Annotated in this window: 54 protein-coding genes; 21 read left to right on the plus strand and 33 right to left on the minus strand. The window is 69.2% G+C overall.

Annotation, left to right across the window (positions count from 1 at the left end):
- Positions 1-190: 190 nt before the first annotated feature.
- The 4 genes from prcA to dop form a co-directional block, all read right to left on the minus strand.
- On the minus strand, positions 191-985 hold the full coding sequence (gene prcA / locus D0C15_RS20515; protein WP_116048023.1) for a proteasome subunit alpha: 795 nt from the start codon (positions 983-985) through the stop codon (positions 191-193).
- Between the two features lie 79 nt (positions 986-1,064).
- Positions 1,065-1,916, minus strand: a complete 852-nt coding sequence (gene prcB / locus D0C15_RS20520; RefSeq protein WP_116048026.1) for a proteasome subunit beta — start codon at positions 1,914-1,916, stop codon at positions 1,065-1,067.
- Positions 1,917-2,000: 84 nt separating this feature from the next.
- Positions 2,001-2,195 (minus strand): ubiquitin-like protein Pup, encoded by a 195-nt coding sequence (locus D0C15_RS20525; RefSeq protein ID WP_116048028.1) that lies wholly within the window; start codon positions 2,193-2,195, stop codon positions 2,001-2,003.
- A 112-nt stretch (positions 2,196-2,307) separates the two neighbouring features.
- Positions 2,308-3,810: a depupylase/deamidase Dop gene (dop, locus tag D0C15_RS20530; RefSeq protein WP_116048030.1), complete on the minus strand. Its 1,503-nt coding sequence runs from the start codon at positions 3,808-3,810 to the stop codon at positions 2,308-2,310.
- Between the two features lie 37 nt (positions 3,811-3,847).
- Here dop and D0C15_RS20535 point away from each other — a divergent pair, with 37 nt between their 5' ends.
- Positions 3,848-4,360, plus strand: a complete 513-nt coding sequence (locus tag D0C15_RS20535) for an NUDIX domain-containing protein (protein ID WP_245976064.1) — start codon at positions 3,848-3,850, stop codon at positions 4,358-4,360.
- A 10-nt stretch (positions 4,361-4,370) separates the two neighbouring features.
- Here the strand turns inward: D0C15_RS20535 and D0C15_RS20540 are convergent, their stop codons facing one another.
- The 4 genes from D0C15_RS20540 to arc all read right to left on the minus strand — a co-directional run bounded on the left by D0C15_RS20540 (position 4,371) and on the right by arc (position 8,525).
- A complete protein-coding gene (locus D0C15_RS20540; protein WP_162830170.1) occupies positions 4,371-5,003 on the minus strand; it encodes a hypothetical protein in 633 nt (210 codons plus the stop codon).
- A gap of 81 nt (positions 5,004-5,084) precedes the next feature.
- Positions 5,085-6,017, minus strand: coding sequence for an aldo/keto reductase (locus D0C15_RS20545; RefSeq protein ID WP_116048035.1), 933 nt, complete (start codon positions 6,015-6,017; stop codon positions 5,085-5,087).
- A 144-nt stretch (positions 6,018-6,161) separates the two neighbouring features.
- Complete coding sequence (locus tag D0C15_RS20550) at positions 6,162-6,500, minus strand: hypothetical protein (protein WP_116048038.1); 339 nt, start codon at positions 6,498-6,500, stop codon at positions 6,162-6,164.
- A 138-nt stretch (positions 6,501-6,638) separates the two neighbouring features.
- Complete coding sequence (gene arc, locus D0C15_RS20555; protein WP_116048041.1) at positions 6,639-8,525, minus strand: proteasome ATPase; 1,887 nt, start codon at positions 8,523-8,525, stop codon at positions 6,639-6,641.
- A 323-nt stretch (positions 8,526-8,848) separates the two neighbouring features.
- Here arc and D0C15_RS34770 point away from each other — a divergent pair, with 323 nt between their 5' ends.
- From D0C15_RS34770 to D0C15_RS34225, 3 genes are all read left to right on the plus strand, one after another.
- On the plus strand, positions 8,849-9,595 hold the full coding sequence (locus D0C15_RS34770; RefSeq protein ID WP_211323276.1) for a flagellar basal body-associated FliL family protein: 747 nt from the start codon (positions 8,849-8,851) through the stop codon (positions 9,593-9,595).
- Positions 9,596-9,683: 88 nt separating this feature from the next.
- The gene (locus D0C15_RS20565; protein WP_116048044.1) at positions 9,684-10,118 is read left to right on the plus strand and encodes a flagellar basal body-associated FliL family protein; all 435 of its coding nucleotides are present in this window, start codon (positions 9,684-9,686) and stop codon (positions 10,116-10,118) included.
- 127 nt (positions 10,119-10,245) lie between these two features.
- A complete protein-coding gene (locus D0C15_RS34225; RefSeq protein ID WP_162830171.1) occupies positions 10,246-10,392 on the plus strand; it encodes a hypothetical protein in 147 nt (48 codons plus the stop codon).
- Between the two features lie 52 nt (positions 10,393-10,444).
- Here the strand turns inward: D0C15_RS34225 and D0C15_RS20570 are convergent, their stop codons facing one another.
- Both D0C15_RS20570 and D0C15_RS20575 read right to left on the minus strand, forming a co-directional pair.
- Complete coding sequence (locus D0C15_RS20570; protein WP_116048046.1) at positions 10,445-11,269, minus strand: tRNA (adenine-N1)-methyltransferase; 825 nt, start codon at positions 11,267-11,269, stop codon at positions 10,445-10,447.
- Between the two features lie 93 nt (positions 11,270-11,362).
- Entirely contained in the window at positions 11,363-12,475 is a 1,113-nt protein-coding gene (locus tag D0C15_RS20575; RefSeq protein WP_116048048.1) for a site-2 protease family protein, read from the minus strand.
- 212 nt (positions 12,476-12,687) lie between these two features.
- On the opposite strand from D0C15_RS20575, the gene D0C15_RS20580 reads away from it, so the two are divergent.
- From D0C15_RS20580 to D0C15_RS20590, 3 genes are all read left to right on the plus strand, one after another.
- Entirely contained in the window at positions 12,688-13,593 is a 906-nt protein-coding gene (locus tag D0C15_RS20580; RefSeq protein ID WP_116048173.1) for a RecB family exonuclease, read from the plus strand.
- A gap of 42 nt (positions 13,594-13,635) precedes the next feature.
- A complete protein-coding gene (locus D0C15_RS20585) occupies positions 13,636-14,412 on the plus strand; it encodes a thioesterase family protein (RefSeq protein WP_116048175.1) in 777 nt (258 codons plus the stop codon).
- 107 nt (positions 14,413-14,519) lie between these two features.
- Positions 14,520-15,467: a ParA family protein gene (locus tag D0C15_RS20590; protein WP_116048051.1), complete on the plus strand. Its 948-nt coding sequence runs from the start codon at positions 14,520-14,522 to the stop codon at positions 15,465-15,467.
- Positions 15,468-15,526: 59 nt separating this feature from the next.
- Here the strand turns inward: D0C15_RS20590 and hisG are convergent, their stop codons facing one another.
- From hisG to metH, 4 genes are all read right to left on the minus strand, one after another.
- A complete protein-coding gene (hisG, locus tag D0C15_RS20595) occupies positions 15,527-16,372 on the minus strand; it encodes an ATP phosphoribosyltransferase (protein WP_116048053.1) in 846 nt (281 codons plus the stop codon).
- An 83-nt stretch (positions 16,373-16,455) separates the two neighbouring features.
- The gene (locus D0C15_RS20600) at positions 16,456-16,719 is read right to left on the minus strand and encodes a phosphoribosyl-ATP diphosphatase (RefSeq protein WP_116048054.1); all 264 of its coding nucleotides are present in this window, start codon (positions 16,717-16,719) and stop codon (positions 16,456-16,458) included.
- 75 nt (positions 16,720-16,794) lie between these two features.
- The gene (locus D0C15_RS20605; protein ID WP_281270722.1) at positions 16,795-17,511 is read right to left on the minus strand and encodes an HAD family hydrolase; all 717 of its coding nucleotides are present in this window, start codon (positions 17,509-17,511) and stop codon (positions 16,795-16,797) included.
- Positions 17,512-17,599: 88 nt separating this feature from the next.
- A complete protein-coding gene (gene metH, locus D0C15_RS20610) occupies positions 17,600-21,160 on the minus strand; it encodes a methionine synthase (protein WP_116048056.1) in 3,561 nt (1,186 codons plus the stop codon).
- Between the two features lie 312 nt (positions 21,161-21,472).
- Between metH and D0C15_RS20615 the strand changes: the two genes are divergently transcribed.
- Complete coding sequence (locus D0C15_RS20615; protein WP_116048180.1) at positions 21,473-22,297, plus strand: PAC2 family protein; 825 nt, start codon at positions 21,473-21,475, stop codon at positions 22,295-22,297.
- Positions 22,298-22,398: 101 nt separating this feature from the next.
- On the opposite strand, the gene D0C15_RS20620 is transcribed toward D0C15_RS20615, so the two are convergent.
- From D0C15_RS20620 to D0C15_RS20630, 3 genes are read right to left on the minus strand one after another with little or no spacing between them, the layout of a single operon-like run.
- Complete coding sequence (locus D0C15_RS20620; RefSeq protein ID WP_116048058.1) at positions 22,399-23,223, minus strand: metallophosphoesterase family protein; 825 nt, start codon at positions 23,221-23,223, stop codon at positions 22,399-22,401.
- Complete coding sequence (locus D0C15_RS20625; protein WP_116048060.1) at positions 23,124-24,467, minus strand: MFS transporter; 1,344 nt, start codon at positions 24,465-24,467, stop codon at positions 23,124-23,126. The genes D0C15_RS20620 and D0C15_RS20625 overlap by 100 nt, the downstream gene beginning before the upstream one ends.
- Complete coding sequence (locus tag D0C15_RS20630) at positions 24,467-25,054, minus strand: ArsR/SmtB family transcription factor (protein ID WP_116048063.1); 588 nt, start codon at positions 25,052-25,054, stop codon at positions 24,467-24,469. Before D0C15_RS20630 ends, D0C15_RS20625 begins: the two co-directional genes overlap by 1 nt.
- Positions 25,055-25,305: 251 nt before the next feature.
- On the opposite strand from D0C15_RS20630, the gene D0C15_RS20635 reads away from it, so the two are divergent.
- Positions 25,306-27,009: an ABC-F family ATP-binding cassette domain-containing protein gene (locus tag D0C15_RS20635; RefSeq protein WP_116048182.1), complete on the plus strand. Its 1,704-nt coding sequence runs from the start codon at positions 25,306-25,308 to the stop codon at positions 27,007-27,009.
- Here the strand turns inward: D0C15_RS20635 and mshC are convergent.
- Complete coding sequence (gene mshC, locus D0C15_RS20640; protein ID WP_116048065.1) at positions 27,006-28,244, minus strand: cysteine--1-D-myo-inosityl 2-amino-2-deoxy-alpha-D-glucopyranoside ligase; 1,239 nt, start codon at positions 28,242-28,244, stop codon at positions 27,006-27,008. The two genes, D0C15_RS20635 and mshC, sit on opposite strands and share 4 nt — an antisense overlap.
- Before the next feature lie 9 nt (positions 28,245-28,253).
- A complete protein-coding gene (locus D0C15_RS20645; RefSeq protein WP_116048184.1) occupies positions 28,254-28,886 on the minus strand; it encodes a TetR/AcrR family transcriptional regulator in 633 nt (210 codons plus the stop codon).
- 97 nt (positions 28,887-28,983) lie between these two features.
- Between D0C15_RS20645 and D0C15_RS20650 the strand changes: the two genes are divergently transcribed.
- The 3 genes from D0C15_RS20650 to D0C15_RS20660 all read left to right on the plus strand — a co-directional run bounded on the left by D0C15_RS20650 (position 28,984) and on the right by D0C15_RS20660 (position 31,952).
- The gene (locus tag D0C15_RS20650) at positions 28,984-30,372 is read left to right on the plus strand and encodes a cytochrome P450 (protein ID WP_116048068.1); all 1,389 of its coding nucleotides are present in this window, start codon (positions 28,984-28,986) and stop codon (positions 30,370-30,372) included.
- A gap of 122 nt (positions 30,373-30,494) precedes the next feature.
- Positions 30,495-31,682: a S8 family serine peptidase gene (locus D0C15_RS20655; RefSeq protein WP_116048069.1), complete on the plus strand. Its 1,188-nt coding sequence runs from the start codon at positions 30,495-30,497 to the stop codon at positions 31,680-31,682.
- A 27-nt stretch (positions 31,683-31,709) separates the two neighbouring features.
- Positions 31,710-31,952: a hypothetical protein gene (locus D0C15_RS20660; RefSeq protein WP_116048071.1), complete on the plus strand. Its 243-nt coding sequence runs from the start codon at positions 31,710-31,712 to the stop codon at positions 31,950-31,952.
- Between the two features lie 25 nt (positions 31,953-31,977).
- Here the strand turns inward: D0C15_RS20660 and D0C15_RS20665 are convergent, their stop codons facing one another.
- A complete protein-coding gene (locus tag D0C15_RS20665; RefSeq protein ID WP_116048074.1) occupies positions 31,978-33,933 on the minus strand; it encodes a vWA domain-containing protein in 1,956 nt (651 codons plus the stop codon).
- Complete coding sequence (locus D0C15_RS20670; protein ID WP_425455410.1) at positions 33,930-35,306, minus strand: sigma 54-interacting transcriptional regulator; 1,377 nt, start codon at positions 35,304-35,306, stop codon at positions 33,930-33,932. The genes D0C15_RS20665 and D0C15_RS20670 overlap by 4 nt, the downstream gene beginning before the upstream one ends.
- Positions 35,307-35,432: 126 nt before the next feature.
- Between D0C15_RS20670 and D0C15_RS20675 the strand changes: the two genes are divergently transcribed.
- Positions 35,433-36,230, plus strand: a complete 798-nt coding sequence (locus tag D0C15_RS20675) for a hypothetical protein (protein ID WP_116048080.1) — start codon at positions 35,433-35,435, stop codon at positions 36,228-36,230.
- 95 nt (positions 36,231-36,325) lie between these two features.
- On the opposite strand, the gene D0C15_RS20680 is transcribed toward D0C15_RS20675, so the two are convergent.
- The 4 genes from D0C15_RS20680 to fabG form a co-directional block, all read right to left on the minus strand.
- Positions 36,326-37,378, minus strand: a complete 1,053-nt coding sequence (locus tag D0C15_RS20680; protein WP_245976055.1) for a ferrochelatase — start codon at positions 37,376-37,378, stop codon at positions 36,326-36,328.
- Positions 37,379-37,446: 68 nt separating this feature from the next.
- Complete coding sequence (locus D0C15_RS20685; protein WP_116048188.1) at positions 37,447-38,325, minus strand: proline dehydrogenase family protein; 879 nt, start codon at positions 38,323-38,325, stop codon at positions 37,447-37,449.
- Positions 38,326-38,380: 55 nt separating this feature from the next.
- Positions 38,381-39,148 carry an enoyl-ACP reductase FabI gene (gene fabI, locus D0C15_RS20690; protein WP_116048083.1) on the minus strand — a complete coding sequence of 256 codons (768 nt, stop codon included), beginning with the start codon at positions 39,146-39,148 and terminating at the stop codon, positions 38,381-38,383.
- A 125-nt stretch (positions 39,149-39,273) separates the two neighbouring features.
- Positions 39,274-39,978 carry a beta-ketoacyl-ACP reductase gene (gene fabG / locus D0C15_RS20695; protein ID WP_116048191.1) on the minus strand — a complete coding sequence of 235 codons (705 nt, stop codon included), beginning with the start codon at positions 39,976-39,978 and terminating at the stop codon, positions 39,274-39,276.
- Between the two features lie 190 nt (positions 39,979-40,168).
- Here fabG and D0C15_RS20700 point away from each other — a divergent pair, with 190 nt between their 5' ends.
- From D0C15_RS20700 to D0C15_RS20715, 4 genes are all read left to right on the plus strand, one after another.
- Entirely contained in the window at positions 40,169-40,831 is a 663-nt protein-coding gene (locus tag D0C15_RS20700) for a response regulator transcription factor (protein ID WP_116048086.1), read from the plus strand.
- A gap of 3 nt (positions 40,832-40,834) precedes the next feature.
- The gene (locus D0C15_RS20705) at positions 40,835-42,244 is read left to right on the plus strand and encodes a sensor histidine kinase (protein WP_116048088.1); all 1,410 of its coding nucleotides are present in this window, start codon (positions 40,835-40,837) and stop codon (positions 42,242-42,244) included.
- The gene (locus D0C15_RS20710; RefSeq protein ID WP_116048090.1) at positions 42,241-43,188 is read left to right on the plus strand and encodes a TAXI family TRAP transporter solute-binding subunit; all 948 of its coding nucleotides are present in this window, start codon (positions 42,241-42,243) and stop codon (positions 43,186-43,188) included. The genes D0C15_RS20705 and D0C15_RS20710 overlap by 4 nt, the downstream gene beginning before the upstream one ends.
- A gap of 132 nt (positions 43,189-43,320) precedes the next feature.
- Entirely contained in the window at positions 43,321-43,824 is a 504-nt protein-coding gene (locus D0C15_RS20715; RefSeq protein WP_116048092.1) for a tRNA (cytidine(34)-2'-O)-methyltransferase, read from the plus strand.
- Here the strand turns inward: D0C15_RS20715 and D0C15_RS20720 are convergent.
- The 8 genes from D0C15_RS20720 to D0C15_RS20755 all read right to left on the minus strand — a co-directional run bounded on the left by D0C15_RS20720 (position 43,795) and on the right by D0C15_RS20755 (position 50,691).
- The gene (locus tag D0C15_RS20720; RefSeq protein WP_116048094.1) at positions 43,795-44,778 is read right to left on the minus strand and encodes a VWA domain-containing protein; all 984 of its coding nucleotides are present in this window, start codon (positions 44,776-44,778) and stop codon (positions 43,795-43,797) included. The two genes, D0C15_RS20715 and D0C15_RS20720, sit on opposite strands and share 30 nt — an antisense overlap.
- Positions 44,775-45,047 (minus strand): hypothetical protein, encoded by a 273-nt coding sequence (locus D0C15_RS20725; protein ID WP_116048096.1) that lies wholly within the window; start codon positions 45,045-45,047, stop codon positions 44,775-44,777. The genes D0C15_RS20720 and D0C15_RS20725 overlap by 4 nt, the downstream gene beginning before the upstream one ends.
- A complete protein-coding gene (locus D0C15_RS20730; protein WP_116048192.1) occupies positions 45,044-46,060 on the minus strand; it encodes a DUF58 domain-containing protein in 1,017 nt (338 codons plus the stop codon). The genes D0C15_RS20725 and D0C15_RS20730 overlap by 4 nt, the downstream gene beginning before the upstream one ends.
- 13 nt (positions 46,061-46,073) lie before the next feature.
- Positions 46,074-47,138, minus strand: a complete 1,065-nt coding sequence (locus D0C15_RS20735; RefSeq protein WP_116048195.1) for an AAA family ATPase — start codon at positions 47,136-47,138, stop codon at positions 46,074-46,076.
- A gap of 142 nt (positions 47,139-47,280) precedes the next feature.
- Positions 47,281-47,874, minus strand: a complete 594-nt coding sequence (mobA, locus tag D0C15_RS20740; protein ID WP_211323277.1) for a molybdenum cofactor guanylyltransferase — start codon at positions 47,872-47,874, stop codon at positions 47,281-47,283.
- A gap of 52 nt (positions 47,875-47,926) precedes the next feature.
- A complete protein-coding gene (locus D0C15_RS20745; RefSeq protein ID WP_116048099.1) occupies positions 47,927-48,613 on the minus strand; it encodes an enoyl-CoA hydratase/isomerase family protein in 687 nt (228 codons plus the stop codon).
- A gap of 2 nt (positions 48,614-48,615) precedes the next feature.
- Positions 48,616-49,296 (minus strand): TetR/AcrR family transcriptional regulator, encoded by a 681-nt coding sequence (locus D0C15_RS20750; protein ID WP_116048101.1) that lies wholly within the window; start codon positions 49,294-49,296, stop codon positions 48,616-48,618.
- 87 nt (positions 49,297-49,383) lie between these two features.
- Complete coding sequence (locus D0C15_RS20755) at positions 49,384-50,691, minus strand: NlpC/P60 family protein (RefSeq protein ID WP_116048200.1); 1,308 nt, start codon at positions 50,689-50,691, stop codon at positions 49,384-49,386.
- 368 nt (positions 50,692-51,059) lie between these two features.
- Between D0C15_RS20755 and D0C15_RS20760 the strand changes: the two genes are divergently transcribed.
- From D0C15_RS20760 to D0C15_RS20775, 4 genes are all read left to right on the plus strand, one after another.
- Positions 51,060-51,551 carry a hypothetical protein gene (locus D0C15_RS20760; RefSeq protein ID WP_211323278.1) on the plus strand — a complete coding sequence of 164 codons (492 nt, stop codon included), beginning with the start codon at positions 51,060-51,062 and terminating at the stop codon, positions 51,549-51,551.
- Positions 51,548-53,020, plus strand: coding sequence for a flagellar basal body protein FliL (locus tag D0C15_RS20765; RefSeq protein ID WP_116048104.1), 1,473 nt, complete (start codon positions 51,548-51,550; stop codon positions 53,018-53,020). Before D0C15_RS20760 ends, D0C15_RS20765 begins: the two co-directional genes overlap by 4 nt.
- 214 nt (positions 53,021-53,234) lie before the next feature.
- Entirely contained in the window at positions 53,235-56,114 is a 2,880-nt protein-coding gene (locus tag D0C15_RS20770; RefSeq protein WP_211323282.1) for an aconitate hydratase, read from the plus strand.
- 267 nt (positions 56,115-56,381) lie between these two features.
- On the plus strand, positions 56,382-57,101 hold the full coding sequence (locus D0C15_RS20775; RefSeq protein WP_116048203.1) for a sulfite exporter TauE/SafE family protein: 720 nt from the start codon (positions 56,382-56,384) through the stop codon (positions 57,099-57,101).
- Positions 57,102-57,142: the final 41 nt, after the last annotated feature.

The following is a 57,142-nucleotide window of genomic DNA, read 5'->3' on the forward strand; positions in this document are numbered from 1 at the left end:
CGGCACCGACAACCCCCGCCGGACACCCTCCCAAAACAACACCCGCACACACCGAGCCCGCCCAGGCCGCTTCCCACCCATCACAACTCCTCATCACAAGGCGTTGCAACCACCCACTGACCCCAAGTCTTGCTTGGGCGTACTTGCAGACGCACCATCCCTGGGTCGGGGACGGCTGGGGTCTGGAGTGTCAGGACTCGGAGGAACCGCCCTCGTCGGCGGGCTTGTTGGTGTCCGGTTTGGGGGGGTCGGCCGGGGATTCGGCCTCCGCGTCCGGTTTGGCATCGCTCGCGGGCAGAAGCGCGTCCAGCGCCGCACCGGTGATCCGGCGGAACTTTCGCCCCGGCCGCTCACGATCGAGCACCGCCACCTCGAGCTTGCCCGGCTCGCCCTCGGTCCCGTTGCTGTTCGCCGCGGTACTCGCCCGCAGCGCGACGATGGCCACCCCGAGCGCCGAGGCCAGGTCCATATCCGCCTCGAACGTCTCCTTCATCTTCGTCGTGATGGTGTCCGCCTGACCACCCATCACCACGAACCGCGGCTCGTCGCCGATGGAACCGTCATAGGTGAGCCGATACAGCTGGTCATCCGCCGTAGTGGCCCCCACCTCGGCCACGCAGATCTCCACCTCGAACGGCTTGAGCTGCTCGGTGAAAATCGTGCCGAGGGTCTGGGCGTAGACGTTCGCCAACTGCCGTGCCGACACGTCCCGCCGGTCATAGGCGTAGCCCTGAAGGTCGACGTGCCGGATACCCCCACGACGCAGACTCTCGAACTCACTGTAGCGACCGACGGCGGCGAACCCGATCCGGTCGTAGATCTCCGAGACCTTGTGCAACGTCGTCGACGGATTCTCCGCCACGAACAGCACGCCGCCGCGGTACTTCAGCGCGACAACGCTCCGTCCCCGCGCGATGCCCTTGCGCGCGAGTTCCGAACGCTCGCGCATCAACTGCTCGGGTGAGGCGTACAGCGGCATCGTCACAGCGTTGGCTCCGCTCTGCTGGTCAGGACTCCGGCCTTACCGGAGTCGCGGGACTGGTACGGATGGATGGGACCGGCGCTCAGCGCCGGGCCCGCTCGGTGCGCTCCTGGACCACTGCCTCCGCGACGGCCGAGGTCTGCTCCTCGGGGACCGCCACGGCACCGTGCTCGGCCGTGATCGTCACGACGTTCGGGTAGATCCGGCGCACCAGATCGGGACCGCCGGTCGCGGTGTCGTCGTCCGCGGCGTCGTACAAAGCCTCCACCGCGGCCCGCACGGCGGCATCCGCGTCGGCATCCGGATCGTGCAGCTTCTTCAGCGACGACTTCGCGAACAGCGAACCCGAACCGATGGCGTGGTATCCGGCGTTCTCCTCGTACCTGCCACCGGTCACGTCGAACGAGATGATCCGGCCCGCCCGCTTCGGATCCCGCGCCTCGACGTCATAACCCACGAACAGCGGGAGCACCGCGAGCCCGGCCATCGCCGCGTCGAGATTGCCCTTCACCATGTTCGCCAGCTTGTTCGTCTTACCGTCGAGCGACAGCGAGACACCCTCGATCTTCTCGTAATGCGCCAGCTCCACGATGTAGAGCCGAACCAGCTCTATCGCGATACCCGCAGTACCCGCGATCCCCACCGACGAGTAGTCGTCGGTGACGAAGATCTTCTCCAGATCCCGCGACGCGATCAGATTGCCCGAGGTCGCCCTGCGGTCACCAGCGATCAGCACACCGCCACTGAACGTGGAAGCCACGATCGTCGTGCCGTGCGGAATGTCCGGACCGGCACCGCCCGCTCCGGGCATCGAACGTGCGCTGGGCAGCAGGTCCGGCGCCTGCACCCGGAGAAAGTCGGTGAAGGACGACGTCGTCGACGCCAGGTACGCCGAGGGCAGGGCGGAGCCGGAGTGACCGGAAATGTTGTCCATACGTGCTCGTAGTTCCCATCAACGAAGTTCGGCAGGGACGGGCCCGGGCGGCCGCGCACGCGGCGCCCGGCGCGGATCTGACTACTACTGGCCGCCCTTTTGCACGTACGCGCGAACGAAGTCCTCGGCGTTCTCCTCGAGGACATCGTCGATCTCGTCGAGGATCGTGTCCACGTCCTCGCCGAGCTTCTCGCGACGTTCCTGGCCAGCCGGGCCGCCGGCTTCGACTTCGTCTTCCGAGTCGCCACCGCCGTGCTTTTCGACCTTTTCCTGCGCCATCTCGCCTCCCGATGTGGCCGTTGATACCAGCCTACCCAGTGCCACCGACAATCACTGCAGCCGATCGGCTTGCGTGTCCGGCAATTCCCGATCAAGGAAACGGACAAATCGGCTAGTCCGAACCGGTCAACGCCTCCACGAGTTCCTCCGCGGTGGCCGAATCGTCCAGCAGCTTGCCCACATGCGCCTTCGTGCCCCGTAGCGGCTCCAGCGTGGGAATCCGCACCAGCGACTCCCGCCCGACGTCGAAGATCACCGAATCCCAGGACGCGGCAGCGATCGAGGTCGCGTACTTCTCCAGCGTCCTGCCCCGGAAGTAGGCCCTGGTGTCCGAAGGAGGTGTGGTCACCGCGGCACGAACCTCGTCCTCGCTGACCAGGCGTTTCATCGAACCCCGTGTCACCAGCCGGTTGTACAGGCCCTTGTCCAGCCGAACGTCCGAGTACTGCAGGTCGACCAGATGCAGCCGCGGCGCCGCCCAGCCGAGCTGGTCCCTGGCGCGGTAGCCCTCGAGCAGCCGCAGCTTCGCGGGCCAGTCCAGCCGATCGGCACATTCCGCCGGATCCCGCGCCAGTGCGTCCAGCACCTCGCCCCACACCCTCAATACGTCCTTGGAGACCGTGTCACCACCGTGTTTGTCCAGGTGCTCCGCGGCCATCTCATGATAGGCGAACTGCAGGTCCAGCCCGGTGAACTTGCGGCCGTTGGCGAGCTCGACCTTCACCTTCAACGTGGGGTCGTGGCTGATCTGATGCACCGCGCGCACCGGCTCGTCCAGCTTGAGGTCGTCGAACCGGACACCGGCCTCGATCATGTCCAGCACCAGCGCCGTCGTCCCGACCTTCAGATACGTCGAGTACTCCGCCAGGTTCGCGTCCCCGATGATGACGTGCAACCTGCGGTACTTGTCCGCGTCCGCGTGCGGCTCGTCCCTGGTGTTGATGATGCCGCGCTTGAGGGTCGTCTCCAGCCCGACCTCGACCTCGATGTAGTCCGAACGCTGCGACAGCTGGAATCCCGCTGTCTCACCCTGCGCACCCAGACCGACCCGGCCGGAGCCGGTGATGACCTGCCGGGACGCGAAGAACGGCGTCAGCCCGCCGATCACCGCGGTGAACGGCGTCGACCGCGCCATCAAGTAGTTCTCGTGGGTGCCGTAGCTGGCACCCTTACCGTCCACGTTGTTCTTGTACAGCTGCAGAGGTGCCTGGCCGGGCACGGTGGCGGCCTTGATCGCCGCCTCCTCCATCACCCGCTCCCCCGCCTTGTCCCAGATGACCGCGTCCCGCGCGTTGGTCACCTCGGGCGCGGAGTACTCGGGGTGGGCGTGGTCCACGTAGAGCCGCGCCCCATTCGTCAGGATGACGTTCGCCGCCCCGAGGTCCTCGACGTCGGGGTCGGGCCCCTGATTGCCGGGACCGGCCAGATCGAACCCCCGCGCGTCTCGCAGGGGCGACTCCACCTCGTAGTCCCATCGCGCCCTTCGCGCCCGCGGTATGTCCGCCGCCGCCGCGTAGGCCAGCACCACCTGTGTGGAGGTCAGTACCGGGTTCGCGGTCGCGTCACCCGGCACCGCGATGCCGTACTCGACCTCGGTTCCCATGATCCGCCGCATATGCCCACCCTACGGCCCACCATGCGATGATGCCGTGGTGCTACCCGGTGACGAACTCGTTGCGGTTTACGACGCCGGCGGCACCGTCGTTGGCCGAGCCCGCCGCGCCGAGGTTCGTGCCAGCGGCCTCTGGCACGCGGCGGGTGTGGTGTTGGTGCGTTCGGGCGACGGCACTCGGGTGTATGTGCACCTACGGTCACCGGACAAGGATGTCTTCCCCGGAGCTCATGACTGCTGGGCTGGCGGAGTCGTCGCGGCGGGCGAGACCCCCGCGGAATGCGCTCGCCGCGAACTTGCCGAGGAACTGGGCGTCGAAGGCGTCTCTCCGGTGCCGCTGTTCACCCATGTCTTCGACGTCCCACCGATCCGCTGCCACAACTTCGCCTACGAGGTTCGCTGGGACGGGCCGATCGTGCACCAACCCGAGGAGATCGTCGACGGCGGCTGGATGCCCCTGGACGACCTGTACGAATGGGCGCGCGACCCTAGAGGCCCGCTGGTCCCGGACGGCCGGGTCGGCCTGCTCGAATGGTTCCGCCGCTTCGGCTGACGGGGCCTCGTCACCGCTGGGAGACTCGACGAGCCAGTGCTGTCGCGACGGCCGGAGCGAGCCGGACAGCCGCCTCCGCGGCCCGGTCCGCGCTGCCGGCCGCCACCTGTACCGCTGAGACGATCTCGTTCCTGGCGAGCACCACTGTGCAGGTCGACCCCACACACCAACCGCGATGCGCGGTGGTCCCCTCCGGCGAGCCGAGCGTGAGTGGTTCCGTATCGACACATCGCAGTTCCTCGACCGCTGTGGCGGCATTCCCTTCAGCCAAGCCGAGAACATGTTGGTGCAGTTCGGATCCGGTCGGGTATCGCCAGCCGGCCGAGGTCGTCCGTCCTTCCGGGAGCCCGGAAAGACAACCCTCCATTGCGGACGGTGCGTCAGCCGGAGCGACTCCCTCGGAAGCGACGTCCGCGTCGGTCAGCAGTGCCGGGCCGAGGGGTTCGACCGGTGGCGACGATGTCGTCGTCGTTGCGCTCGGCAGGGGCAGCGCCCGCGGTGAACTACTCGCGGCACGCGGGGAGTTTTCGGTCTGCCGAACCGGATCGTCGTAGTAGGTGTCCAGGTCGTTGGGCCGATCGGCGCAACCGGCCATTCCCACCAGCGCGATCGCCGTCACCGCGATCAGCTGCCCGTGACGCACCGTCTCGACCTCCGGCAAGTTCAGAATTCGGGCCTGCCACGGCAGCCGGCAGGCAGGGCCCGACAGTAGTGCACGGACCGGTCACCGCCACGCCAGGGCGGAGCGCTGGCGCCAGTACTGTTCGGGGGATTGCGCGATGGTCGCCGGTACGTCCAGGTCGGTGAGTCCGAGACCGGTGAGATTGTCCGCGAGCTGGCCAGTTCCGGACGGACCTATCAGCACCACATCCGCCCAGGACTGCGCGAGGGCGGCCCCGATCGCGACCGCCGAGGCGGACACGCCGCGTTCCGCCGCGACGGCGGACACGGCCTCTGGCGGCTCGACGGCGAGCCGGCCGTTGGCCAGCGTCTCCTTGAGTTGAACGAGAACGCCGTCGTCGTGTGCGTCCTTCAGCGCCCCTTCCGCCGAACGTTCCAGCAGATTCCAGGTCGACTGCACCGCGGTGAACACACGCACACCGTCGACCTCGAGCGCCAGAGCCCTGCGGATCACGTCCGCCTGCGCCGGCCCCGACGTCGAGATGCCCACCCGCACTCCGGATTCCGCGAGCTTCGCGAGCTCGGCCAGCAACCCGCGATCAGTACAGATCGGACTGTCCGGAGTCACGGAATGCACCTGATACAACGACACCGCGTCGCCGAGTAGTTCACTGGTCTGCCGCCACTGCTTACGCAGCCGGGGCAACGAGTGCTCTTTGGCTTCATGGACCTCGGCGTCGAGCCGCCATTCCCCCACGTACTCGTAGCCCCACTTGCTGGATACGAACACGTCGGAACGGCCATGATCGGCCAGCCAGCCGCCGAGGAACTCCTCCGCGAGCCCGTAGGACCGGGCGACGTCGAACCGGCGAATCCCGCGTTCGTAGGCGGCGTCCAGCACCTGCCGGGTGGCGGCACGAAGACTCGCGACGGACCGGTCCCGCGGAAGTTCCGGCCCGCGTCCCAGATTGATGTACGCGGGCCTGCCCAGTGCGGCCAGGCCGACGGCGATGCGACCCAGTTCAGCGGTGCTCATGATCGCAGGTTATCGAAGGTCGTTGTCGCTGCGGGTTTTTGGTCTTTGTCTTGGAGGAGCGCGGGACGAGCGAATCGGCTCGTCAAAGCGGTGCCGTATAGGTCGTTATACAGTTGGATCGGGAGACGTCGCTTCCGTGCCCCGTCAGGCTTCGCGTCTGCGCAACAACTCGAGAAACTGATCGGAGTCGAGCACCTGCCGATACAGCTTCTCCAGCCGGGCCGCGGGCGCCCGCACATAGCCCTTCCCGAAGACGGGCGCGATCTGACGCAGGCTCGCCCCCGCCTCCCGCGCCGCGAGCAACGTCCAGTCCGAGGCGTTCGCGCATGCCGTGGACGCGCGACGCAGTTCGCCGAGCAGGACGATCAGGTCCTCCGGCGGCACCTCTCCCCTGCGGACCGCATCCGCTGTGTCCTCGAGCCAGTTCAGCACCACGTCACTGGTGATCGGCGCGTGCGGTGCGGGGTACTCCGGGTTGTCCATCGCGACAGCGTATAGGCCGTTATACGCCTTCGTGGGCAGGACACTCCGCGGGCGGCTTGCCAATCGGCCGGATGAGGCACGACCAGAACACACGTGACCCCGGCCGACCCGCTGGATCGGCCGGGGTCACGTGGTCGGTCAGAGGTACTGACCGGTGTTGCTCGCCGTGTCGATCGCCCTGCCGGAGTCCTGGTTCTTTCCGGTGACGAGGGTGCGAATGTAGACGATCCGCTCCCCCTTCTTGCCGGAGATCCTGGCCCAGTCGTCCGGGTTGGTCGTGTTCGGCAGGTCCTCGTTCTCCGCGAACTCGTCCACTATGGCGTCGAGGAGGTGCTGTACGCGAAGGCCCGGCTGCTTGGTCTCCAGCACGGACTTGATCGCCGCCTTCTTCGCCCGGTCCACGATGTTCTGGATCATCGCGCCGGAGTTGAAATCGCGGAAGTACAACACTTCTTTGTCCCCGTTGGCGTAGGTCACCTCGAGGAACCGGTTTTCGTCACTCTCCTCGTACATGCGCTCGACGGTGTGCTGGATCATCGCGTCGAACGTCGCCTTGGTGTCGCCGCCGAACTCGGCCAGATCGTCGGCGTGCACCGGCAGGCCGTCCTGCAGGTACTTCGAGAAGATGTCCTTCGCACCCTCGGCGTCCGGACGCTCGATCTTGATCTTCACGTCCAGCCTGCCCGGCCGCAGGATCGCCGGGTCGATCATGTCCTCCCGGTTGGAGGCACCGATCACGATGACGTTCTCGAGGCCCTCGACACCGTCGATCTCCGACAGCAACTGCGGGACGATCGTCGTCTCCACGTCGGAGGAGACACCGCTGCCCCTGGTCCGGAAGATCGAGTCCATCTCGTCGAAGAACACGATGACCGGAGTGCCCTCCGAAGCCTTCTCCCGCGCACGCTGGAAGATGAGCCGGATATGGCGCTCGGTCTCGCCCACGAACTTGTTCAGCAGCTCGGGACCCTTGATGTTGAGGAAGTAGGACTTCGCCTCCGACGGATCCTGTGCCGCACCCGTCGCGCCGCGGAACTCCGCGACCTTCTTCGCGAGCGAATTGGCCACCGCCTTGGCGATGAGCGTCTTCCCGCATCCGGGCGGGCCGTACAGCAGCACGCCCTTCGGCGGGCGCAACTGGTACTCCTGGTAGAGGTCTGCGTGCAGGAACGGCAGTTCCACCGCGTCCCGGATCTGCTCGATCTGCCTCGAAAGGCCACCGATGTCCTCGTATCGGACGTCCGGCACCTCCTCCAGCACGAGGTCCTCGACCTCGGCCTTCGGCACCCGTTCGTAGGCATATCCTGCCTTCGAGTCCACCAGCAGCGAATCGCCCGGTTTGAGTACCGCCTCCGCGAGCGGATCGGCGAGCCACACCACCCGCTCCTCATCGGCGTGCCCGACGACCAGTGCGCGCGAACTGCCGCCCTCGGTTTCCGGGAGCAGGATCTCGCGCAACGCGCACACCTCGCCGGTGCGCTCGAAGTCGCCACCTTCCACCACGGTCAGCGCCTCGTTCAGGCGCAGCGCCTGACCACGGCGCAGCGACTCCACCTCCACCGCGGGCGATACGGACACCCGCATCTTGCGGCCCGAGGTGAAGACGTCGACCGTGTTGTCCTCGTAGGCGCCCACGAAGACGCCGTACCCGCTGGGAGGCTGCGCCAGCCGGTCGACCTCCTCACGCAGGGCCAGCAACTGTCCTCTGGCCTCGCGCAAGGTCTCGATGAGTTTGTTGTTCCGCTCCGTGAGCTGGCTCACACGCTCCGTTGCCTCGGCAAGGCGCTGCTCGAGCACCCTGTTCTGCCGGGGCGAGTCGGTGAGTTTGCGCCGCAGTAGCGTGACTTCTTCCTGAAGGAACCGAACCTGCCGCGCCTGCTCGGACTCGGACATCTGTCCGGACTCGGCCGCTTCCACCGCCGAGTGCTCAGCCGTGTGCCCGGCCGAGTCTGCGTTACCTGCCGTTCCGGTCGGATCTGTCGGGTCGGACTCCTCGTGCCGACCTCCGGGAAGGTCATGTTGCATTTCGGCACCTCCTCGGAATGCATTTTCTTCCACGGTACCGGCGATCACCGACAAGAAAAGCCCTTTCCGCATCACAAGATCGGCGCGTCGCAAAAGGATGCATGTGAGTAACGGCAACACAAGCGGCCAACCGGAGTGCGCTCGCACCATCCGCCGACTACAGTCCGTTCTCATCGCTGCACGTGGCCAGATCCACGGCATTTGCTACCGGGACGCCGGCCGGTCTCCCGGTCCACCTGTGCGCCCTGTGCGGCGATAGCATCATCCACCTCACCCGCCTGACGGCCGGGGGATCCCGCAGGAAATCCAGTGAGGGGCAGTTCATGACGTATCCGCCGCAGCCGCCGGGCCAGCCCGGCCCCTACGGCCAGCAGGGGCCGCACGGCCAGGAACCAGGCGGGTATCCGCCCGGAGGGCCACCCCCGCATCAGGGTGGCGCGCCCGATCCGACACAACAGTTCCACCCGGGTGGCGCGCAGCAGTTCGGGCATCCGGGGCAGGCCCCGTATGACCCGTACGGCCAGCAGCAGGGGTACCCGGGTGGGCCAGGTGGCGAACCTCCGAAGAAAAAGACCGGCCTGATCGTGGGCCTGGTCATCGCGGCGGTGGTGCTCATCGGTGGCGCGGTCACCCTGATTCTGCTCCTCACCGGGGGCGACGAGGAAAACCCGCAGGCCGGCATGCTGCCCACCACCACCCCCGAGCCCACCAACTCCGCACCCGCACTGCCGACCGGAGAGCCGAGCGAGCCCGCGGAATCGTCCTCGGCTCCGGCCGCGGGCGGCTCTGCCGAGGACGTCGCGGCCGCCAGGGAGGTCGGCGAGCGGGCCGTCGAGGCGATCCGCACGCGTGACGTCGATCTGGCCAGGGAAGTGTCCTGCAACCCTGACTCGATCGACGAGAACCAGTTCAAGGAAGTACCCGAGGGAGTCGAGATCGAGGTCACCGGTGACCCGGTGATCGACGGTGACACCGCTGAGGTCCCGGCCACGGTCAGTGGCGGGGGTCAGAAGCAGGAGATCCCCATTCCGGTCGAGCGGGACGGCGACCGCTGGTGCGTCTCGGACTGATCTCCGTTTGATTCGGCGGGTGGCCGGGCCCGGTTGCTCCGGCCCCGGCCACCCGACCAGGTATTCGGCTCGACGACAGAAGGCCCCGATGACATACCCACCTCAACAGCCAGGTCAGTACGGACAACCCGGTCCCTACGGCCAGCAGGGCCCCTACGGCCAGCCCGGCGGCTACGCGCAGGGACCGCCCCAGCAACCGGTACCCGGTCAGCCGCCCCAGTACGGCCATCCGGATCCCTACGGGCAGTATCCGGGACAGCCGCCCGCTCCCGGCTACGCTCCATACGGTCAGCCCGGATATCCCACGGGCCCGGGCGGGCCCGGCGGTGAGCCACCGAAGAAGAAGACCGGCCTGATCATCGGTCTGGTCATCGCGGGCGTCGTGCTCGTCGGCGGGGGTATCGCCTTGGTGCTGCTGCTGACCGGCGACGAACGCGCCCTCGTCCGGCCTGCCCGCGCCCAGCTCGTCCGCCGCACCGCCCCCTCAGGGCAACGACACCGCCGCGGCGGCCGCGCTCGCTGAGGACTACGCCGCAGCGCTCACCAGCGGCAAGAGCGCGCAGCTCGCGCCTCTCGCCTGTGAACAGCCATCCGCGGAGGAGGCGAAGAACTTCGACGCCGCGGCGGCCTCGGGCAAGCCCGAGTTCACCGTGACCGAGCCACCCACCGTCCAGGGTGACTCCGCGACCGGCACGATGCGCGGCAAGCAGGGCAACAGCCAGAAGGACTTCACCTTCGCCCTGCTCAAGCGCGAGGGCACATGGTGCGCGAGCTACAACTGGGGCAGCGTCGGCTAGCCAGGCAGCGGGGCCGCCTCCTGCTCGCCCCGCAGTGGCCCGAGCAGGTGAGTCACCCCTTGCTCGGGCGCCTGCGTGGGCGCGGCGGAACGACTCCGTCGGCCAGTCGGCGCGCGGTGAGCAGGAACGCCGTATGCGCGACCATCCGGTGATCGGGGCGCACGGCGAGACCGACCACGTGCCAAGGGCGCATCAGCGTCTCCCAGGACTGCGGTTCGGTCCAGCACTGCTGCTCCCGCAGCGCTTCGGTAACGCTCGACAGTTGAGTGACCGTGGCGACGTACACCACGAGTACCCCGCCCGGCACGAGATTGGCCCGCACCGTCGGCAGCATCTCCCACGGGGAGAGCATGTCCAGGACGACCCGGTCCACCTCCCCCTCGTGCTCGGCCAGATCACCGACGCGGAAGTCCCAGTTCGCCGGCCGCTCGCCGAAGAACTTCTCGACGTTGCGGACCGCGTGCTCGGCGTGGTCCTCGCGCACCTCGTACGAGGTGACGCTGCCTTCAGGGCCAACGGCACGCAACAACGAGCAGCTCAACGCACCTGACCCCGCACCGGCCTCCAGCACCCGCGCTCCCGGGAAGATGTCCCCCCACATCACGATCTGAGCCGCGTCCTTGGGGTAGATCACCTGCGCTCCACGAGGCATGGACAGCACGTAGTCCGGCAGCAGCGGCCGCAGCGCGAGGTAACTGGTCCCGCCGCCGGAGGTGATCACCGATCCCTCGGGCTTGCCGATGAGGTCGTCGTGCGGCAGTACCCCTCGGTGCGTGTGGTATTCACCGCCCTCGGCGAGTACGAGCGTGTAGTGCCGTCCCTTGGGGTCGGTCAACTGAACTCGGTCACCAGGACGAAACGGACCCCCTGCGGACACTGCACCTCCATGCTCGCGCGAAACAACCGGCGCCAGATCGTCGCAGACCAGCCCGTCGCTCCACCGATCGGGCCCGCGCAGCTGCGTGCGGGGTCACCAGGACCGGCCGCGTGGCGACATCGCCGCGCGCAGGTCCTCGCGCCGGAGCACGCCAGCGGGCCGGCCCTCGTCGTCCACGACGAGGAACTGCCAAGCCGGGGTCTCCCGCACGCGTTCGGCGATGTCCTCCCCCGGTTCGGAGACCAGCAGCACGGTCTCCGCCCGGATCGGCTCCGCCGCCAGTTCGGCGGGAGAATGCGGTGCGGACGCGGCCAGCTGCTGTGCCGACGCCTCGTCCAGCAGCCCGGCGGCCACCCCGTCCGCCCGTACGAGCACGACACCGCGGCCTGCCGAAGCCGCCAGCGCGTCGGAGACCGGGCTCTCCGCCGGCAGTTGCAGCACGGGACGCACCAGGTCGGTGACGGCGAGCCCTGCGGGCCAGCTCCTCCGCTTCTCCGCCGCCAGCTCAGCACTGGCCCCCGACGCGACGAACCACGCGGTCACCACACAGACGCCGAGGCGCAACCAGCGGTCCGGGCTTCCCTCCGCGAGGCCCCACAGTGCCCACACCAGCAGTCCCGCGGCGACGAGACCACCGCCGACCACCGCGGCTCTGGTGCCCTGCACCCTCGCGCCGGTCAAGGCCCACACCCCTGCTCGCAGCATCCGCCCGCCGTCGAGCGGGAGCCCGGGCAGCAGGTTGAACACGCCGACGGCGAGATTGGCCACCGCGCACTCCGCGACGAGCAGCCAGGCCGCTCCCCCGGAGGGCACAGCCAGCAACAGGAGCGCACAGAGCGCGGCGAGCAGAATGGACACCACAGGCCCCGCCGCGGCCACCAGACCCTCGTGCGCGGGCCTGCGCGGGGTCCGTGTCACCTCGGAAAGCCCGCCGAGCAGGAAAAGCCGGACCCGGCGCACCGGGATCCCCAGCCGCAGGGCCACCACGGCATGCCCGAGTTCGTGCGCCAGCACGGAGAGTCCGAGCAACACCGCGAAGGCCGCGGCGAGTGACCAGGCAGTCGCGGTGCCGGCTCCAGGAAGCAGTCGCCCGACCAGCGGGGCGTACAGCACGACCACGACCAGCGAGCCGATCCACCACGACGGTGCGAGCAGCACCGGAACCCCGTCGACCCGGAAAAGCAGCAGCCCACCGCCGGGCACCATGCGTCCCCCGGACGCCCAGCGTCCGGGAGCGTCCTGCGCCTGCCCACCGGTCGCCTCCACCCGACCAGGGTAGAACCCGAGGTGTCAGGTGTGAGTGACACCGCGCCGGAGGCGGGCCTGCCGGCCTCGCACCCGGCCTCGGCCGCATTGTCGTAGGTGCCCGTTACGCTGCGCACATGTCGCAGAGCACGCCCACGGCGCAGAGCGGGTTCATGGCAACCACCGAGCCGGGCACGGAGGCCACTTCGGAGGCACCGGCCAGGGAGAAGCCGGCCAGACGCCCGGCGTTGTCCCCGTCACGCGCGGCGGATTTCAAGCAGTGTCCTCTGCTGTACCGCTTCCGCGCGGTGGATCGGCTGCCGGAGACACCGACCAAAGCACAGCTACGCGGAACGCTCGTCCACTCGGTACTGGAGAAGCTGTTCACCCTGCCGCAGGCGGACCGGCTTCCCGAACGAGCCAAGGATCTCCTCGGTCCGGCGTGGACGGAGCTCGCCGAGGATCGTCCGGAGTGGACGGAACTGTTCCCGGAGGGCGACGGCAAGGCAGAACAGGTGTCGGCTTGGCTGGAGTCCGCGGCCGAACTGGTGGACACCTACTTCGGCCTCGAGGACCCGCGCACCCTCGCCCCGGAGGCCTGCGAGCTGCATGTGGAGACCGAACTGGGCTCGGGCGTGCTTCTGCGCGGCTACATCGACCGGCTCGATGTGGCCCCGACCGGTGAGATCCGCGTCGTGGACTACAAGACCGGTACGGCGCCGAGGGAGATCGGCGAAGCCAAGGCGATGTTCCAGATGAAGTTCTACGCCGTGGTCCTCTGGCGCCTGCGCGGAACGGTGCCCCGCCAGCTGAAACTGATGTATCTGACCGACGGCCAGTCGCTCGCGTACACACCGGACGAACCGGAGCTGCGCCGCTTCGAGCGCACACTCGAGGCGATCTGGCAGGCGATCCTCAAGGCGGGCAGGACCGGGGACTTCCGGCCCAATCCGAGCAAGCTCTGCGGCTGGTGTGACCACAAGGCGCGGTGCCCGTCGTTCGGCGGCACGCCGCCGGAGTATCCGGGCTGGCCGGAACCCGACGCAGGCGAGGAATCCCCGCTCGACCGCGCAGACTGACCACCGGTGCCCACCGAATCCGAGATCGGAGAGGACACGACCGTGCCCGATGCCTTCTACCTGCCGCTGGGCGGCGAGCGTTTTCTGCCGACCGAGCACACCTCGGGTCCGTGGTCACCGGACGCCCAGCATTTCGGGCCGCCCTCCGCGCTGCTCGTCCGCGCGCTGGAGGAGGTCCCCGCAGAGCGGGAGATGATGCTCAGCCGCGTCACCGTGGAAATCCTCGGGCCCGCGCCGCTGCGGGAGCTGACGCTGACGGCACGCCTCGAACGCCCGGGCCGGGCGGTCGAATACCTGTCCGCCGAACTCGCCACCGACGAGCGGGTCGTGGCTCGGGCCTCGGCATGGCGGCTCGCCGCCTCGGACACCGCCGAGGTCAGTGCGGGGCTGGCGGAACCTCCGCCGGCCCCGGACGGCTTTCCCCCGGCCACGTGGCCGTCCACCTGGCTCGGCGGCTACCTCCACGCCATCGAATGGCGGGCGATCTCCGGGGCGGTCGCAGGCCATGGAGCCGCGGCCGTGTGGGCACGGCAGCGTGTCGCGCTCGTCGACGGTGAGAAGCCGAGCGGCCTGCAACGGCTGTTCACGATCGCCGACTCCGGCAGCGGTGTGTCGGGCAGGCTGGATCCGGCTCGGTGGTGGTTCATCAACTCCGAGCTCACCGTCCATCTGCAGCGCCCGCCTTCGGGCGAATGGATCGGCTTGGACGCCACCACCACGATCGGCCCGAACGGCGTCGGCACCGCCACGAGCAGGCTGTGCGACGAGAGTGGACAGGTCGCCCTCGGCGCTCAGGCACTGCTGGTCCGGCCGCGCTGAGGGAGCCGGGTAGAAGCCACTTCCGGACACACGGAGCGAGGAGACAGCGGAGCCGGGCGTTATCCACTAACCTGCCGTGAACGACAAACAGCATGGAGTCGCCTGGCATGCAGATCACCTCGGTGGTCAACCAGAAGGGCGGGGTCGGCAAGACCTCGCTCAGTGTTGGTCTCGCGGCCGCGCTCGCCGAACGTGGGCGTAGGGCGCTGCTCATCGACCTCGACCCGCAGGGCCACGCCACAACCGAGCTACTCGGCCTGGCGGAGGCTCCCACGGCTGGCCCCAACCTGGCCAGAGCCCTGACCAAGACGTGGAAGGGACCGGTCGAGGAGCTGATCGTCGCCCACCCGCGCAGTAACATCGCTCGCGGTGGCGCCTTCGACGTCATCCCGACTTCTCCCGGCATGTTCGACCTGATTCGCAGGCTGGACCAGTTCCGTGTTCCCGGCTGGCAGCTCGCGAGGGTGATCCAGTTCGCCAACTACGACCACGTCATCATCGACTGCCCGCCCGCGCTGGACGTACTCACCAACAACGCCCTCGCGGCCACGCACGGCATCCTCGTCCCGGTACAGCCGGACCGCACCAGCATCAGGGCGCTGCGATTGCTGAAGGACCAGATCTCCTATGTGGAGCAGACGATCGGCAGGCCGCCGATCGTCTACTTCGGACTCGTACCCAGTCTGTACCGCAGGCCGATGTCGGGATACGCGACGACCGCGCTCAGGGCGTTGCACGAGTTCGACATCCCCGTGCTCCCCCACCTTCCGCTGGGCGTGGTGATGAACGAGGCCGCCGTGCGCGGGATGCCGGTGACCACCTTCGCGCCGGAAACCGTACAGGCGGCGGCGTTCCGGCAGATAGCCCACATCATGGACTCGAGGGCGGCCGAGACCGCCCAGCACCCGGCACAGCCGATCGCACCTGCCGAGCAGGACGACTTCGTCTTCGAGGACTTCATCGCCGACGTCTCGCAGGCGCGAAACATCAACGACAACGGATCGCGGCGCAAGCTGTACGACCTGCTCCCGAAGCGGCCACGGCCGCCGCGCTGAGCACGCCCTCACCACCGGATCGCCCCCGCTCGCTGCCGGGGATGATCCGGTGATGCGGGTCAGAGCCTGCAGGAACGGATGTCCGAGGCGAGTACGGCCTTCGCGCCGGCCTCGGCGAGTTCGTCCATGATCTTGTTGACCTTCTTGCGAGAGACCATCGCTCGTACCGCGACCCAGTCGTTGTCGGCGAGCGGGGCGACAGTCGGTGACTCGAGTCCCGGAGTGATCGCGATGGCCTTCTGCAGCAGTTCGCGCGGGCAGTCGTAGTCGAGCATCATGTACTGCTGCGCGAAGACGACACCCTGCAACCGGGCGGCGAGCTGGGCCTTCGCTTTGGACTCGGGACTGCCGGCACGGTGTACCAGCACCGCCTCGGAGACGCAGATGGGCTCGCCGAAGGCCACCAGGTCGTGCTGGCGCAGCGTCCGGCCCGAGCCGACCACGTCGGCGATCGCGTCGGCGACGCCGAGCTGTACGGAGATCTCCACGGCACCATCGAGCCGGATCACGTCCGCTTCGATCCCCTGCGTCGCCAGATCGTCGCGAACCAGCCGAGGGTACGAGGTGGCCAGCCGCTTGCCCTGCAGGTCGGCGGCGGTCCAGTCGCGGCCTGCGGGTGCGGCGTAACGGAAGGTGGAGCCGCCGAAACCCAGTTGCAGGGTCTCCGCGACAGGCGCACCCGAGTCCAGCGCGAGGTCCCTTCCGGTGATCCCGAGATCGAGCTCGCCGGACCCGACGTAGATGGGGATGTCCTTGGGCCGGAGGAAGAAGAACTCCACCTCGTTCACCGGGTCGAGAACGGTCAGGTCACGCTGCTCGTGTCGCTGCCGGTAGCCGGCCTCACCGAGCATCTCGGACGCGGGCCCGGCCAGCGCGCCCTTGTTCGGTACAGCGACTCGCAGCATCACGTTCCTCCTCGCCGGGCAGAGCCCGCGATCGAATTCCTCTGGCCACCCGGCGTCAGAGCCAACAGGTCTGGCCGCGCCTCTCAGAGGTACCGGTAGACATCCTCGGTCGAGATCCCGCGCCCCAGCATCAGCACCTGCACGCGGTAGAGCAACTGGGAGATCTCCTCCGCCAGCCGGTCGTCGGACTCGTGCTCCGCGGCGATCCACACCTCCCCCGCCTCTTCGAGCACCTTCTTGCCCTGTGCGTGCACCCCGGCGTCGAGCGCGGCGACCGTGCCCGATCCCTCCGGCCTGGTGCGGGCGCGCTCGGTCAACTCGGCGAACAACTCGTCGAAGGTCTTCACGGGCGCCGATCCTTCCATCCTTCACGGTCGCCCGCGTGAGCGGGCCAAGGCGGTGCGCCGCAGGTCACCATCAGCTCACTCCATCGCCTGAACAGCGCACGATTCGGCCAGGCCGGCGAGCACGGATGCGTCGACTCCGACGAGGGAGTGCCGGAACACCCGGCGGGGCCCCGCATCCACCGCGACGTCGTTCGGTACGACGAGCACGACACAGCCCGCCGCCTCGGCCGACGACGCGCCCGGCGGGGAGTCCTCCACGGCCACGCAGTGCCCGGCGTGGACGCCGAGGAGCTCGGCGGCCAGCAGGTACGGGCGCGGATGCGGTTTGTTCTGCCCCCCGACCTCGTCGCCACAGACGGTCACGTCGAAGTACTGCCTGCCGATGGTGTTCAGCGCCTGCTCGGTCAGCCCCCGCTCGGTGGAGGTCACCAGCGCCGAGGGCACGCCCGCGTCCCGGATCGCGGCCAGTGCCTCCTGCGCGCCGGGGCGCCACGGCAACTCGTCCGAGAACAGGCCGAACGTGCGGGTGCGGATCCAGTCGCCCACCTCGGCGACGGCCTCGGGCTCCGGCTCCCGTTCCGCGGTACCCAGCAGGAATCGTGCCGTACTGTCCATGTTGGACCCGACCAGCGCGGCGCGCTGGGCTTCGGTGAGCCCGCCGCCGAGCCAGTCCGCCGCCTCGTAGAGCGCGACGTCCCACAACTTCTCCGAGTCAACGAGCGTGCCGTCCATATCCCACAGCACGGCGGCGGGAAACCCGTCGCGCCCGTCCCCATTGGACGGTGCAGTCACTATTTCTCCCCTACTGTGAAACCTGAAGTCGATTGACGCACGTATGCCGGTGCAACTATCGAGCTCGTGTTATCAGCATTCTCCGGACTCAGGTGTTGAAGTACTTTGCTTCCGGATGATGAGCCACGATGGCATCGGTGGACTGCTCCGGATGGAGCTGGAACTCCTCCGACAGCTTCACCCCGATGCGTTCGGGCCGGAGCAACTCGGCGATCTTCGCCCGGTCCTCCAGGTTCGGGCAGGCGCCGTAACCGAGCGAGAACCGCGCACCCCGGTAGCCGAGTTTGAAGAAGTCCTCGACGTCCGGCGGGTCTTCGTCGGCCATGGACGCACCCGAGCTGAACTGCAGTTCCTGCCGGACCCTCCGGTGCCAGTACTCGGCCAGCGCCTCGGCCAGTTGCACGCCGAGCCCGTGTACCTCCAGGTAGTCCCGGTAGGCGTCGTTCGCGAACAGGTCGTTCGCGTAGTCGGCGATGGGCTGTCCCATCGTGACCAGCGTCAGGGGCAGTACATCCACCCCGCCAGAAGCGCGAGCCAACTCACGCGGCCGGTAGAAGTCGGCGAGACAGAGGTGCCGATCCCGTTGCTGCCGGGGGAAACCGAACCGGGTGAGTTCGGCGGCGCCGGGATCGGGTTCGCTGAGTACGACCACGTCGTCGCCGTCGGCCACACACGGGAAGTAGCCGTACACCACCGCGGAGTGCGCCAGGATCCCGTCGGTGGCCAGCCGGTCGAGCCAGTAGCGCAGCCGTGGCCTGCCCTCGGTCTCCACGAGTTCCTCGTAGGTGGGCCCGGATCCGCCCTTGACCCCACGCAGTCCCCACTGGCCCATGAAGGTGGCCCGCTCGTCGAGCATGGCCGAGTACTCGGCCAAGGGGATGCCCTTGATCACTCGTGATCCCCAGAACGGCGGGGTCGGCACGGGTACGTCGGTGGCCACGTCCGACCGGGCGGGCACCGGTTGTGGGTCCTCCTCGGCCTGTTTGGCCTTGCGTGCTTCGGCGATGCGCAACGAACGTTCCCTGCGCGCCTTACGCTCGGCCCGCTTCTCCTCGGCCTCGGCGTCCACGGGCTGCACCTCGCCGCGTTTGGCGCCCATGATCGCGTCCATCAACCGCAGTCCCTCGAAGGCGTCCCGCGCGTAACGAACCTGTCCGATATAGACATCGGTGAGGTCGTTCTCCACATAGGAGCGAGTGAGTGCGGCTCCGCCGAGCAGCACCGGCCACCGGGTGGCGACCCCCCTGGAGTTCATCTCCTCGAGGTTCTCCTTCATGATCACCGTCGACTTCACCAGCAGGCCGGACATGCCGATCGCATCGACCCGGTTCTCCTCCGCGGCGTCGAGGATGGACGTGATGGGTTGCTTGATGCCGAGGTTCACCACCTCGTAGCCGTTGTTGGACAGGATGATGTCCACCAGGTTCTTGCCGATGTCGTGCACATCGCCCTTGACCGTCGCCAGCACGATCCGGCCCTTGCCACCGGAGTCGTCCTTCTCCATATGCGGCTCGAGATGAGCCACGGCCGTCTTCATCACCTCGGCCGACTGCAGCACGAACGGCAACTGCATCTGCCCCGACCCGAACAGCTCACCGACCGTCTTCATCCCGGCCAGCAACGTCTCGTTGATGATCTGCAGCGGCGGCCGCTCGGCCATCGCCGCGTCCAGATCCGCTTCCAGACCGTTGCGCTCCCCGTCCACGATCCGCTGCTCCAGCCGCTCGAACAACGGCAGCCGTGCCAGCTCCGCGGCGCGGGACTCCCGGCTCGACGCCGCCGTCTTGCCCTCGAACAGACTCATCAGCTTCTGCAGCGGGTCGTAGCCCTCCCGCCGGCGGTCGTACACCAGGTCCAGGGCCACCTCGCGGTGCTCGTCCGGGATCCGAGCCATGGGCAGGATCTTCGAGGCGTGCACGATCGCGGTGTCCAGACCGGCCCGCACGGCCTCGTGCAGGAACACCGAGTTCAACACCTGCCGAGCCGCCGCGTTCAGGCCGAACGAGACGTTGGAGACGCCGAGTGTGGTCTGCACCTCGGGGTAGAGCTCCTTGAGCCGCCGAATGGCCTCGATGGTCTCGATGGCGTCCTTGCGGACCTCCTCCTGGCCGGTGGAGATCGGGAACGTCAGGGTGTCGACGATGATGTCGCACACCCGCATCCCCCAGTTCGTAACCAGGTCCTCGATCGTGCGGCTGGCGATGCGCACCTTCCAGTCCGCGGTGCGGGCCTGGCCCTCTTCGTCGATGCACATCACGACCACGGCGGCGCCGTGTTCGCGGACCAGTCGCATGATCCGCTGGAACCGGGAGTCCGGGCCGTCGCCGTCCTCGTAGTTGACGCTGTTGACCACGCTGCGGCCGCCGAGCCGCTCCAGCCCCGCTTCGAGGACGGCGGGCTCGGTGGAGTCGATCATGATCGGCAGGGTCGAGGCCGTGGCCAGCCGCGAAGCCAGCTCCGACATGTCCGCGGCGCCGTCGCGGCCCACGTAGTCCACGCACAGATCGAGCAGATGCGCCCCGTCACGGGTCTGCTCGCGGGCGATCTCCACGCAGTCCTCGTAGCGCCCCTCCAGCATCGCCTCCCGGAAGGCCTTCGACCCGTTGGCGTTGGTCCGCTCCCCGATCACCAGCACACTGGCGTCCTGCGCGAACGGCACCGCCTGGTACAGCGACGACACGCCCGGTTCCGGTCGCGGATCGCGCGGCTTCGGCGGCAGATCCGCGACGGCCTCGGCCAGCTGCCGGATGTGCTCGTCGGTCGTGCCGCAGCACCCCCCGACCAGGCCGACACCGAACTCCCTGACGAACCCGCTCAGCGCCTCGGCGAGTCCCTCGGGTCCGAGGGGGTACACCGCGCCGTTCGGCCCCAGCTCCGGCAGTCCCGCGTTCGGCATGACCGACAGCGGGACACGGGCCTGCTGGGAGAGCTGGCGCAGATGCTCACTCATCTCGGCGGGACCGGTGGCGCAGTTGAGGCCGATGACATCCACACCCAGCGGTTCGAGCGCCGCCAGTGCCGCACCCACCTCGGTACCGAGCAGCATCGTCCCGGTGGTCTCCACGGTGATCGACGCGATCACCGGCACGTGCAGCCCAGCAGCGGTCATCGCCCGGTGCGCGCCGATGATCGAGGCCTTCGTCTGGAGGATGTCCTGGGTGGTCTCGACCAGCACCGCGTCCACCCCGCCTGCCAGCAGCCCGCGGACCTCCTCCGCGTAGGCGTCCCGCAGCTTGGTGAAGGGCGCGTGGCCCAGCGTCGGCAGTTTCGTCCCCGGACCGACCGACCCAAGCACGAACCGGGGACGCTCGGCGGTCGCGAACTCGTCGGCGACCTCCCTGGCCAGCCGGGCCCCCGACTCGGAGAGCTCGTAGATCCGATCCTCGATGTCGTACTCGGCGAGATTGGCGAAGTTCGCGCCGAAGCTGTTGGTTTCGATCGCGTCCGCCCCAGCGGCCAGGTAGCCCCGGTGAATCCCCCGGACGACGTCAGGGCGTGTGACGTTCAGGATCTCGTTGCAGCCCTCGAGCCCGGCGAAGTCGTCGAGGGACAGATCGTGAGCCTGCAGCGCGGTCCCCATAGCACCGTCGGCAACCACAACACGGGAGGCGAGGGCGTCGAGCAGTGGTGACGGAGTGCGTTCAGACATGGGTACAAGAGTACGGTCTCCGCCCGGCCGGTCGTTGGTCGTAGGCTGGCAGGTGTGAGCAAGCCCCCCTACGAGATGTCACCCGACGCTCCCGACCCAGCACGCGAGCACGCCGGGCGAGCAGCTGAGTCCGCGGAGCGGGACCAGCAGCCCGGATCCAGCAACACACCCGACGAGTCGCCCGAGACCGAGGGCGAAGGCGCGGATGGCGCGGTTGGCGCCGGCGCAGATCCCGCGAATCCGGACGAAACCCCTGGTGACGAGGTTGAAGCCGACGCCGAGGAGGCCGATGAGGGCGATCCGAAGCCGGTGATGGTGGTGGCCTTCGAAGGCTGGAACGACGCGGGGGACGCGGCCAGCACCGCCATCGAACACCTGCAACTCAACTGGGACGCGTCGCCGCTGGCCGAGCTGGACCCGGACGACTACTACGACTTTCAAGTGAGCAGGCCCACAGTCCGCATGGTGGACGGGGTGACGCGCATGGTCGAATGGCCGACCACACGGCTGGTGATCTGCCAGCCACAGGGATACGACCGCGAGGTCGTCCTCGTGCAGGGGCCGGAGCCGAACATGCGCTGGCGCGCGTTCTGCGCGGAGCTGCTCGAGCATGTGGAGAAGCTGCAGATCTCAACCGTGGTGACGCTCGGCGCCCTGCTGGCCGACACCGCGCACACCCGGCCGGTTCCCGTCACGGGAACCGCATTCGACGCGAAAGCCGCGGCCAAGTACGACCTGGAGCGCAATCGGTACCAGGGCCCGACCGGCATCGTGGGCGTGTTCCAGGACGCGTGCGTACGCGCGGGCATCCCGGCGGTCTCGGTGTGGGCGGCGGTTCCGCATTACGTTTCCCACCCGCCGTCACCGAAGGCCACGCTGGCACTGCTGCACAAGCTCGAGGACGTCCTCGACGTCGAGATCCCGCTGGGCGCTCTGCCCGAGCAGGCGGAGGAGTGGCAGCGCACGGTCAGCGAGATGGCCGACGAGGATGAGGAGATCAGCGACTACGTCCGCTCACTCGAGGAGCGCGGCGATGCCGAGATCACCCTCGACGAGAACAGTGGCGACAAGATCGCCGCCGAGTTCGAGCGCTACCTGCGCCGTCGCAGGCCGGACGGCCCAGGCTCGGCGCGGTGAGTTCCCCAATGTGGCATTGGGGACGTTGAAGTTCCCCAATGCCACATTGGGGAACTTCAAGTTCCCGAAAGCCACATTGGGGGAATCCCGCATGCGCCCCGTCAGAGGAGGGTGCGCAGCGGGACGGGGCCGCGGGCGCGCTTGCGCCACTCACGGGGATAACCGAGGGACACCTCCTCGAACCGCACTCCGTCCCGGTAGGTGGTGCGCGGTATGTGCAGGTGGCCGTACACCGCGATCTCGGCGCGGTAGCGGCGGTGCCAGTCCTCGGTCTCCGAGGTGCCGCACCACATCGCGAACTCCGGATAGTGCAACGGTTCGGTCGGATGACGGTGCAGCGGCCAATGTGAGACGAGGACGGTCCCGTGCTCGGGCGGGATCGCGGCCAGCCGTTCTCCGCTGACCTTGAGCCGCTCGGCGCACCACTCGGCACGACTCGGGAACGGGTCCGGGTCCAGGAAGAACTCGTCCGTACAGACAACCCCCGCATCCCGTGCCTGGTCGAGCGCCTCGGCCAGCGATCTGCCCTCCGCCTCCGGCGTGCGCCACGAGTAGTCGTAGAGCAGGAAAAGCGGCGCGATGGTGAGCGGTCGCGGGTGGTGTTCCCACACCGCGAACTCGTCCTCCGGAGTGAGCACGTCGATCGACTGACACCGGCGAACCAGTTCGGCATAGCGCGCCTGCCCCCGGAACTGCGCCGGTTCCTTGCCAGTGGTCCACAGTTCGTGGTTGCCGGGCACCCAGATGACCTTCGCGAATCGCTCCCGCAGGGTGCTCAGGGTCTCGATGACCACGTCCATCCGCTCCGCGACGTCTCCCGCGACGATCAGCCAGTCGTCCCGGCTCGCGGAACGGACGCTGTCGAGGAGTGGCTCATTTCCCCGGTGTGTGACGTGCAGGTCGCTGGTGGCGAGCAGGTGTGGCACTCCACCACCGTATCCGCGGTCGCGAACGCGGGCCCACCTGCGCGCCGCGGGAAGCCGGTGAGCAGGACCAGCGCGAGCGATCCGGCGAGTACGTGCAGCGCGGCCTGCACCGTGAGCAGGCCGGTGAGGCCCACCAGTTCCACGAGCGAACCGGCCAATTGCATACCGAGTGCGGTCCCCGCGGCCATCGCGGCGAACGCCGTGCTCAGCACCCGTCCCGCCAGCAGTGGTCCGGCGGCGGTCTGCAACACCGACAGCAGCCCCGAGGCCGAGACGACGCCCGGCGCGCCGACGAGGGCGAACAGCCCGGCGTACACCCAGAACTCGGTGGTGACCGAGGGCAGATGCCAGATCAGCACCGACACCAGCCCCACCCCGAGGGTTCCCCAGCCGAGCAACGCCGACGGGCGTACGTGCCGTAACCCGGTGGCGACCACGGCGCCCGCTACCAGTCCGCCGACCGCCTGCACCCCTCGTAGCAGGCCCACCTCGGGTTCACCACCGCCGAGGCGCCCCAACACGAAGAGTACGAACAGCACCAGGAACATGCCCTGCGCGATTGCCGAGAGCAGCAGGGTGACGCCGGTGCGCCGCAACATCGGATTGTCGCGGATCGCGTTGAGACCGTCGAGCCACTGCCGCACCATGGGTGTGCCCGCGACGGGTGCGACGGTCCGTGCCGGGAAGCGCGGAAGCAACAACGCGCCGGCGAGTGCCAGCGCGGCGAGATAGGCGCCCACGACCCAGGGCAGTCCGCCGAATCCGAGCAACAGGCCACCGAGCGATGCCCCGACGAGCCGGGCGACGCTGCTGTTCACCCCCATCAGGCCGTTCGCCGCGGTGACCTGATCCGTTCCCACCAGGTCGGGCACGAGGGCGTTGCGGGCAGGCTCGAACAACGCCGCGAGCGAGGCCTGCGCGGCCACCACGAGGAACACCAGCGGCAGCGCTGCCTGGCCGTCCGCAATCAGCAGGGGCAACGCCACCACGGCCTGACCGGTGCAGACCAGGAACAACACCAACCTGCGCTCGTACCGGTCGGCGAGCACCCCGGCCAACGGGCTCATCAGCACCGCGGGCAGCAGGCCGAGCATCATGCTCGTGGCCGTCGAGGCGGCCGATCCGGTGAGCTGGTAGACGAGCACGGGGAGTGCGACCTGCAGCATCCATTCCGCGGTCTCGGAGAAGAAGGCGGCCGTCCACAGCCGGGCGAACCCGGGTTGCCGTAGTACGCCTGGCCGCATCACGACGAGGTGCCGCCGTCCGCCTCGATGCGCAGGAACGCCCGCAGCCCGACGTGCACCGCTCGCGCACCTTCTGGGACATCGGCGCGGATCTTGTTCACGTACGGCCGAAGCAGCGTGTCGATGGAGGCCACGAGCTCGTTGAGTTCCGCCGGGGTGACGGTCAGCGCGTAGCTGTTCAGCCCACCACTGTCCCGCCACTGCGGCTCCAGGTCACCGACCGCGTCCAGGTATCGCTGGGTGAGCTCCTGCTCGGTGTCGAGCATCGTGCCCGCCGCGGCGAGCCGAGCGGCTCGCATCGCGGGATCGGCACCGAGTTCGCCCAGTTCGAGACCGACCTGGCGGGCCTGCCACGGTCGCTGCCGCCCGTCTTCGGCCGCACTGGGTTCCACCAGGCCGAGCTCCGCCAGCTTGCGCAGGTGCCAGCTGCAGTTCGAAGCCGAGGAGCCGACGGCTGCCGCGCATTCACTGGCCGTACGCGGGCCGACCGCCATCAGGTAGTCGAGCAGTGCCGCACGCAACGGATGAGCCAGCGCTCGCATCAGTTCGACATCCCGCACCCGTCTGCGTTCGGGTAGTTCGTTCATCGCGTCCCCAGATCTGAAAGAACCCTTTCGAAATATCTCTTTCAGATTGCCCTGTTCGGACACCGCCGTCAACAGCGAACAGCGATAGAAAAACGCTTGACTAAAACTACGGGTGTCGCATTAGACTGGCTCGCATCATGGACCACTGATGCCGCGAAGTCGCCCGCGCCCGAGGCCCGTTCCGGTTGAGCGCCGCTCCCGGTTCGACAGTGCCCGGCGGGTATCCCCACTCGCCAAGGAACGTGATCCCGCTGTCTGGCAACCTTTTTCTGCGCACCATCGACCTCGCGTTCGCCTATGGCGACCGCGTGGTTTTCGACGGGCTGTCATTCACCGCCGCCGCCGGTCATCGGATCGGTCTCGTCGGCGAGAACGGCACCGGCAAATCCACGCTGCTCCGGCTGCTGGCCGGCCGCCAGCTCCCGCAGGCAGGCACGGTCACCGGCGCCGCCGACGTCGGTTTCCTGGACCAGGAACTGCCCTACCCGGCCTCAACGGTTGTCGCGGCGGTCATCGACGACGCGCTGGCCGAGACCCGGGCCGTCGCCACCCGGCTGGACCGGCTCGCCGGCCACCTCCCCGAACACCCGGACGACGCAACGGCACTGGCCGAGTACGGGCACGCTCTCGAGTGGGCGCAGGCGCACGACCTCTGGGACGCGGATCGCAGGGCGGCGCTGGTCCGCACGGGGCTCGGTCTCGGTGCGCTCGCACCTGAACGCGAGCTCGGCACCCTCTCCGGCGGACAGCGTGCCCGCCTCGGGCTCGCCGCCCTGTTGATCCGGCGACCGTCGGCACTGCTACTGGACGAACCCACCAACCATCTCGACGACGACGCGCTGGAGTTCCTCGAAGGCCACCTTTGTGCGTTGCCCGGAGTCGTGGTGCTGTCCTCGCACGACCGCGTCTTCCTCGACTCGGTGTGTACCGACATCGTCGATCTGGACCCCGCGGCCGAGGGGCCGATGCGTTACGGCGGCCGGTACAGCGACTACCTGCTGGCCAAACGCGCCGAACGCCTGCGCTGGGAGCAGCGCTTCACCGAGGAGCAGGCCGAGCTGCGGAGACTGCGCCGGTCGGTCGAGGTGACCGCCCGCGACATCAACCACGACCGGGCGCCGACGGACAACGCGAAGATGGCCTACGACTACAAGGGCGGCAGGATACAGCGGCAGATCTCGCGGCGCGTCCGCAACGCCCAGTCGCGACTCGACGAGTTGGAGCGCACGCAGACGCCGAAACCTCCTGCGCCCCTGCGGTTCGCCGCCACCCTGACCCGGCAGGCAACCGACGAGGCCGCACTGACCCTGTGCGACGTCGAGATCCCTGGCAGGTTGCCGCACATCGCGCGGCTCGCGGTCGGCGCGGGAAGCCGGTTGCTGGTCACCGGCGGCAACGGTGCGGGAAAGTCCACCCTGCTCTCGGTGCTCGCGGGGCGGCTGCGACCGGTCCGCGGGCAGGTCAGCCGCACCCCCGGCGTCCGGGTCGGACTGCTCGACCAGGACGTCCGGTTTCCGGACCCGGCCACGACACCGCGACAGCTCTATCGCTCGGTCGCCGGCGACGACGCACCCACGCTGTCCAGCCTCGGCCTGCTCGCGGTCCGGGACCTGGACCGCGAACTGGGCAACCTCTCCGTGGGGCAACGACGCAGACTGGCTCTCGCCACGCTCATCGCCGCACCGCCGCAGGTGCTGCTGCTCGACGAACCGACCAACCACATCTCACTGAGTCTCACCGAGGAGCTGACAGCGGCGCTCGGCAGCGCCCCCGGTGCTGTCGTCGTCGCCTCCCACGACCGCTGGCTGCGCCGTGGCTGGGAAGGCGAGCGGCTCGAACTCGTCGGCTCGGTGACCGCTGTTCGCGCCCGGCAACTGCAAACTCGCCCCCCGGCAACTGCGAAGTCAGCCCCCGGAACTGCAAAGTCAGGCCCCGGAACTGCGAAGTCGGGTTAGGCGGAGATGCCCAGGAGGGCGTCTATGGCGTCGCGCATGCGGCTCGGCGCCGAGTCGTCACCGCCGCGGCCGCGCAGGGCCTCGTCGGCCCAAGCGTCGACCGCCGCGAGTGCAGCGGGTGTGTCGAGGTCGTCGGCGAGATGGTCGCGGAGCCTCGCCACGACCGGCTCGGCGACCGGGCCGGTGACCGCCGCGACGGCCCGGCGCCAGCGGTCCAGCCTGGTCTCGGCCTGCGACAGCAGCTCATCGGTCCACGCGCGGTCGGCGCGGTAATGCCCGGCGAGCAGCGCGAGCCGCACCGCGCCACTGTCGACCCCGTTCGCGCGCAGACGCGAGACGAACACCAGATTGCCCCGGGACTTGGACATCTTCTCGCCGTCGAGGCCGATCATGCCGGCGTGCACGTAGTGCCGGGCGAACGGGTGCTCGCCGGTCAGCGCCTCGGCGTGGGCGGCACTGAACTCGTGGTGCGGGAACGCCAGGTCCGATCCGCCCCCCTGGACGTCGAACCCCATACCTACCCGGTTCACCGCGATCGCGCTGCACTCGATGTGCCAGCCCGGCCGCCCGGCTCCAAGCTCGGACTCCCAGAACGGCTCGCCGGGACGGGCCACCCGCCACAACAGGGCGTCCAGCGGGTCGCGCTTTCCAGGACGGTCGGGATCGCCACCACGCTCGGCGAAGAACGTGGCCATCGTCTCCGCGTCGTAGTTCGATTCGTAGCCGAACCGGCCGGTGGCCCGATGATCGAAGTAGATGTCCGGGTACTCGGAGTCGTCGGCACGGTAGGCCGCGCCGTCGGCCAGCAGCTTCGCGACGACTTCGACGATCTCCGGAATGCTCTCCACCGCGCCGACGAACTCACGGGGCGGCAGCACCCGCAGCGCCTCCATGTCCTCCCGGAACAACGCGGTCTCCCGCATCCCGAGCACGACCCAGTCGTCCTGGTCCCGTTCCGCGCGCTCCAGCAGCGGCTCGTCGATGTCGGTGACGTTCTGCACGTAGTGCACCTCGTGCCCAGCGTCGAGCCACAGCCGGTGCACGAGGTCGAAGGCGAGGTAGGTCGCCGCGTGCCCGAGGTGCGTCGCGTCGTACGGGGTGATGCCACAGACGTACATGCGCGCCACCGACCCCGGCGCCGTCGGCCGGACCTCACCTGCCGCGGTGTCGAACAATCGCAGCGCCGGCGGGGTTCCTGGTACGCGGGGAAGGGCGACGGATGACCAAGTCTGCATGACCCAACCCTAAGTCCAGTCCGTCACCGGCTGCCCACCTGGTGGAACCGTCCGGCCGGGCACCGCCGCCGAAGCCGACCACATCATCGCGAGTCCCGCGGCGAGCTGCTCGCCGTTGGGCGCTCCCTCGGGGTCGAGCAGCCACTGCACGGAGAGGCCGTCGCAGACCGCGATCACGAACCCGGCCAGCGCGGTGCAGCGAGGATCGTCGGGCCGGACGTCTCCGCCGAGCGACTCGGCGGCGAGCACGGCCACCCGCTCCCGGCATCGGCGATACTGCTCCGCGAACTGCTCGCGCAGCGAAGGAGTGCGCTCGGCCTGTGCAAGCGCCTCCACATAGGACAACAGCAGGGCGCGCTTCTCCGCGAGACTGTCGAGCATCGCCACCCAGGTGATCCGGCCACGTTCGATCGGGGACGCGGCGGGGTCGGCCATGGCGATCCTGGCCAGCTGCTCGGTCCACTCCTCGAAGACCTCACCGATCGCCGCGTTCAGCAATCCGGCCTTCGAGCCGAAGTGGTAACCGATCGAATGCAGGTTGGTACCCGACTCGGCGACGAGGTCGCGTGCCGTGATGTGCGCGTAGCCCCGCTCCTGCAGCAGCGTGCGTGCCGCGACCAGCAACTGTTCCCGGTGCCCCACCGGCACAGCATAAAGCCGCGTCCAGGAGTGACCCTTGACACCAAACTTATACGGGTGTGTAAATAGGGAGGTCGCCCGCTCGTCGAGGAGCCGCACCATGACCACCGCGAACACCGCGAACACCGCGAACACCGCGAACACCGCAATCACGGCAATCACCGGCATCGACACGGCCGAGCTCGCGGTCGCACCGCCACCGCCGGGTCCGCGCCTTCCCGTCGCCGTCCAGACGCTGCTGTTCAGCACACGCAGGCACACCTGGTTGCCGAAACTGCGCCGCCGCTACGGTGACGTCGTCCGCCTGCGCATCTACCCCGAACGTTCGGTGGTCGAGATCGCCGACGTCGAACTCATCCGCGCCATCTTCAGTGGTTCCAACACCGTGTTCCACGCCGGCGAGGGCAACGTGATCCTCAAGCCGGTCATGGGCGAGCACTCGGTGCTGCTCACCGACGAGGACCAGCACCTGCGCGCCCGTAAACTGCTGATGCCCGCCTTCCACGGCGCGGCCCTGCGGGGCTACCGCGACATGGTGTCCGAACTCGCCGACGCGGAGGCCGCGCGCTGGCCCACCGGCCGTCCCTTCCCCACACACGCGAGGATGCAGGCGCTCACCCTGGAGGTCATCCTGCGGGTCGTGTTCGGCGTGGCCGAGGGGCCACGACTGGATGAGCTGCGAATGCTGCTCGGCAGGCTCGTCGACGTCGGGCCGATCGACATCCTCGGCTGGCACAACCCGAAACTACAGCGCATCGGCCCGTGGCGCCGTTACGCGCGCGGACAGCAGCGGGTCGACGAACTGCTCTACGCCGAGATCGGCGAACGAAAGCTGGCCGGCGACCTCGCCGACCGCGGCGACGTGCTCTCCCGGCTCCTGCTGGTCACCGTCGACGGGGAACGGCTCTCCGACGTCGAACTGCGGGACCAGCTGGTCACCCTCCTGCTGGCCGGCCACGAGACCACCGCCACGGCGCTGGCCTGGGCGCTACACGAACTGGCCCGGCATCCCGCGCTGCTGGACAGGGCGATCCGCGCGGCCGACGGTCGGACACAGGAGGATGACAAGTACCTCGAGGCCGTGGCCAAGGAGTCGATGCGGCTGCATCCGGTGATCTCCGAGGTCGCCCGCAAACTGACCACCGACCTCGTCGTCGGCGGCTACCGGATCCCCGCGGGACACACGGTGATGCCCTCGATCGCCCTGGTCCAGGGTGATCCGGCGCATCACGCCGACCCGGAAAAGTTCCGCCCGGACCGGTTCCTCGGCGAAGGACCGCCGACCGGCACGTGGCTACCCTTCGGCGGTGGCGTCCGGCGTTGCCTCGGAGCCGGGTTCTCTCTCATGGAGGCGACGGTGATGCTGCGCTCGGTTCTGAGCCGCTACCGCATCGCTGCGGATCGGCCGCGGCCGGAACCGGCCAAAGCGCGGCACATCACGATGGTGCCCGCGCGCGGTGCTCGGGTGGTGGCCTGGCCACGCCGATGACGCTTTGTCACAATTCGTAGCCGATCGTAACGCAATAGTGACGTGATCTGCGTTACATTTCTGACGCTGGGTTCGATCCTGGAGATGTCACTCCCATCCCCAAGGCGAAGAAGGTGGCCACCATGACGGACGCGGTTGGTGACGGAACGACCGGCCGGTACCTGGTCCTGCTCGAGGACGACGCCGCGGACGAGGGCGTTCGCACGATGGCGCGTGTCGCCGGCATCCGTACCGCGAGCACCGCGGACCTCGCCGGCGATTCGGTATCGCTGTCCACGGGCCTCGACGGTCTGCTGCTCCACGAACTCGGCGTCGCCGTCATCACAGCGGGCGCGGACCAGGCGGACGCCCTCAACCGTTCGATCATGGAACGCGGCGCGATCGCGGGTGTGGAACGAGAGCGCACGGTGCACGCGATCGCCCCCGCCGCCCCGGCTGTGGAACCGGGCGCCGTGGACGAGACCACCTTCACCTGGGGACTACAGGCGGTCGGAGCGCCGGACAGCCCCGCCACCGGCGCGGGTGTGCGGCTGGCCGTCCTCGACACCGGATTCGACCTCGAGCACCCGGACTTCGCGGGCCGTGTCGTACAGACCCGGTCGTTCATCGAGGGTGAGGACATCGCCGACGGGCACGGCCACGGCACGCACTGCATCGGCACAGCCTGCGGGCCGCGGGATCCGGACACGGGCCCGGGCTACGGCGTGGCACCCGAGGTGGAGATCTACGCGGGCAAGGTGCTCAGCAACGCGGGCTCCGGCAGTGACGGAGGCATTCTGGCCGGGATCGCGTGGGCGATCATGCATGGCTGCGCGGTGGTGTCGATGTCACTCGGCGCGGCGGTCCGGCCCGGCGACCCGCACTCCCCCACCTTCGAGCGGGTCGCCCGGCGTGCCGTCGGCAAGGGCACCCTGATCATCGCGGCGGCGGGCAACGAGAGCAGACGGTCCTCCGGGGTGATCGCACCCATCGGCCACCCGGCCAACTGCCCCTCGATCATGGCGGTCGGGGCGGTGGACGTACACAACGCTGTCGCCGACTTCTCCTCCGGCAGTGTCGACGAGGAACGCGCCGTGGACCTCGCCGGGCCCGGTGTGGACGTGCATTCCAGCTGGCCCATGCCGACGCGGCACCGGCGCATCAGCGGCACCAGCATGGCGACACCGCATGTCGCTGGCGTCGCCGCGCTCATCGCGCAGCAGCACGGAGCCCGCGGCTGGGAACTGTGGGCCAGGCTCGGGCAGAGCGCCATCCGACTGCCCTTGCCTTCCACCGATATCGGTGCTGGACTCGTCCACGCACCCCGGTAACCGTCCGGGCCGCCGCAGGGAGGCCGTATGGCCGAGGACGACCACAGGGTCATCGTCTCGATCGCCGACGACAACCTCGACCGCATCGGCGACGTCGTCGATGCGCTGCGCACCGCCGGGCTGCGTGTGCAGGACGTGCAGGACGTCATCGGGACGGTCACCGGCTGGGTGCACGATGGATCGCTCGGCTCACTGAAGGACGTGTCAGGGGTCGTCGATGTCGAGTTCGACCGGACCTATCAGCTGCCGCCGGAAGAGGGGCCCCAGTAGGCACGCTCTCGCGCGCCCGCGATCCTCAGGACCTGCGTGTGTGCAGGTAGTCCTCGACCACGGCGGCTCCGAGACCACCGAGGTCGGGGGCCACCACGCGCCCGCCCGCGCGCCGGGCCAGCAGATCCACGAACGACGTCAGCCGAGAGTCGTCACCCAGCCGGAAGACGGTGAGTGAGGTACCGAGTTTCCCCAGCCGGTCGACCTCCGTCAGCGTCTTCGCCAGCGTTCGCGGACTGGGCGGGTAGTCGAACTCCGCCGTCCCGTCCGGTTCCAGGTGCGCGGTGGGCTCGCCGTCGGTGACCAGCAGTACCACGGGCCGAGCGCCCGGGTTCCTGCGCAGGTGTCGGCCCGCGAGCAGTAGTGCGTGGTGGGCGTTGGTGCCCTGCTCCCACGCGCCTTCCAGGCCGACCAGTTCGGCCAGCTCCACCGCGGTGGCGTAGCGGCCGAAGGTGATCAGCTGCAGCGCGTCCCCCCGGAACCGGGTGGCGATCAGCTGCTGCAGGGCGAGGGCCGTGCGTTTCATCGGCAGCCAGCGGCCCTCCTGCACCATCGACCAGGAGGTGTCCACGCACAGCGCGACCGCGGCCCGCGCGCGCTGCTCGGTCTCGACCACCTCGACATCGGACACGTCGAGCTCGGTACCGCGCCCCGTCCCCCCGGCCGCGGTGCGCAGGACGGCGTTGCGGACCGTCCTGGAGACAGCCCAGGGCTGTGTGTCGCCGAACTGCCACGGCCTGCTCGAACCGGTCAGCTCTCCCGCTGCGCCCGCGGTCGCGGTCTCCCGCTGACCCGCGCGACCACGCAGTGTCTTGATCACGTCGGACAACGCCGTCTCGGCGAGGCGGCGCAACGCCTTCGGTGACAGGCGCAGCGATCCGTCCGCCGTCCGCTCGAACAAGCCCTGCCTGCGCAGCTCCCGTTCGAGCTCGGCGAGCCTGCGCGCGTCGACCCCCGCGTCCTCGCCGAGCTGGCGGATCAGCGCGTCGGAATCGATGTCCTCCAGCCTGGCGCCGGGATACGACTGCGAAAGCTGCTCGGCCAGTGCGTCCAGCTCGGCGAGATCGGTCATCGCGCGCACCCCCTCGCCGAACCCGAGTGAGTCGTCGCCACGAAACCGCGCCGAGGAATCCCAATCCTGCCTCGGCCGCAGTGCCCGCAGCTGCCCGTCCAGCGCCGACAGTTGCTCGGCCATCCGCGAGTCACCGAAGGCCTGCTGGGACAGCTCGGCCAGTTCGGCCCGCTGCTCGGGCGACATCGAGTTGAGCATCCGCTGTGCCGCGGCCGCCCTCGCCGCCAGCACGTCGATGAGTTCGTCGACCGTCCTCGGCTGTTCGGGGAAGAACTCGCCATGTCTGCTCATGAACTCCGCGAAGCGTTGCGGCACGTCGGCGAAGCCCTGTGCGTGCGCGGACAGCAGTGCGTTCAGATCCGCCAGCATCTGGTTGATCCGCTCGACGTCGGCGCTGCCGGTCTCCTGCAGCGCGTTCTTCATTCCCTCGAACCGGGAGTCGAGCAACTCCCTGCCCAGCAGGTCGCGGATCCGCTCGTAGTTCTGCCTGCCCTCCGCCGAGCGCCAGTCGTACTCCGCCAGCTCGCGCACCGCGGCCGCCGTGCCTGAGGGCAACGCGTCCAGCACGGCCTCCTGGAAGCGCGCGTCGTCGGACGGGTCCGGGAAGAGGTCAGCGCGTTCGGCGGCCACGGCCGCGTCCAGCAGCTGCCGCACCTCCTGCAGCGTCCCGTCCAGGCGATGGCGTCGCTGGATCTCCGACCGGCGCTGCCATACCCGCCGGGTCAGCTCGTCCAGGCCTGCCGTGTCCCTCGTGCCCCTGCGCAGCAACTCCTCCAGTGCCGAGCGGGGCGACGCACCGGCCATCACCTCCTGGCCGATCTCGTCCAACGCCTCCCGAAGGTCCGCGGGCGCGGCGAGCGGATCCGGCCCCTCGTGCCAGGGGCCGTAGGAGTAGCCGGGCGCGGTCACGGTCCGTACACCGTCGTGTGGTCGTCGGCGTCCTTGGCGAGCTTGCGGGCGAGGTAGAGCGACTCCAGCGCGAGCTCGACCGCGGCGGCGATCCGGCTGGGTGGTTCGTCGGCGCCCACGCCCGCCCGCTGCGCGACCTCGTGTAGCACGGGCAGTTCCGGCAGCGCGGCGAGGAGCTCCTTGCCCGGCACTCGCTCACCGGTCGCCACCAGATGCCCGTCGGCGACCGCGTTCCCGAGCGGGGTCAGGTCGAGCCCGGCGAAGCGTTCCCGCGCCGTTTCGGCGACCGCCCTGCGCAGCAGGTGCGTCAGGTGCTCGGTCTCCCTGCCCTCCTCGCCGGGCTCGAACTCGAGCTTGCCGCGCAGTACCGCCGGTACCGAGTCGAGGTCGACCGGCCGGGCCACGGCGGGTTGCTCCCCGGTGAGTGCCGAACGCCGCAGTGCGGCAGCGGCGACCGTCTCGGCGGCGGCGACGGCGAACCTCGCCGACACCCCCGATCGCTGGTCGACCACGTTGGACTCGCGCAGACCGCGGACGAACCGGGCGAGAACCTCGAGCAACGGCGTACCGACCTCGGCGACCAGCCGGGCCTCCTGCCGGACGACACCGATCTCCGCGTCCAGATCGAGTGGGTAGTGCGTGCGTATCTCGGCGCCGAAGCGGTCCTTGAGGGGGGTGATGATCCGGCCCCGGTTCGTGTAGTCCTCGGGGTTCGCTGTGGCCACCAGCAGGACGTCAAGCGGCAACCTCAGGGTGTACCCCCGAACCTGGATGTCGCGCTCCTCCATCACGTTGAGCAGCGCGACCTGAATCCGTTCGGCGAGGTCAGGCAGCTCGTTGATCGCGACGATCCCGCGGTGCGACCGGGGCACGAGTCCGAAGTGGATGGTCTCGGGATCACCCAGACTCCGCCCCTCGGCGACCTTGACCGGGTCGACGTCACCGATCAGGTCCCCGACCGATGTGTCCGGCGTGGCGAGCTTCTCGGTGTAGCGCTCGTCGCGGTGCAGCCAGGCCACCGGGAGGTCGTCGCCGAGTTCGGCCGCCCTGCGCCGGGAGGCGGGGGTGATCGGCCGCAAGGGGTGCTCGGCCAGTTCCGACCCCTCGATCACCGGTGTCCACTCGTCGAGCAGGCCGGCCAGTGTGCGCAGGAGCCGGGTCTTGCCCTGACCTCGCTCACCGAGCAGCACGACGTCGTGCCCGGCCAGCAGTGCCCGTTCCAACTGCGGCAGCACTGTTCTGGAGAACCCGACCATCCCGGGCCACGGGTCCCGCCCCAACCGCAGCGCGTCGAGCAGGTTGTCGTGGATCTCCGTCTTGACGCCACGCGGGGAATTCCCCGCCTCGCGCAACGCTCCGGCGGTACGGGGCAGGTCCGCTGGTGGGGAACTGTTGCTCACTCCCGCGACGCTACTTCCCGATCGCCCTGGCGTCGACGTGGAGCAACTCCACCCACCGGGTTTCCCGCCTCGCGAAGACGGCATCTAGTCTGGATCGCCGTGTGCTGTCCCAGTGCGACCCTCTCGGTCTGGTCCTCGGCGTGGCTGAACGGCGCCGCCGCATCCGACAACGCCCTTGACGCGCTCGGCGCGTGGGGCACGGCGCATGAGGTGGTCGCCGCCGATGCAGAAACGGCGGAGTGGCTCGACCTGCCCGTGTCCGGCGCTGTTCCCGCGCAACCCGCGCAATTGCTCGGCGCACTGCGCCGGATCGGCGCCGCCGATGCCCGGCTGACCCTGCCGGTCCCCGGCGACGTTCGCGGCCTTGGCGGCGGAGGACCGTTCACCGAGGCCGCCCTGCGCTCGGGTGAAGCGGCGCTGTTTCCCTCCGCCGGCTGCGCCGTCGTGCCCGAGCCGATCGCGGAAGGCCTGCTGCGCTGGATCGTGCACCAGATCCCGGTGGGCACCGAGCCCGAGTTCGTCGGGATCGGCGAGGCCGAGCATCTGCTCACCGACGCGGTCCGCGTCAGCGCGGGAACGTTGCAGCAACTCGACGTCGCACGGGATCGCCCCGGCGTGCGCGGGGAACTGAAGGCGCGTCTGCGCTCAGCACCTCGGCCGGGCTGGCCCGCACCGATGCCCGGCCGCTGTCTGCTGGTCCTGCAACGGGCGGACGAGGTGGAGGCCATCCTCGCCCTCGCCATGACCGACGAACCGGGTGGTGCGTTGTCGGCATCGGCCGCGGCACAACGTTCCGAGGCGCTGCGCCCGCTGTCCGACGCCGTCCGCACGGCTCGGTGTGCCGCCGTCACCGAGGCCGTGCGCGTGCTCAGTGGCGACGCCGACCGGCAGACCTAGGCCGGCCTGCCACGGGAACTGCGAACTCCCGCCCCGGAACTGCGAACTCGGCCACGGGAACTGCCAAGTCAGGGCCGGGAACTGCCAAGTCGGGGTCAGGGGGCGCGGCGCTTCGGGGGTTCGCAACAGCCGATGGCGCAGGGTGCGCCGTTGACCGTGCAGCCGGCCGTCGGGAAGTCCGAGAGGGCGCGCGGTGGCGCTCCCGAACAGTGCTCGCGGACCAGCTCGACGACGAGCTGGGCGAAGCGGGGGTCACCGTTCGGTGTCGGCACCCTGGCGAAGCCCATCCCGAGTTCGGCGGCTCGCTCCGCGGCCTCGTTGTCCAGATCCCACACCACCTCCAGGTGGTCTGAGACGAACCCGACCGGGCAGACGACCACCGAGGTGGCCCCCTGCGCGTGCACCGCGCCGAGATGGTCCACGATGTCCGGCTCCAGCCAGGGCATTGTCGGCGGACCGGAACGGGACTGCCACACCACGTCGTAATCGGCCACACCCGCCTCGGCCGCCACCAGCCGCGCCGCTTCGGCGATCTGCCGGGAGTACCTGCGGCCGCCGGAGCCGGGCGGTCCGGCCGCGACGTCCGCGCTGTCCGGGATGGAGTGTGCGACGAAGATCGTGCGGGCGCCCTCCGGCGAACCGAGTGCGGCGTGCGCGGCCCGGACACCGTCGGCGAACGCCGAGACGAACAGCGGGTGGTCGAAGAACTGCCGTAGTTTCGTCAGCTCGGGGGCGTTCTCCCCCACCGCGGCCCTGGCTCGCACGATGTCCTCGTCGTACTGCCTGCACGCCGAGTAGCCGCCGTATGCGCTGGTGGGAAAGACCAGTGCCCGCCGCACGCCAGCGCCGGCCATCTCGGCCAGCGTGTCCTCGACCAGCGGGTGCCAGTTCCGGTTGCCGAAGTAGACCGGCAGGTCGAGCCCCTGACCCTCCAGCTCCTTGCGGACGGCCGCGATCGCCTCGAGGTTGAGCCGGTTGATCGGTGACACACCACCGAAGTGGTGGTAGTGCTCGGCGACCTCCGCCAGCCGCGCTCGCGGCACTCCCCTGCCGCGAGTCACGTTCTCGAGGAACGGCAGCACCTCGTCCGGCCCCTCCGGACCACCGAAGGACAGCCACAACACCGCGTCATAGGAAAGCTCACTCACGGTGCCCATCTTCGCGCTGTGACCGCGCTCGCGCAGATCCGGGGCCCCGGTGCCCGGCACCCGCGGGTTCAGCTGCCCCTGGACTCGGCCAGCCGCCGCATCCAGTAACGGAACCAGTCGTCCCCGAAGGGCACGTACACCCGCACCGGAACACCACGGGCGACGAGGTCGTCCAGGGTGGCGGGACGCACGCCGAGCAACTGCTCGACCGGACGTGGCCCGAGCGCGGCGAGCAGAGCCTCCCGGAGCACCCCGTCGTGGGTGGCCAGCGCGAAGCTCGCGTCGGCCTCGGCCAGCCGGTGGGCGAGGCGGGTGAAGGCGATGTCCGTGGGCTCGCCGTAGGGCAACGCCCGATCCGCGGGCTCGACGTAGGCGCCCTTCACCAGTCGCACGTGGACACCCGCATCCACGAGACGGTCGAGGTCGCGCTCCGAGCGTCGCAGGTTCGCCTGCACAGTCGCCCCGATCCGGTCCGCGAGGCCGTTTCCCGCGGCGGTCAGGACACACTCCAGCACCGCATCGGCCCGGTCGTAGTCCTCCGCACCCACCTGAACGCGGCGTCCGGGCGGCAGCTTCTCCGCGACGGCGCTCAGTTTGTCCGCGCAGTAGCCGGTGTCGACGTCCAACCCGAGATGGGACAGGTCGACCGACAACCACGCGTCGTCCGGCAGCACCCGCAGTTCACCTGCCAGCCGGAGGTAGTCCTCGGCGACCCGTTCGGCTTCAGCGGCGTCCCTGACGAGCTCGCCGAACTGGTCGATACTGCTCGCCACACCACGCTCGTGCAGCTGGTGCGCGGTTCGTACGGCATCCTCCGCCGTTGTCCCCGCGACGTAACGAGCGGCCGCACGCCAGGCCAGTCGCTCGGCGGGCGGCGCAGCCCGGACGCCACGTTCGAGAAGGCTGTTGGTGGCGAGGCGGAATAGGATGACGCGATCGATGCTCACGATCGCCAACCTACCGACCGCCACCCGCCGCGCCCCGAGCCGGAAGGCGCGGACGTCAGACGCCGAGAGCGTGCACGCCGCCGTCGACCCAGATCATCGAGCCGGTGGTCGCGGGCAGCCAGTCGGAGAGCGCCGCGCAGACGGTCTTGGCCGTCGGTATCGGGTCGGAGCTGTCCCAGCCGAGCGGGGCACGGTCGCCCCAGCCTTCCTCCAGCTCGCCGAAGCCGGGGATGGACTTCGCCGCCATCGTCTTCATCGGGCCCGCGGTCACCAGGTTCACCCGGATCCCCTGCGGCCCGAGATCCCTGGCGAGGTACCGGTTGACCGACTCGAGCGCCGCCTTGGCCACGCCCATCCAGTTGTAGACCGGCCAAGCGACCCTGGCGTCGAAGTCCATACCGACGATGGACGAGCCCCTGGCGAGTAGCGGCAGCGTGGCGACCGCGAGGGACTTGAACGAGTACGCGGAGACCTCGACGGCGGTGGAGACGTCCTTCCACGGCGCGTCCATGAACGGAGCGCCGAGGCATGAGGGTGGCGCGAAACCGATCGAGTGCAGCACTCCGTCGAGCCCGTCGACGTGCTCACGCACGCGATCGGCCAGCGTGTCCAGGTGCTCCTGGTTCTGCACGTCGAGTTCGATCACCGGCGCCGGTTCGGGCAGCCGCTTGGCGATCCGCTCCACGAGGGAGAGCCTGCCGAAGCCGGTGAGCACCACCTTGGCGCCCTGCTCCTGGGCCATCTTGGCGGCGTGGAACGCGAGCGACGCGTCGGTGATCACCCCGGTGATCAGTAGTCGCTTGCCTTCGAGCAGTCCGGACACCTGTCCTCCAGTTCTGGGGTTGTTGCTACTTCTGGCTGGTTGTGCACAGAGCCTGTCGGAGAATCCGGGTCCGCGATCGGCCGATCACCATGACCTCGCAGTCCGCGGTTCTCGCTCCGCCCTGTTCAGTGGCCCATACCGAGGCCGCCGTCGACCGGCAGCACGGCTCCGTTGACGTACCCCGCCTCCTCGGAGGACAGGTACCGCACGGCGGCGGCGATCTCGGCCGGGTCCGCGTAGCGGCCCGAGGGGATCTGGGCGAGGATCTCCTTCTTCCGCTCCTCACCCAGTGCGTCGGTCATGTCGGTGCCGACGAAACCGGGTGCCACCACGTTGGCCGTGATGTTCCGGGAGCCCAGTTCCCTGGCCAGCGAGCGGGCCAGGCCCACGAGACCGGCCTTGCTCGCGGCGTAGTTGAGCTGGCCCGCCGAACCCGTCAGCCCGACGACCGAGGAGATGAACACGAAGCGGCCCCATTTGGCGCGCAGCATCCCGCGCGAAGCACGCTTCGCGACCCGGTAGGCGCCGGTGAGGTTCGCGTCCACGACGCGGGTGAACTGGTCCTCACTCATCCGCATGAGCAACGTGTCGTCGGTGATCCCCGCGTTGGAGACCAGCACCTCCACCGGCCCCTGGTGCTCCTCGACCTCCTTGAAGGCGGCATCCACCTGCTCGGTGTCGGTGACGTCGGCCTGGACGCCGAACAGTCCTTCCGGGGCGCCGGAGCCACGGTGCGTCACCGCGACCTTGTGTCCCTGCTCGGCGAGATCACGCGCGATGGCAAGACCGATGCCACGATTGCCACCGGTGACCAGAACCGAACGTGCCACGTAGTACTCCTCGAAAATCGCTGGATGCGTCACCGCCTGCTGCCGACGGTCGCGCTGAGGCTATCGGCTCCCGCTGTGCCAGTCGCGTCCGCGCGGCCGATACCCCCGAGTAACCCGGCATGGTGTAGGACACACTCGGTGAACAAGGCCACTGGCAGGTGTGATCCGAGGGCGACGCGGAGGTGCTGACGTGCGAGTCCTGCTCGTCGAGGACGACGACGGCGTCGCTGGCGCGCTCGCTGAGAGCCTGCGCACTCCCGGTCATCAGGTCACCAGGGTGGCGCGCGGGATGGACGCCCTCACCCGGCACCGCGAGGCCGATCTGGTGCTGCTCGACCTCGGCCTGCCGGATGTGGACGGGCTCGACGTACTGCACCGCATCCGGCAGGTCTCGGCGGTTCCGGTGCTGGTGCTCACCGCTCGTGGTGACGAACGCACGGTGGTGCGCGGCCTCCGGCTCGGGGCGGACGACTACCTGACCAAACCGGTCCGGCTCGCCGAACTGCTCGCGCGGATGGAGGCGGTGGCGCGCAGGACCGCCCTGCGGCAGTCCGGCGAGGCGCCCGCGACGGTGCGCGTGGGAGACGTCGAGATCGATCTCGGCGCCCGGCGGGTGCGCTCGGGGGGCCGCGAGGTGGCGCTGACCGCCAAGGAGTTCGACGTCCTCGCGGTGCTCGCCGCCCGCCGGGGCACGGCCGTGAGCAGACAGCAGGTCATGGACGAGGTTTGGGGCGACGCCCACCTCGCCGTCTCGCGGTCGCTCGACGTGCACCTCACCCAGCTCCGCGCGAAGCTCGCCACGCCCGGGCTCGTCGTCACCATTCGCGGCTACGGCTACCGGCTGGGCGAGTGAGCGATGCGCCGCAGGCTCCTGATCGTCCTCGTCGCGTTCGCGCTCGCCGCCGTCGCGGGGTTCGCCGCACCCCTGCTGGCCAGCACGGCGGGACAGCGCACGCAGGAACTGCTGATCGGGCGCAGCGCCGACCTCGACCGGTTCGCCGAACTGGCCCAGGTCGCGGTGGAGTCCGGAGACGTCAGCGCCCTCGCGGCGGACGCCGAGCGCTACAGCGAGCTCTATCGTGAAGGCGTGGTCGTGACCGACCGGCAGGGGCTCCCACTCGTACAGGCCGGACTGTCCACGGCGAACCCCCGAGTGCGTGACCTCGTCGCGGGGGCCGTCCGGAACCAGCCCGGCCCCCGCCCGGCCACCATCCTGCCGTGGTCGAAGGAGCCGATTCTGTTCGCCCGCCCCGTCGGCACCGGTACCAGGGTCTCCGGGGCCGTCGTGCTCCGCGCTTCCGTCGACGCCGCCGCACGGGACGTCACGCTGCGCTGGGTTTCGATCGTCGCCGGCGCTCTGCTGGCAGGCCTGGCGTTCGTACTGCTGGCCATGGTGCTCGCCCGCTGGGTACTGCGTCCGCTGCACGCGCTGGAGCGCGGGGTGCACACGGTCGCGGAGGGCCACAGGGCGCAGGTACCAGCGGGCGCCGGTCCCCAGGAGTTGCGGGCGCTGGCCACATCGTTCAACCGGATGTCCGATGCCGTGGTCGCCGCCGCCGAGCAACAGCGGCGGCTCATCGCGGACACCTCGCATCAGCTGCGCAACCCCTTGGCCGCCCTGCGGCTGCGGGTCGACTCGCTCGCCGGGCACGTCGACGAGCCCGGCAACCGGGCGTACCAGGCTACGGTGACCGAAGTGGAGCGATTGGAGTCCTTACTGGACGGTCTGCTGGCGCTGGCCGTCGCCGAGAGCGCCGGCACGAGCGTCGCGGCGGGAATCGGTGACCAGGACGCACCCGCCGACGTGCCGACGGTGATCGCGGAACGCGTCGATGCGTGGTCCACGGCGGCCGAACGGGCCGAAGTCGGCTTGGCGCCCGAACCCGGTACGGGGGCACTGCCGGTGAACTTCCCGGAGTCGGATCTGTCGCAGGTGCTCGACGTCGTTCTGGGCAACGCCATCGGCTACGCGGGCCGCGGAGCCAGGGTGCGAATCTCGTGCACCGCCCGGAGTGACACGGGAATGGCGGCACTCGTCGTCGCCGACGACGGACCTGGGCTGACCGAACCACAACTGGCGCGGGCGACCGAACGGTTCTGGCGAGGGCCGGGAACGGAGCATTCCCGTGGTACCGGCCTCGGATTGGCCATCGCGCAGCGCCAGCTCGCCGCGCGGGGTGCTCGGCTGGTGCTCGAAAGGACACGGCCGCACGGGCTCACTGTGTCGATCGAACTGCCGCTCGCCCCCTCCGGAGCACCGCGGTGACCGCCACTCGTACCAGGCGGTCCGTCCTGACCGGTGCGCTCTGGCTCCTCGCTGGCTGTTCGAGAGCGGGATATCAGGGGCCCGAACGCCAGGTCACGATCGCCGCGGGCGAAAGCGGCGGCTTCTATCTGGAGTTCGCGCGCCTGCTCGCCGACCAGGTCACCCGCGCCGAACCGCGGCTGCGCTGCTCGGCCGTGTCCACCGAGGCCAGCGTGGCCAACATTCACGCCGTGCGTGCGGGCAGCGCCGATCTCGGACTCGCACTCGCGGACGTCGCGGAGGCGGCGGTGGCAGGCGACTGGCCGTTTCCCAGGCCGGTGCCGCTGCGTGCGGTTGGCCGGGTGTACGAGAACTATCTGCAACTGCTGGTCCGCTCCGACGGGCCGATCCGGTCGGTGGCCGACCTCGAAGGCCGCCGGGTCTCACTGGGGGCCAGCGGTTCCGGCGCGGCGGTGACCGGAGCCCGGCTGATGCGCGCCGCAGGTGTCCGGCCCCGCACCGAACACCGCGGTCTCGCGGACGCCGTGGCCGCCCTGCGGGACGGCTCCATCGACGGGCTCCTGTGGTCCGGCGGGGTACCGACGCCCGCGATCGCCGGACTCAGCGAGAGCACCCCCCTTGTCCTGCTCCCCCTCGACGATGAGCTGCCCGCCATGCGCTCCACCTACGGTCCGGTCTACGCGCAGGTCCGGGTGCCCGCCGACGCCTACCCCCGGGTGAGCGGGCACTCCACCATCGGAGTCGCGAACCTGTTGGTCTGCGGCAGCGAACTGCCCGGCGATGTCGCGGGCGCGGTAGCCAGGGTGCTCGCGACCCGCGCCGCCGATCTCGTTCCTCCCCAGGCGGCGGGCACCCAGTACCTCGACGTCCGGACGCTCATCGGAACCGCGTCCCTGCCGCTCCATGAGGGTGCCGCGAGCGCTTACCGCACCCTGCACGGATAGCGCGACCTGATGGCGGCGCCGTATAGGCCATTATACACCCGGCTCCGGGGTGCCGTACCCGGATGATCTTCACCAATGGGCCTAGAGTGGGCACGCGACGCCGCTTCGCCCCACCACCAGGAAGTCTCTGACGTGTTCCGGATCGTGTACTACCAACCGGAGATCCCGCCCAACACCGGCAACGCGATCCGGCTGGCCGCCAACACCGGCTGTGAACTGCACTTGATCGAACCGCTCGGCTTCTCCCTCGAGGCGCCGCACCTGCGCCGCGCCGGGCTCGACTACCACGATCTCGCGCTGGTCCGGGTCCACCCGGACCTGACCTCCGCACTGACCCGGTTGCGCCCGGCCAATGTGTACGCCTTCACCACAGGCGCGACCCGCCGCTACACCGATATCCGCTACGAGCCCGGGGACGTCCTGCTCTTCGGTCCGGAGTCCACGGGGCTGCCCGCCCCGGTGCTCGACGGAGACGACGTCACCGAACGCGTCACCCTGCCGATGCTGCCCACGTCGCGGTCGCTGAATCTGGCGAACAGCACGGCCATCGCGGTGTACGAGGCCTGGCGCCAGCACGACTTCGCCATCGTCGAGCCACCGGCCGGCTCAGGGCAGCCGCTGCCCCAGGAACAGTGACGTACCCGCCGCGCCGATCAGCATGATCGTGGCGAGCGCGACCCACGGCTTGCTCGCGTCGGCGTCCTTCGTCTCGTACCCGATCTGCTCACCGAGGCTCGCGTAGACCTGTTTGAGTTCGTCCGCCGTCGCGGCCTTGTAGAAGTCCCCGCCCGAGAGCCGCGCGATCTCACGCATGGAATCGTCGTCCACCTCGACCGGGATCTCCTTGCCCTCGATGTCCACGGTTCCGTGCGAGGTGCCGAAGGAAATGGAGGACACCGGGATCTTCTGCTGCTTGGCCGCCTGTGCGGCGGTGTACGCACCCCTCGGGTCGTACGGATCGCCGGTCGGGACGGTCTGCTTGCCGTCGGTCATCAGCACGATCCGGGCCGGAGGCGGCCCTTCCGCGCCACCGACCACGGCAGAGAACCCGTCGATGGCCTGCAGTGCGGCGAAAATCCCCTCGCCGGTAGCCGTGGACTGGGCGAGCTTGAGATTGTCGATCGCCCGGACCACGCCGTCGCGTTCGGTCGTGGGTGCCACCAGCACGGTTGCCGTACCGGCGAAGGAGATCAGCCCCAGGTTCACCCCCGGCGTCAGCCCCTGGGCGAAGGACCGGGCCGCCTCCTGCGCGGCCTTGAGCCGTGTCGGAGCCACGTCCGTCGCCTCCATCGACAACGACACGTCGATCACCAGCATCACCGTGGCCCGGTTACGGGGCACCTTCTGCTCCGCCGTCGGCCCGGCGAGAGCGAACGTCAGCAGCAACAGGGACACGATGAGCAACGCGGCGGGCACATGCTTGGGCCAGCCCTGACCGCGGGGCGCCACGCGGTCGAGCAGTTCGAGGTTGGAGAACCGCATGGTGCGCCTGCGACGGGCCCGCTGCGCGAGGACATAACCGACGACGACCGCGGCGACGACCACCAGCAGCAGAAACCACCACGGAGACGCGAAACCGGTCAGACTCACGCCACCTCACCTGCCTCGCTCCGCTCCGCGTGCCAGGGCATGAACCCCTCACCACACCGAACACCCGCCAGCCCCTGCGGTTGGTTCATGCCGCGCCAATCGGCCTCGATCCGCTCCGCGTGCCAGGGCATGAACCCCTCACCACACCGAACACCCGCCAGCCCCTGCGGTTGGTTCATGCCGCGCCAATCGGCCTCGCTCCGCTCCGCGTGCCAGGGCATGAACCCCTCACCACACCGAACACCCGCCAGCCCCTGCGGTTGGTTCATGCCCGGCCACCCCCCGACCAGCCACGCTTGCGCGCCACGACGAACCGGACCATGTCGGCGATCCAGTCGGAATCGGTGCGCAGGACCAGGTGTCCCGCTCCCGCGCGGCGCAGGCCCGCGGCGACCTCCTCGCGGTGCGCCCTGGCCGCTGCGCCGAACTCCTTGCGCAGCAGCGCCGAGGCATGCACCTCTCGCTGCTTTCCCGTCTCCGGATCCGCGAGCACCACTGTGCCGACGTCCGGCAGGTCCACATCTCTCGGGTCCAGCACCTCGATCGCCACCAGTTCGTGCCGGGCGGAGAGGGCCCGTAGCGGCCGCTGCCACTCCATCCCACCGAGGAAATCCGAGATGACCACGGCGAGTCCACGCCTGCGCGGCGGCCTGCGCAACTGCTCGATGGCCTCAGCGAGGTCTCCTCGGGTTCCTTCTTCCGCCCTGGGTGTCTCGGCGATCTTGCGGACGAGGCCACGGGCGTGCTGCAGGCCCCCCATCGGCGGCAGTCGCCTCGTGGTGGCCCCCGTCGAGACGAGCGCGCCGAGACGGTTGCCGCCACCACCGGTCAGATGGGCGATCGCCGCGACCGCGCAGACGACCAGGTCCCGCTTCTCGCAGAACGCGGTGCCGAAGTCCAGACTCGCCGAGAGGTCCGCCACGACCCAGGTCTCCAGCTCCCGATCCGCGACTGTCTCCCTGATGTGCGGCACCGTGGTGCGGGCCGTGACGGCCCAGTCCATCCGCCGCACGTCGTCACCGGGCTGGTACGGCCGCGCCTCGCCGGGTTCGGAACCAGGTCCCGGCACCAGCCCGAGGTGGTTGCCCTGCAGCAGCCCGTCGAGCCTGCGGCGCACCTCCAGTTCGAGTGTGCGCAGACCGGCTTCCAGCCGATCGCCGCGCAGGATCGGCGGAGCCCACTCCGGCCGCGCGTTCACCCCGTCCGGCTTGGCGGCCCCGCCGTGCGCCGACCGGCGATGCAGGAACCGATGACCGCCGTTGGCGTCGCTTGTGCCATCCATGGATCGCGTTTCGCTACCTGCCCGGTACGCCCGCGCCGACCGGCTGACCGCCACCCTGCGGCCGGGCCGAGACCTGCGGCAGCGGCACCGTCTGCAACACCCTGGTGATGATGTGGTCCAGCGGGACCCCGTCGGCGAGCGCGTCGTAGGACAGCACCAGCCGGTGCCGCAGTACGTCCGGCACCACGTCGACCACGTCCTGCGGCAGCACGTAGTCACGGCCCCGGACCAGTGCGAGCGCCCGAGCCGCCGCGATGATGCCGAGGCTGGCCCTCGGCGACGCGCCGTAGGAGACCCAGCCCGCGACATCGGAGAGACCGTGTTCGGTGGGGGTCCTTGTGGTGAGGACGAGCCGGACCACGTAGTCGACCAGCGCGTGGTGCACGAAAACCTGAGACGCGACGCCCTGCAGCCTGGTCAGCTCGGCGGGGGTGAGCACCTCGTGCGGCTCCGGCGGGGTGACGCCCATCCGGTAGACGATCTCGCGCTCCTCCTCGGCGGAGGGATACTCCACGATGATCTTGAACAGGAAGCGGTCCCGCTGGGCCTCGGGCAGCGGGTACACCCCCTCGTTCTCGATGGGGTTCTGGGTCGCGAGCACCAGGAACGGATCCGGCATCGGGAAGGTCTGGCCCCCGATGGAGACGTGCCGCTCCGCCATCACCTCGAGCATCGCGGACTGGACCTTCGCGGGAGCCCGGTTGATCTCGTCCGCCAGCACGAAGTTGGCCACGACGGGACCGAGTTCGACGTCGAACTTCTCACTGGCCTGCCGGTACATCCTGGTACCGAGGATGTCCGCTGGCACGAGGTCCGGCGTGAACTGCACACGGGAGAAACTGCCCCCGACGACCCGCGCGAAGGTCTCCACGGCGAGGGTCTTCGCCACCCCAGGAACGCCTTCGATCAGCAGGTGCCCCTTGGCCAGCAGGCCCACCAGCATCCGTTCGACCAGCCGGTCCTGCCCGACGATGATCCGTTTCACCTCGAACACGGTGCGTTCGAGCAACTGGGCGTCGCTGGCTGGTGTGCCGGGTTGTCCGCCGGTCGCGCCGTCGGAGTAGCCGGGCTCGGTCACGGTGCCTCCTACCTGCTTCATGATCACCTGCGCCGTGCGACCGTACCCGTCCCCAGCGGCACGGCCATGAGCGGCCAGAGTAGTGACAGCCAACCGCATGAGCAGTGTGACGGCTGTGAAGGTCGCCGCCGGCACGGCCCCGTCAGCCCTCGGCGCGGGTGCCGCGTCTGGCGTGGTCGAGATCCGCGGGCGTGTCCACGTCGGCCGTCTCGCCCAGATCCGCGGGAACCTCCACGATGGACAGTCCGCCGAGGACGCGCTTCAGCGCCGCGCCCGAAGGCTGCTCCGGCAACGCCGCCCGCAGCGCGGCGGGGCGCCATATTCCGGTCAGCCACTGCCTGCGGCCGTCCTCGTCCACGAGCAGGGCACCGTCGCTCTGCCCGAGCGCCGCCCGTAGCCGGCGGACGGTCGCCTCACTGACTCCCACCAGGTCCGCGGCGAGGACGGCGACCTCGGCGATACCGGGAGGCACCCGGAGCAGCCCCGCGGCCAGCGCAGCGGCCGGTCCTCCACCCGGTGGGTCCTCCATGACCCACAGAGCACCAGGAAACTCCCCGCGCTCGGGGCCGACCACGATCACCGGATCCGCGTTCCGCACGGCGGCGAGCACGTGCTGCAGCAGCGTTCTTCCGCCGACCTCGACCATCGGCTTGTCGAGGCCCGCCAGTCTGCGCGCCGCGCCACCGGCGAGCACGATCGCCGCCAGCCCCGTAGCCGGCTCGCCCGGGCTGTTCACCACTCAGTCGTACCCGTCACAGTCGCACCCGTCGCTCCGGTTCTCCACCTGCTCAGGCCGAGGCCGACACGGGCGACCCGGCGGACGCCGGACGCAGCGCGGTGACGGCAGAGCCGAACATGGTGGACTTGATGGAACCAAGTGTGCCCCGGTCCTTTCCCGCCAGTCCACGAATCCGGTCGGTCGTGTGCTCGACCAGTTCACTCTCCCCGGCGATGTCGTCGACCAGACCGAGGTCCCTTGCCTCCGGCCCACCGAACCGCCGCCCGGTCGTCATCGAGGCGACCGCGGCTGCCGGAGTGAGCTTGCCCTGGATGAGCGCCGCCATTCCTGGCGTGAAGGGGATGTTGATATCGGCTTCGGGAAAGCAGAAGTAGCCGCGATCCGCCCGCATCACCCGGAAGTCGTGTGCCATCGCCAGCATGGCGCCCGCACCGAACGCGTGCCCGTTGAGCGCCGCGGCCGTCGGCACCGGGAGAGTGAGCACACGGGCGAGCAGATCATGCACATCGGCGAGGTACTGCTCGGCCTGGTCGCCGTGGGACAGCAGCCACTCCAGATCCAGCCCGTTCGAGAAGAACTTCCCGTGCCCGGTGGTGACCAGCACGGCCGGTTCGGAACCATCCACAACGGTGTCCAGCAAGGAGTGAACCGTCTTGAGCCATTCTGGGGAGAACCGGTTCTCGTCGGAGCCGAGGTCGAGCACGAAAACGGATTCCTGGTGATGCAGTGCGGGCACGTTCAGTCCTTTGTGTCGGGTGAGTGTCGGGACAGGTGAGCCGGTGGCGGTGCGACGGTGAGTACCGCACGCACGGCGACCGCGAGTCGTTCCCGGGTCGCGGGGTCGACCGGCGGCGCCCCCTCGGTGGCGGGGCTGGTCAACGCGCGACGGAACAGCGCGGTCGGCAGGTCGACCACGCAGGTGGTCAGGACTTCGACGGCCGCGCCGTCCCGCCGGCCCCACATCAGGTTCGACAGCCGGACGAGCAGCGACACCAGCCGGCCGTCGAGGGCTATCAGTGCGTCGGCGAGATCGGTCGGCAGTTGCGGACCGAGAAGCCGGTCCCGCTTCACCGTGAGCAGCATCCGCGCCGCGTCAGGGCGGTCTCCGGCGAACTCGGCCGGGGTGTCCGCGGCCGCCACGACAGCGGCGACGGCGTTGTCCGCCGCCGACCGGCCGTCACCGCTCAGCGCCCGGTCCACCAGTTCGGTCTGCAGGTCGAGGAACGCACTCGCCGCGCGCAGCCACGTCTGCCCGAACAGTGCGGCGAGTGAACCGAAGGCGTGGTAGATCGTGCCGTTCGGCACGTCGGCGGCCGCGGCCAGCGTTCGCACGGTGACCTGCTCAGCACCCACCTCGGCGACCACCCGTTCCGCCGTGTCGAGCAGCCGATCCAGATCGTGCACTCGAGGCCGGGGCATACGTGCAACAGTAACAGAGCGCTTGCTCCAGAACTATCCGGCACGGTCCCCTGTGGCAGCCTATGGCCTGCGGAGGCTGCCGGCCGCTCAGCCGACCAGCCTGGTGGCGTAGGGCATGATGCCGCCGTAGCGCACCGGCGCGACGCGTACCCGCGCACCGGAGTAGGGCGCCTCGATCATCTGCCCGTTACCGAGATACAGCGCGACATGGTGGATTCGGCCGCCGTCGTAGCCCCAGAACAGCATGTCCCCGCGACGTGCCTGGGACAGTGGCACCTTGCGTCCCGAGTTGTACTGGTATCCGCTGTAGTGCGGCAGCGACTTCACTCCGGCGAACGCGTAGATCATCAGACCCGAGCAGTCGAAACCGATCTTGCGGTAGTCCCCGTGCTGGTCGGCCACTCCCCCGTCCCGGATGCCGCGCGTCGGACCGGAGGCGTTTCCGCCACCCCAGGCGTAGATGACTCCGAGCTGGGACATGGCCCGCGCCACGATGGTCTCGATCCCGGTACCCGCGGGCGCTGACGGCCTGCTCCGTGGTGGCGCGCCACCCCCGCTGCCACTGTTGTTGCTGCTGCTGTTGTTGTTGGCCGCTGCCTCCAGCGCCGCCTGCCGCGCACGCTCTGCCTCCTCGGCCCGCTTCTGCGCCTGCCAGTCCTCGTACCGCTGCCGCTGCCCCTCCAGACCGTTCACCCGGGACTGCGCGGCATACAGTTGCCGCTCGACGGCGTCCTTCTCGGCCTCGACCTCGGCCGCGCGCGCCGCCTGAGCCCGCTGCGCCGCCACGGCGGCCTGCTGGGCGGCGTCTGCCGCATCCTTCGCCTGCTCCGCCTCGGCCCGCTTCTGCTCGGCGATCTCCAGTGCCTCGCGTGCGGCGGCGTCCTTGTTCGACTTCGTCGTACGCGCACGCTGCATGCTCTCGAGCGCGTCCATCTTACTTCCGCTGACCGCGTCGAGCAGCTGTGCCCGGTCGAGCAGGTCCTTGGGACTGTCCGAACCGAGGTAGGCCGACATCGATCCGATGGTGCTGCCCTGCTGGTAGCTGCCCGCCACGAAATTGTCCAGATCGGCCCGCACCCGCTCGATCGCCGCGGCAGCCGCGTCCGAGGCCGATCGCGCCGCGTTCGCCTCACGTTCCGCCTGCGTGGCCTCATCCTGCGCCGTCCGCATGTCGACGAGAGCCTTGTTGGCCTCCTCCATCTTCAGCTCGACGTCGGCGTGCAGGTTCGACAGCCGCGATTCGGCCTCGGCGAGCTGGCTGGTGAGCTGGCCCACCGCTCCTGCCTTGGAGTTCGCGGCCCGTCGACTGGCATCCAGTTCCGCGTCACTCGGATTGGGGGGCGGTGGCGGGACGGCGACAGCGGTACCCGATCCCGCGGCGATGGCGCACGACATCAGCAGCGCGAGCAGGCCGGCTCCCCAGCGCCCTCCGGCCGAAGCCCTGCGCTGCTCCTTCTGCCTACCTCGCACAGCTCCACCTCCCGTGATTCCAGCGCCCACAGCGGCCGCCTACCACCGAACGAGTGATCCCGTCGGCGCAAACGGCCTAAGCACTCGGACTGACTGTGCCACTGTTGCCACACCTTTACCAACTGCAACATTGGAAACTTGCTCACCTTGGACCACAATTCCCCATTCCGGGGGATAGCGGAGCGCGATACGTTTCGCCGGGACCTGGACATGGCCGGTGTCTGCCGCAGGAGAACCTGGCGTTCTGGCTCGCCGGCCACGCCGAAACCGTTCCAAACCCGGGGGGCCGGTATATGCGAACCACCGCACGCCAGCGAACGACCAGCGGTTACCTGCTCACGGCCGCCACCTCGACCGGTCTGGCAGTGATCGTCATCGGCAGTTTCCTGCCCTGGTCGCACTCGGGAACCGTCTCCCGAAACAGCTACGAATCCGCAGGACTGGCGGACCATTTCGCCGTCGTCGACAACGCATTTCTGGCCGTCACACTGCGCGCCTGGATCGCCGTTCCCGCAGTGGCCGCACTCTGTGTCGCGCTGCTGGCGTTGCGCCTGCGGCGCACAGCGGGAGCACTCACTTCGGCCATATCGGCACTCACGGGAACCACGGCGGGGATACTGACCGTCCAAGCGACCGATCCGGCCGGGCTGGTGGGCATTGCACCGGCGGGTCCGGCCACCAGCCTTGCGGGTTCGCTCATCGCCCTGACCGGCGCGCTCGGCATCCTCGTGGCCACCGGACGCACCCGCGGCACAGCAGACGGAAGAGCAGGTAAACCCTCGTGACGAATCCAGGACCCGGCGGCCAATGGCCTCACCAGGGCGGCCCCCAGCAGTGGGGACACCAGCAACCGGGAACCGGCCAGTACGGCACGCCGCAGCAACAGCCGTACCCGGGACAATCTCCGTATCCGCCGCAGCAGCCCTACCAGGGGCAGCCACCGTACGGATCGCCGCAGTTCTCGCAGGCCTGGCAGCCGTACGGCCCACAGGGTCAGTGGAGCCACGGCGCACCGCCGCCATCGAAGAGCAAGCGGGCCTGGGTGATCGGGCTGGTCGTCGCACTGGTCGTCGTGCTGGGCAGCGGCGCGACCTGGCTCGCCGTCTCACAGACCGGCTCGGTGGCCGCAGGCGCCGCCACTCCTACCGAGGCCGCGCAGAATCTCGCGGCCTCGGTGGGCAACGGCGACATCGTCGGCCTGCTCAGCACGCTGGCACCTGCCGAGGCGGCGTTGCTCACCGATCCGCTGGAGGAGACGACCGCCGAACTCAAGCGGATTGGCATTCTCGACGAGTCGGCCGACCCGGCGCAGCTGACCGGTGTCCGGATGGAGACAACCGGTCTGGTCTTCGACACCGCCGGGGAGGAGCGGATCAACGACCACCTCACCATCACCAAGCTCACGGGCGGCACGCTCACCATCACGGCTGATCTGAGCAAGATTCCGCTGTCCGAGGAATTCATCGAGGCCGCGCGGGACAACTCGGAAAGGGCCGGCCTGGAGTCGCAGACACGGACCGAGACCGTCGACATCGCCGAGTTCATCCGCAACACCGGCGAGCCCATCAGGATCGCCACGGTCCAGGTAGACGACGAGTGGTACCCCAGCTTGCTCTACACGATGGCCGACTACGTCTTGCTCGAGGAGGGCATCCCCTGGCCCACCGAGTCGATCCCGGCGAACGGCGCGGCCTCACCGAACGAGGCCGTGCGGCAGACACTGCAGGCGGCACTGGACGCCGACGTGCGCCGCGTGATCGAGTTGCTCCCGCCGGACGAGATGGGGGTCCTGCACGACGCCGGCCCCGCCATCCTCAACGCTGCCGTCACCGACCTCGAGCCCACTGGGGTGAAGGTCGAACGGCTGGAAACCGAGACCAGCCAGGTCGCCGGCGGGACGAAGGCCGTGCTCACCGCGCTCGAACTGTCGAAGGACGGCGGAACGAGCAGGTTCAGCCTCACCAAGAGCGACGACTGCTACGAGCTGGTCATCGACGGCGGCTCCGAACGCATCTGCGCCGACGAGTTCGCCCGAATGGCACAGGAGCGATCGGACTCGCTGCCACCCGAGGCAGACGGGTTCACCCGCAGTCTCGCCACCGGCCTGTTCCATGGAGGCCTGGGAGTCGTCACCACAGAGGTGGACGGCAAGCACTACGTCAGCCCGCTGCGCACCGTCAACGAGCTGGGCATGATCGTGCTGCGCAGTTTTCAGCCCGGGGACATCGAAGCCATGCTGCGGCTCGCCGACTGAGCGGGCGAGCCGGACGGAACAGGTGATCGTCGTCGCAGTCCGGCCGGGACCGCGTGTCCCCTTGAAGTGAAAAAAGGACACGCGTACTGTTTTGGGTACCCGGCGGGGTCCCGAGCCCATGTCTGCGAACGCGGACACGGTGCGCGAGACTCGCCGGGTACCCGAACAACCGACCGAACTGACCGAGACGACTTCTCACCGGGTCCGTCCATCGATGGAGTTAGACGTGACTGCACCTGCCAGCAAGGACAGCTTCGGCGCGCGCGACACGCTGAAGGTCGGCGACGCCTCCTACGAGGTGTTCCGCCTGAACAAGGTGGAGGGCTCCGAGCGCCTCCCCTACAGCCTGAAGATCCTGCTCGAAAACCTGCTCCGCACCGAGGACGGCGTGAACATCACGGCGGAACACATCCGCGCCCTCGGCGGCTGGAACCCTGCCGCGAATCCGTCGACGGAGATCCAGTTCACCCCGGCCAGGGTGATCATGCAGGACTTCACCGGCGTGCCGTGCGTGGTGGACCTCGCCACGATGCGGGAGGCCGTCACCGACCTCGGTGGTGACCCCGACAAGGTGAACCCGCTCGCGCCGGCCGAGATGGTGATCGACCACTCGGTGATCATCGACGTCTTCGGCCGCGCGGACGCCTTCGAGCGCAACGTCGATTTCGAGTACGAGCGCAACCGCGAGCGCTACCAGTTCCTGCGCTGGGGACAGGGCGCCTTCGACGAGTTCAAGGTCGTGCCGCCCGGTACCGGGATCGTGCACCAGGTGAACATCGAGCATCTGGCCCGCACAGTGATGGCCAGGGGCGGGCAGGCCTACCCCGACTCCTGTGTCGGCACCGACTCCCACACCACCATGGTGAACGGTCTCGGCGTCCTCGGCTGGGGCGTCGGCGGCATCGAGGCCGAGGCCGCGATGCTCGGCCAGCCGGTCTCCATGCTCATCCCGCGCGTCGTCGGCTTCAAGCTCACCGGCGAGATCCCGCCCGGTGCGACCGCCACCGACGTCGTGCTCACCATCACCGAGATGCTGCGCGAGCACGGCGTGGTCGGCAAGTTCGTCGAGTTCTACGGTGACGGCGTCGGCGCGGTCCCGCTGGCCAACCGCGCGACGATCGGCAACATGAGCCCGGAGTTCGGCTCCACCGCGGCGATCTTCCCGATCGACGACGAGACGATCCGCTACCTCAAGCTCACCGGCCGTTCCACCGAGCAGGTCGACCTCGTCGAGACCTACGCGAAGGAACAGGGTCTCTGGCACGACTCGAGCCGGGAGCCCGAGTTCTCCGAGTACCTGGAGCTCGACCTCTCCACGGTCGTCCCGTCCATCGCCGGGCCGAAGCGACCGCAGGATCGCATCGCGCTGACCGATGCCAAGCTTTCCTTCCGTGCCGCCCTCGGCGACTACGCCAAGGCGGAGGTGACCGGCGACCAGGACCGCAAGTCCGGCGTTCCGCAGCAGGAGCAGCCGGAGGGCGTGGAGTCCACCGTGGACGAGGCCTCCTCGGAGTCCTTCCCGGCCAGCGACTCCCCCGCCTACGCCAGCGGGGGCAACGGCACCAGCGGTGCGCCGGTGCACTACTCGGCCGTGCCCGCCGACAAGGAACGCGTCTCCAAGCCGGTCACCGTGCGCTCGGAGGAGCGTGGTGAATTCGTGCTGGACCACGGTGCCGTGGTGATCGCATCCATCACCTCCTGCACGAACACGTCCAACCCCTCGGTCATGCTCGGCGCCGCGCTGCTCGCACGCAACGCCGTCGAGAAGGGCCTCTCGGTCAAGCCGTGGGTGAAGACGTCGATGGCTCCCGGCTCGCAGGTGGTCACCGACTACTACAACAAGGCTGGCCTCTGGCCGTACCTGGAGAAGCTCGGCTACCACCTGGTCGGCTACGGCTGCACCACCTGCATCGGCAACTCCGGCCCGCTGCCCGAGGAGGTCTCGGCGGCGGTCCAGGAGAACGACCTCAGCGTCGTCTCGGTGCTCTCCGGTAACCGTAACTTCGAGGGCCGGATCAACCCGGACGTCAAGATGAACTACCTGGCTTCGCCACCGCTGGTGATCGCCTACGCCCTGGCGGGCACGATGGACTTCGACTTCGAAGCACAGCCGCTGGGCACCGACAGCGACGGCAAGGATGTCTTCCTCGCGGACATCTGGCCGACGCCCCAGGAAATCCAGCAGACCATCGACTCCTCGATCACGCAGGAGATGTTCACCAAGGACTACGCCGACGTATTCGACGGCGGCGAGCGCTGGAAGTCCCTGCCCACGCCGGAGGGCAAGACCTTCTCCTGGGACTCGGAGTCCACCTACGTCCGCAAGCCCCCGTACTTCGACGGGATGCAGGCCGAGCCCGCGCCGGTCACCGACATCTCCGGTGCCCGGGTACTGGCGAAGCTGGGCGACTCGGTCACGACGGACCACATCTCGCCCGCGGGCGCGATCAAGGCCGACACCCCGGCGGGCAAGTACCTGACCGAGCACGGCATCGAGCGCAAGGACTTCAACTCCTACGGATCCCGGCGCGGGAACCACGAGGTGATGATCCGTGGCACGTTCGCGAACATCCGGCTGCGCAACCAGCTGCTGGACGACGTGCAGGGCGGCTACACACGGGACTTCACCCAGGACGGTGCCCCGCAGGCCTTCATCTACGACGCCGCGCAGAACTACGCCGCACAGAACATCCCGCTGGTGGTGCTCGGCGGCAAGGAGTACGGCTCGGGATCCTCGAGGGACTGGGCGGCCAAGGGCACCTCGCTGCTGGGTGTGCGTGCGGTCATCACCGAGTCGTTCGAGCGCATCCACCGATCGAACCTGATCGGCATGGGCGTCATTCCGCTGCAGTTCCCCGAGGGTGAGTCGGTTTCCTCGCTCGGCCTCGACGGCACGGAGACCTTCGACATCGCGGGTATCACCAAGCTCAACGACGGTGAGACCCCGCGCACGGTCAAGGTCACCGCGACCAAGCAGGACGGTTCGACGGTGGAGTTCGACGCGGTTGTCCGCATCGACACCCCCGGCGAGGCCGACTACTACCGCAACGGCGGCATCCTGCAGTACGTGCTGCGCAAGATGACGAGCGCCTGACCCAGCCGCGCTGAGTTCCCGAATGCCACATTGGGGGCACTGAAGTTCCCCAATGTGGCATTCGGGACGCTGAAGTTCCCCAATGTGGCATTCGGGACGCTGAAGTTCCCCAATGCGGCATTCGGGACGTTCAAGTTCCCCAATGTGGCATTGGGGACATCCTCCCGCCGTCAGTTCCGTTAGTGCGCGCAACTAAGATAAGTCTCGGCGGCTTCCCTCGTGGGACCGCCGGCAGCGCGGAACGAGGCAGCGGCAACGGGGGTGGAGATGATTTCGGTGGCGCTTGCGCTCGCCGGCCTCGTCGTCCTCGCGGGCGCGCTGATCCAGGGCGCGGCAGGGTTCGGGATGAACCTGATCGCCGCGCCGTTGCTGGCACTGGCCGATCCCCGGCTGGTGCCCGTGCCGCTTCTGCTGATCGCCGGCGCCCATGCCGTGCTTTCCATGGCCAGGGAATGGCACGACATCGACTGGCCCGGGGTGCGCTGGGCGATGCTCGGCAGGTTGCCGGGGACGATTCTCGGGGTCGTCGCGGTCGCGACGCTGGCGCCCCGCCCGTTCGCCGCCATCGTCGGTGCGTCGGTACTGATCTGCGGACTGCTGTCGGTGACCTCGTGGCGGCCCACGCCGACACCGGGCCCACTGCTGCTCGCCGGGGTCGCCAGCGGCACCTTCGGCACCGCCGCCTCGATCGGCGGTCCGCCACTCGCGCTGCTCTACCAGCACTCCTCGGGCAGGCAGATCCGTGCGACACTCGCCGCCTGCTTCGGGATCGGCACGGTGATCTCGCTGACAGGTCTCGGCATCGGCGGCCAGATCCAGACGAACCACCTCGTTCTCGGCCTCGCCCTCCTGCCTTTCCTGGTGGTCGGCTTCGCACTGTCCGGTCCAGCCCGCCGAATACTGGACGCCGGCCGCACCCGCGCCGCGGTGATCACGATCGCCATGGTCAGCGCGCTGGTGCTACTGGTGCGCAGCCTGCTCGGTTGATCGGTTCCGATCCAGCCCGGCGAGTTCCCTGCTCCGTACCG

Origin of the sequence: Amycolatopsis palatopharyngis (assembly GCF_003385185.1) — a bacterium.
GTDB classification, from domain to species: domain Bacteria; phylum Actinomycetota; class Actinomycetes; order Mycobacteriales; family Pseudonocardiaceae; genus Amycolatopsis; species Amycolatopsis palatopharyngis.

Excerpts from the sequence above, each read along its gene's own strand:
- D0C15_RS20525 (WP_116048028.1), bottom strand. The coding sequence starts at position 2,195 with ATGGCGCAGGAAAAGGTCGAAAAGCACGGCGGTGGCGACTCGGAAGAC.
- D0C15_RS20545 (WP_116048035.1), bottom strand. The coding sequence starts at position 6,017 with ATGAGCACCGCTGAACTGGGTCGCATCGCCGTCGGCCTGGCCGCACTG.
- D0C15_RS20755 (WP_116048200.1), bottom strand. The coding sequence starts at position 50,691 with ATGTCGTGCGCCATCGCCGCGGGATCGGGTACCGCTGTCGCCGTCCCG.
- D0C15_RS20760 (WP_211323278.1), top strand. The coding sequence starts at position 51,060 with ATGCGAACCACCGCACGCCAGCGAACGACCAGCGGTTACCTGCTCACG.
- D0C15_RS20590 (WP_116048051.1), top strand. The coding sequence starts at position 14,520 with ATGCAGATCACCTCGGTGGTCAACCAGAAGGGCGGGGTCGGCAAGACC.
- hisG (WP_116048053.1), bottom strand. The coding sequence starts at position 16,372 with ATGCTGCGAGTCGCTGTACCGAACAAGGGCGCGCTGGCCGGGCCCGCG.
- D0C15_RS20580 (WP_116048173.1), top strand. The coding sequence starts at position 12,688 with ATGGCAACCACCGAGCCGGGCACGGAGGCCACTTCGGAGGCACCGGCC.
- D0C15_RS20615 (WP_116048180.1), top strand. The coding sequence starts at position 21,473 with ATGGTGGTGGCCTTCGAAGGCTGGAACGACGCGGGGGACGCGGCCAGC.
- mshC (WP_116048065.1), bottom strand. The coding sequence starts at position 28,244 with ATGCAGACTTGGTCATCCGTCGCCCTTCCCCGCGTACCAGGAACCCCG.
- D0C15_RS20705 (WP_116048088.1), top strand. The coding sequence starts at position 40,835 with ATGCGCCGCAGGCTCCTGATCGTCCTCGTCGCGTTCGCGCTCGCCGCC.
- D0C15_RS20575 (WP_116048048.1), bottom strand. The coding sequence starts at position 12,475 with ATGGTGCCCGGCGGTGGGCTGCTGCTTTTCCGGGTCGACGGGGTTCCG.
- D0C15_RS20725 (WP_116048096.1), bottom strand. The coding sequence starts at position 45,047 with ATGAACCAACCGCAGGGGCTGGCGGGTGTTCGGTGTGGTGAGGGGTTC.
- dop (WP_116048030.1), bottom strand. The coding sequence starts at position 3,810 with ATGCGGCGGATCATGGGAACCGAGGTCGAGTACGGCATCGCGGTGCCG.
- D0C15_RS20565 (WP_116048044.1), top strand. The coding sequence starts at position 9,684 with ATGACATACCCACCTCAACAGCCAGGTCAGTACGGACAACCCGGTCCC.
- D0C15_RS20770 (WP_211323282.1), top strand. The coding sequence starts at position 53,235 with ATGGAGTTAGACGTGACTGCACCTGCCAGCAAGGACAGCTTCGGCGCG.
- D0C15_RS20750 (WP_116048101.1), bottom strand. The coding sequence starts at position 49,296 with ATGCCCCGGCCTCGAGTGCACGATCTGGATCGGCTGCTCGACACGGCG.
- D0C15_RS20625 (WP_116048060.1), bottom strand. The coding sequence starts at position 24,467 with ATGCGGCCAGGCGTACTACGGCAACCCGGGTTCGCCCGGCTGTGGACG.
- arc (WP_116048041.1), bottom strand. The coding sequence starts at position 8,525 with ATGCAACATGACCTTCCCGGAGGTCGGCACGAGGAGTCCGACCCGACA.
- D0C15_RS20650 (WP_116048068.1), top strand. The coding sequence starts at position 28,984 with ATGACCACCGCGAACACCGCGAACACCGCGAACACCGCGAACACCGCA.
- D0C15_RS20660 (WP_116048071.1), top strand. The coding sequence starts at position 31,710 with ATGGCCGAGGACGACCACAGGGTCATCGTCTCGATCGCCGACGACAAC.
- D0C15_RS20655 (WP_116048069.1), top strand. The coding sequence starts at position 30,495 with ATGACGGACGCGGTTGGTGACGGAACGACCGGCCGGTACCTGGTCCTG.
- D0C15_RS20730 (WP_116048192.1), bottom strand. The coding sequence starts at position 46,060 with ATGGATGGCACAAGCGACGCCAACGGCGGTCATCGGTTCCTGCATCGC.
- metH (WP_116048056.1), bottom strand. The coding sequence starts at position 21,160 with ATGTCTGAACGCACTCCGTCACCACTGCTCGACGCCCTCGCCTCCCGT.
- D0C15_RS34770 (WP_211323276.1), top strand. The coding sequence starts at position 8,849 with ATGACGTATCCGCCGCAGCCGCCGGGCCAGCCCGGCCCCTACGGCCAG.
- D0C15_RS20550 (WP_116048038.1), bottom strand. The coding sequence starts at position 6,500 with ATGGACAACCCGGAGTACCCCGCACCGCACGCGCCGATCACCAGTGAC.
- prcB (WP_116048026.1), bottom strand. The coding sequence starts at position 1,916 with ATGGACAACATTTCCGGTCACTCCGGCTCCGCCCTGCCCTCGGCGTAC.
- D0C15_RS20630 (WP_116048063.1), bottom strand. The coding sequence starts at position 25,054 with ATGAACGAACTACCCGAACGCAGACGGGTGCGGGATGTCGAACTGATG.
- D0C15_RS20775 (WP_116048203.1), top strand. The coding sequence starts at position 56,382 with ATGATTTCGGTGGCGCTTGCGCTCGCCGGCCTCGTCGTCCTCGCGGGC.